The sequence below is a fragment of the Sphingobacterium allocomposti genome (genome assembly GCF_008124885.1).
In the GTDB taxonomy this organism is placed as follows: Bacteria; Bacteroidota; Bacteroidia; order Sphingobacteriales; family Sphingobacteriaceae; genus Sphingobacterium; species Sphingobacterium allocomposti.
Map to the genome: position 1 here is coordinate 1 of NZ_VNHX01000026.1, position 57,671 is coordinate 57,671.

Below are 57,671 nucleotides of genomic sequence, written 5' to 3' on the forward strand. Positions count from 1 at the left end.
CTTCGGCAACTCCTTTTAGGGTTCGCACTAGAGGCTGAAAGCCTCTAGTGCGAACCCTAAAAGGAGTGATGTGACACAGTTCAGTTTACACTACCAAAAGATAATTTAATCTTTAGCCACCCTGAAGTCCATAAAAAAGAAGCAACTATCATGAGCAGTAGGAATGCGACGAAGTCCGATTTCGATCACGTTATTTCCTGTATTAAACGAGGAGATATCTGTCCATCGAAATATATCACCCATCAAATTCCTTTTCGACAGCTAAAAGATACGTTCCCTTCGTTATTAAACAGTGAAACCGGAGTAATAAAAGCCGTTGTTAATTTTGATTAGGTTACAAGCAACTACAGAGTAAGTTAAACGTATAAGCTCGAAATAATAATAACTTGGCGGGTACTACATCTCTAATCGCTTTCTATATTTTGTTGGCTTCTCACCCGTGAGCTTTTTAAAAAGCCTATTGAAATAGGAAACGTTTTCAAAACCTAATTGGAAAGCCAATTCTTGGACACTATAATTCTGAAGTAGCATCATCAATTGTGCTTTTTCGATTTTTTTTTGATTTATGTATTTTCCCGGAGTACAGTTCAGCTGTTTTTTAAATAAGCGTATGAAATGATCTTTTGTAAGGAAAGACATGTCTGCCAACTGATCAATGCCGATCGGAGTATGGATGTTACTATGTATGTATTCGAGAACTCTTGCCATTCGCTCGTCGACATTTGGCGTTTTTTGAGTCGCGAAAGCAAAAAAGCGAGATATTAACTGCTGGATAATACCGTGGCTTTCCAATTCAAGTGCAAGCGGTGTATGTCCCTGCATGGCGATGTTTTTTATAAGTTCTGTCGAGTTGTCATAGGCATCGGGATCATAAAATGACAATTCCCTGCCTGGATTAATGGAATAAAGACGTTCGACTAAATCCAGCAGTAGCGAGTCTCCCTCGATTTCAATAGGGAAATTCAACTGGTCAAATACACTCGATTTCTTTTCCAAAGTTTCATAAATATGGATATAGTAAAGACAAAACTCATCGTCACATTCATAGCTATGAGGTGTGTATGAAGGTGTCAGATAAAGATGTCCTTCTTTTAATTGGTATTTGTTCCCATCCCGTTTTAGCCAAGCAGTTCCTTTCTTTACTACGTGAATACGGGTAAATGGACTGTTTATGTTTTTCCAATTCCAATCGGACTGGTGTTCTGCATATCCAATATTCAGTAAAATGAAATCCAACTGATACTTCTCTTTTCGCAAGACTCCTCCTTTTTTATCCTTGGTATATTCTGCTATAATCCGACACCTACCTCCCCCTTATTTGTAACGGATTACAATATAAATATAGCTCTTTTTTTTTCTTCTTGTCCACACGTCACCTATAAAAAAGTCGATATCGTTTAACTTTAAGTCGATTCTTGCAAAGAAAATTCCTCCATGAGGGTTTAGTTTTGGTTTGTTGTAAACCTGATATCAATTTAATCAGTGAGGTATATAATATAGTGGATTATATCATAGATAAACTAAACAAATCCTAATAAATATCTACTTAAGCCCTAAATAAAAAAGAATTTAACACAATATGGAAGTCATAAAAACTAAAGTAGGCTACACGCAAAAAAAACACAATCAACCAATAAAGAGATATTGTCAAACCCTAGATTTAATAGACGATTCACAAATGGTACAAGCGTATGTTGACGCCCATACGGAAACGAATCACTGGAAAGAAATTCGAAACGGGCTCAGAGATGTCGGAATATTAGAAATGGAGATATATATGCTGGGAAACAAGCTGTTTATGGTTATCGAAACGGGTTTAGACTTCGATTGGGACGCAGCCTTTTCAAAACTAGACACATTACCCAGACAAGCCGAATGGGAGAATAAGATGTCTTTTTTTCAACGTTCAAATGGAAAAACATCAAGTGAAAAGTGGCAGTTAATGGAAAGAATATTCTGTCTTTATGATTCCGACGGTGAGTAATGCCCAATGATTCCAATCGAAATAGCGATAAATCGATAAAGTGTAATGTTTTGTCGATAACGTGATTGGAACAGCGATGGCAATTAATTTAACTTTGTTTATTAAATGATAAGCAACCTTTTGTAAGCCGGGTGATCACATTTATTTTTAGCTGATGGTCGTTCGACAACGCAATGTTTAAACGTATAGTTATTATGAATAGAAGAACCGTAATTAAGATGTTAGGCGCCACCATACCTGCGCTGTATTTAAGTAAGAATAGTCTTGGACTGAGTAACTGGGGAAAGGTGCCGTTTAAACCCGATTGGTCATCTTTGGAAAACTATCGTGTACCAGACTGGTTTCGAGATGCAAAGTTCGGCATCTGGGCGCACTGGGGGCCTCAGTGTCAACCCGAAAGAGGAGATTGGTATGCTCGGGGCATGTATGAGGAAGGTTCTGATCAATACAAATACCATGTTGAAAAATATGGACATCCATCGGTTTTTGGATTTAAGGATGTCATCAATGAGTGGAAAGCCGAAAAATGGGATCCAGAAGCGCTCATGGATTTATACAAAAGAACAGGGGCTCAATACTTTATGACTTTAGCCAATCACCATGATAACCTTGACCTGTACGAAAGTAGTCATCATAAGTGGAATAGTATCAACGTTGGACCAAAAAAAGATATCGTGCTTGGATGGGAGAAGGCCGCGAAAAAACGAAGACTCCGATTTGGCGTAAGTGTTCATGCGGCGCACGCCTGGACATGGTACGAAACAGCTCAACGCTCAGATAAGCAAGGACCGCTCAAAGGCGTTCCCTACGACGGAAAGCTGACCAAAGCTGACGGCAAAGGAAAGTGGTGGGAAGGATACGATCCACAAGAGTTATATGTTCAAAATCACCCATTGAGCAAAGGAAGTGAAGAGGGGCATACTATACACAGGCAATGGCATTGGGATATCGACACAGGTGTCAGTATTCCATCAGCGTCGTACTGTGAAAATTTCAAAGATCGAACGTTGGAACTTATCGATAAATACAATCCCGATGTTGTTTATTTTGACGATACAGCTCTGCCGCTATGGCCTATTAGCAATGTTGGACTAGAAATAGCCGCATACTATTATAATAAAAGTATGAAGCAAAATAAGGGAAAGGTCGATGTAGTGATCAATGGTAAGATATTGAATGAACAACAGCGTAAATGTATGGTGTGGGATATCGAAAGAGGGCAAAGCAATAAAATTGAACCGGAACCTTGGCAAACATGTACCTGTATCGGAGCATGGCATTACGATCGACGTGTTTATGACAATAACCACTATAAGTCTGCAAAGACCGTGGTTCATATGCTGGTCGACGTCGTTAGCAAAAATGGAAATCTTTTATTAAGTGTTCCATTAAGAGGAGATGGATCCTTGGATGATAAGGCTAGAAAGGTGGTTGAAGGAATAGCTTCTTGGATGAACATAAATTCGGAATCTATTATAGGAACTAGGCCGTGGCATACTTTCGGAGAAGGTCCTGCGCAATTAGAAGCGCCAGAGCTCCATGCACAAGGGTTTAACGAGGGACGAGGGAAACCGTTCACAAGTGAAGACATCAGGTTTACAAAAAAAGGAAATGTTTTGTATGCCATCATTATGGGAAAACTCGACAAGGAAAGTGTGAAAATAGTTTCTTTGGCTAAAGGAGCAACTGACACGAAAACTGTAAAAAAAGTAAATATGTTAGGATACAAAGGGAATCTTTCCTTTGTGCAAGATCATAATGGTTTGGTAGTTAGAATACCAGAAGCAGCTCCGCAAGACGATATCGGTGTTGTTTTGAAAATTTCTTGATATAAACCGAGAGACTGACATGATTATTAGTATGCTGATTGTCAGTTTTAAATTCTTTCCATCGTTGATAATTTTTCTAGCTCTGGATTTATCCATATGGATCTGTAATACCAGCTGCTTTTCTTAACACAAAAAAGATTAAAAGATGATTGCCAATTTTAAACGATATAGCCATATCAAATGGCACCGTATTGTCGCTATTCTACTCCTAATATTCGTGCAAAACCTTTATGGCCAGCAATACAATTCAATTTCTGGTTTAGTGAAAAATGAAAAGGGAGAACCTATGATTGCTGCGACAGTATTGATAAAGGGGACAAATAAGTCTATATCAACTGACCAAAGAGGAGAGTTCACGCTTCAATACGAGCTTTCAGGTTCGTCGGATATCCTTTCTGTTACTTTCGCGGGCTACAAACCAGTTGACTTGAGAATAGGAGACCAAACCTTTTTTAATATAGAAATGTTACCCGTAACGGAAGGTTTGGAAGAAGTGGTTGTTATCGGCTACGGGACGGAAAAGAAAGTGAATCTTACGGGAGCGGTTTCATCAGTTTCTGAAAAAGATATAGAAAACAGGCCCATTACACAGGCATCTCAAGCACTTGCAGGTCTCGCAACAGGTGTGACTGTCTCACAGGGAGCCGGAAGACCAGGTAATGATGGAGCGTCCATAAGAATCAGGGGAATGGGAACGTTTTCCGGAGCCGGAAATGATCCGTTAGTACTCATAGATGGTTTGGCTGCTTCAATAAATGATATTGATCCCAATAATATAAAGAGTATATCGGTGTTAAAAGACGCCGCTTCGGCATCGATTTATGGAACTCGTGCTGCGAATGGTGTTATTTTAATTGAAACAAAGAAGGGGTCTAGCGGGAGATTGAAGGTGAACTATAATAATACATTAGGGGTGCAGAAAGTGACAGAGCTACCCGATTTCATGAGCTCTGTGAATTATGCGGAGCTGTTTAATGAGGCAAATGTCAATATGGGCCGCGCATTGACCTATACAGATGAGGAAATTGAGAAATTTCGATCGGGCGTCGATAGGGATAATTATCCAGATGTACCCCACCTTAAAAACCTGTTGACTTCGGGTTCTGGCTTTCAAACAAATCATAATCTGGGTTTTTCCGGAGGTTCCGATAAATCTACATATCTTTTCTCCCTTGGCTATTTAAATCAAGATGGGATTGTTGCCAAAAACAATTATCAGCGCTATAACTTTTTGTTAAATTTTACCGGCGAGATACTTGATAACCTAAAGCTGAATGTGAACATAAACGGAAATACAGCAAAAACTGAGGAACCGAAACATTTTGATGGCGATATGATGCATATGATTGGTTTTGCAGTTCGGCAAGGGCCAATTTATGCTGGCAGGAAAAGTGATGGAACATATGGGTATCAGGATAATTACAGCCCCGAGGCGTGGATGTCGAGTGAATCTTTTATTAATCGAGCAAACAAATTTTTCCTTGGTGGAGCGGAACTGGCTTGGGAAATCGTCCCCGGACTTACCTGGAGTGGCAAAGCAGGATATAACTATTCAAGTTATACGGACAACAGCTTCACCTCAGATTTCGTTTTCGACGAAAACAAAAAAGTTGGACCCAATAATCTGAATGTTTCCTCCGGAGATAATTCACTAATTACCCTACAGTCTTTATTAGCATTTGACAAACAGTTTGGCACCCATACACTAAATCTCTTAGGTGGGTATTCAGAGGAAAGGAATCGTTCAGATTGGATGTCCGCTTTTAGGGATAATTTCCCTAGTAATCTCCTTCATGAACTGAATGCGGGCGCTGCATCGAACATGCAATCCTCAGGATCGGCTGGAGAGTGGGCTTTACGATCTTTCTTTGGACGGGCAAAATATAACATTGACGATCGTTATCTCTTTGAAGCTAATGCCAGATATGATGGTACTTCCAGATTTCCGGCAGCGGGTAGATGGGGAATATTCCCTTCTGTGTCCGGAGCTTGGCGTATTTCCGAAGAACAATTTTTCAAAGAAAATGTTCGGGGCATTGACAATCTGAAGATACGGGCATCATGGGGGAAGTTGGGAAATCAGAATATAGGTAATTATCCTTATCAGAATGTTCTAAGCTTGGGATACGGTTATCCTATTGGGGGTGTCCTCGCGCCGGGTGCACGCCTCGTCAATCTGGCTAACGAAGAAATCACTTGGGAAACTACCACCGTCACTGACGTAGGACTTGATATGTCGATATTAAATGGCAAGCTTGATTTCTTAATAGATTACTTTGACAAATATACAGATAATATCCTTTATAACTTGACTGTTTCCAGTGTGCTGGGCTTAACTCCATCAGAGGTCAACGCTGCAGCCGTCCGGAATCGAGGCTTTGAGATCATGGCTCGATATAACACACAGATAGGTAAGGTTGGTCTATCGATTAGTCCCAATTTTTCTTACACTAATAATCGTATAGAAAAACTGGCGGGTGGTTTACAACAGGATATTGAAAAAGGATTGTTTGTTGGAAGTTCTATAGGTGCTATATACGGATATCGCGCAGATGGCCTATTTATAAATGACGACGATATAGCAAATTATCCAGGACAGCCATATTCAGCTGAACCCGGATTCGTACGCTATGCCGATATCAGCGGTCCTGACGGTGTTCCAGACGGAATTGTAGATCCTACGTATGACCGGGAAATAATAGGTAATACCGCTCCTAAATATAGTTACGGAGGAACTGTTAGTCTTGATTACAAAAGGTTCGATTTTTCCATATTGCTACACGGCTTAGCTGGATTTTATCGTCAAATGGGAGCGTATCAGGCATTTGCATTCTACAACGGTGGACAAATTCAAAAATGGCAAGCAGACAACAGGTGGTCACCGGAAAATCCTGATCCTAATGCAGAGTATATAAAACTGACCAGTCTGAATATGGGCTCGGGAACAATCATGACTTCAACTTTCTGGAATAGAAATGCGTCGTTCATCAGACTGAAGAATCTTCAATTTGGCTACTCATTTCCAGAAGAGTTGACCAGAAAAATGAACGTATCAAAACTTAGAGTATTCTTCAGCGGACAAAATCTGTTTTCATTCAACAGCTTTTATAAGGGATGGGATCCTGAAATGAATCAAGGGACAGGCGATAATACTCCGTTTTATCCGATCACTGCAGTGTATACTTTTGGGTTAAATATCAATTTTTAAGGACATTTATCTAACGATCATGAAGCTAAAAAACATTTACATCATTGCCAAATCATCGATATTGTTGCTGGTAGCAGTGGTTACCAGCTGTAGTAAGGGATTCTTTGAAAAATATCCACTGGATGCAGTTTCTGATAACACATTTTGGAATACAGAAAATGATGCGCTGCTCGCGTTAATGGGATGTTATAATACAGGAGCCTTTTGGAAAGGTGAAGATTTCTGGACGCCAAGGAGTTTGTTATATCTCGACTTAATGGCTGGAAACGGCTCGGAAAAAGAATTAATTCCCGACCGCGTGACTGACGGTACGCTGAATTCTGCATACGGGTTGATTGCATCATACTGGGCCAATTCGTATCAAAAAATTGCAGCATGTAACAATTTTCTGGACCATATTGATCAGGTTTCTATGGATGAAACAGAAAAAGAGATTATGGTCGCTGAAGTCCGTACTCTTCGGGCATACGAGTATTTTAACCTTGCCCTATATTACGGAGGGGTACCTTTGATAACAAATGTCCTAACCATAGAACAGGCAAATAATGTCGAGAGAGCAACAAAGGAAGAAGTTTGGTCTTTTGCAGAAAAAGAACTTTCCGAAAGTTATCCTATATTACCCGTTACAAGACCTGCCGATCAAGAGGGACGGATTACTTCTGGAGCTTCTTTGGCGATATTGGGACGACTTCTTATGGCTGAGGAAAAATGGGATGCTGCAGCTAACACTTATAAAACAATTATCGATGCGGACGTCTATACGATAGATCCTGAATTTCTACCTCTTTTCCAACTAGGTAACGGTGGTGGCAAAGAAGTTATTTTGAGTTCTCAATACAAGGAAGATGTTTATGGACATGTTTTACCACAATATCTTTATCCGGAAACTTGGGGAGGTTGGCATCAGTTTTCTCCATATAATGAACTAGTAAAAACTTTTGAATGTATAGATGGCAAAACGATCGAACAGTCTCCGTTATACGAAGTACATAATCCCTATGAAAACAGGGATCCTAGACTGGATTATACTGTATTAATTTCTGATAGATCAGTTTTTAAAGGACAGACATATATTTCCCGTCCGGGAACAACCTCTCCAGACCGTTTTAACCGGTATAACTGGAGCGGGTATGCTATCCGAAAATTTATGGATGATTCATTTGACGGAAATCTTATGAACTATGGAGCAAACTGGCCTCTTATTAGATATGCTGAAGTTCTACTTGGTTACCTTGAATCTAAACTTGAAGCAGGCGACGTAATTGACCGATCCCTGTTGGATCAAACCATAAATAAGTTGCGGAGTAGATCAGATGTTAATATGCCCGCTGTCACTACAACCGAACCAGCCGAGCTGCGGAGCGCTATCAGAAGAGAGCGGAGAGTAGAGTTTGCATTCGAAGGTCTCCGGTATTTTGATATCCTACGCTGGGGTATAGCCGGCGAAGAACTGAACCGGCAATTTACAGGGATGAAATTGACCAACGAGCCTGCCAATTATACGGATTTTGCTGTTGACGAAGAGGGGTATCTTATCTATCAAAAACGGGCATTTAAAATCGGCGTAAATGAACTGTGGCCTATTCCTTTATCGGAATTACAGATCAATAGCCGTCTGAGGCAGAACCCCGGATATTAATCCGGGTGTTTTCCTGGTATGTTAGTTTTAATCGTCAGAGCTTTTTACCCCCCCCCAGCAATCAGCTCCAATGACAGATAGAACTATCAATCAATTTTAAAGTAACTAATTAATATAAACCATATGATACGTAAAAAATACTTTAACAACGTAAAGTTCGTGAGGATGATCTCACTCGTGTTGTTGATATTTGGCTTAAGCAATGCTGCCAAGTCGCAACGTATTACTGTCTCCGGGACTGTAAAGGATAGTACTCAAGTTCTGGGAGGTGTAACCGTTAGTGTACAGGGAACGGCCAGCGTTTCCTCCAATTGATCCATATCGCGTCCTATCCGTGTATCCAACAGTTTAGCGTAATGTTGGGTGGTCTTGATATCCGTGTGGCCGAGCATCTTGGATACCGTCTCTATCGGGACATCATTGGATAGGGTAACCGTTGTGGCAAAAGTATGCCTTGCCATGTGGAAGGTCAGCTTCTTGGTGATACCACAGAGGTCAGCAATCTCTTTAAGGTAACTGTTCATCTTTTGGTTACTGAGAACAGGAAGAAGCTTACCTTTGGAAACACAGGGAGGATAATCCCGGTAACGTGAAAGAATTTCCAATGCCTTTGGCAATAAGGGAATATTCGACGCGGTCTCTGTTTTCTCCCGATTGGTAAATATCCAAAGCTTGCCTCCGAAACCTTTTCCGATATCGCTGACGGTAAGTTTTTTAACATCGGCGTATGACAGCCCTGTGTAGCAGCAGAACACAAAGATATCACGTACATGTGCAAGTCTTGGAACGCTAAACAATTTACGCTCTATGCGCTCCAGTTCGTGTTCGTTAAGGAATTCTTTTTCTTTCGCTTTGGCCGAATTCTTATAAGAAGCAAAGGGATCATCAATAATCCATTTGTGTGCGATGCACAACTTTACGATCTTCCGCAGATGCTTGATGTACTTGGCAGCCGAAACCTCTGAGCAACCCTGCGCAGAACGTAGGTAAAATTCGTACCCCGTTACAAACCCGTGATCGATCTTTCTGACATCAATGTCGGAACATTCGTGCTCTGTCTTTAGATATTGTTCGATGTGGGACAGCGAGGTCTTATACCCTTTGAGTGTATTGGGTTTAAATCCATTGCCCAGCAATGCTTCCATCTGCCCATTATGTTCAAGGAAAACTGCCAACAGTGTTTTTCTCTTGATATCCTTTCCAAGATATTTCAGTTTGATAGATTCTGAGGTAATATCCTCTCCTCCTTTGGTCATCTGGAGGTGGATGTCAGCGACTTTGTGCTCAAGGGTATCCAGATATGCGTTCAGTGTTTTAATGTCCTCTTTGGTTCCCTTGGCACGGTTTGCCTTGGAGATCCATTTAGTAGGTTCACAATCTTGACCGGTGGAAATTTCTTTGGGAATGCCATCCACGGTGATGCGCATGTAGATCGGCTTCGGGCCGCTCACGTAGTTTTTTGGTCTCTTCAGGTAGAAGAGCAAAGAATAATTTGTACTCATGATTTTATCATTTAAGTGAAACAAACTTAGCTTTGCAGCCTAACGAAATCAAGATGTTCAGTTATTGAACAGGTTGTCGTTCAACAACTTAATGTACTTTCAGTGAGTAGCGGTAGGTTAGGGATTGACTCACTGAATCACTCACTGTTTTTATGCGAATAATTGAATGAATCAGGATGCTGTAAAAAACAAAAAGCCCGCAAACGTTTAATTTGCAGGCTTTTGTATGTTTTGATTTCAAGATGTGTAGCCCGTAGGGGAATCGAACCCCTGTTTCAAGAATGAAAATCTTGCGTCCTAACCCCTAGACGAACGGGCCTTGTTGTGTTTCGGTGTGCAAATATAGAAAGGATTATTTATTGTGCAAAATAAATTTTAAAAAAATAGAGAAGTCGGAAAAAAGGTTCTTTAGCGCATGGTAGATTATGGATAAAAATCATTAGTATTGTCCTGTTGAGCGCTCTAGGGCTTCTTAGTTCTCCGGATACCTTCAAGGATGACGGTTCTGTCGGAGCGGGGATGCCAGCCCGGGACTATCCTGCACAATGAATGAGTGTGGTTATTTCTTATTGGAATTTTTGAATATGAGACGAGTCTGTGTAATTTCCTCGGTGTTGATAGGAATTTTGTTGGTTGGTAACTGCTTGTCGCTATTAGCCCAACCTGTTGTTTCAAAGGTTGAGCTGATCTGGCGGCCTGCCTCATCTTATGATGGAAAGGACAACCTGGAGCTGGATCTGGTGCTGAAAAACCGGTCTGCCGGGATTATTGCTTTAGACGGGGCGGATCTTTGGTTTAACGCGATTCTCCCTATAGCGGAGAAGAAAACGGATGTGTACGAGCTGTCTGAGGAAAACGGAAACTTATTCCGTATCCGTTTTGAAAAAGGCGTGCGGCTGGCTGCGTCCGACTCGTTGATTGTCACATACACCTCCCGTTATCCGATATTTAATGTATCCAGTGCCCCTAACGGTTTTTATTTTCAGGATCGGCGGAATCCTGCCAAGGTGGAATCTGTCAATCTCATCCTCGAAGATATGCCGTTGTCTGATGAAGCGCGCCATGCCTATTGGGCCACGCTGTATGACAAGAATCATGTTAGGCAGGCATCGTCAGCCAAGAACTTGATTTTACCCAGTCCAAAGTCGCTGAAAACAAGCCGGGGCCAGCTGTTGCTAAAGGGGGAAGTGGGGTATAACATCGATCCCGCTTTTGAATCTGAACAGCCCAATTTCGATGATTTTGCGAAACTATTTGGACATATCACGTTCGTTCCGCGGGCTGACGGAGCACTAGTGACGATCCGTAAAGCGGCGGGGTATGGTCGCGAAGCGTACTCCCTGCAGGTTGGCAAGAAAGGAATTGTTATCGAGGCGACGGAGCCAGCAGGCGTGTTCTATGCACTACAAACGTTGCGGTCGGCTCTCGGCGCTTCGGCGCTCCAGAACCATACGGTTCATGTCCCTTATATGGAAGTAGACGACGAGCCCCGTTATGCCTACAGGGGATATATGATGGATATCGCCCGAAACTTTAAGGATAAAAAAGTTATTTTAAAGTATATAGACCTTATGTCGCATTATAAGCTCAATACGTTTCACCTTCATTTTATAGATGACGAGGGATGGCGTATCGAGATAGCGGCGTTGCCTGAGTTGACAGAGATCGGTGCTAACCGTACGCCTCTTTTCGCGCAGCGCACGGGAATTCAGCCGTCGTACGGTTCGGGAGCTGTTTCTACAGCAAAAGATTACCTGAGCCGGCAGGATTTCATAGACATCTTGAGGTATGCCAAGCAACGCCATATAACCGTGGTTCCTGAGATCGAGACACCTGGGCATGCGCGGGCCTCGATCAAAGCAATGGAAGTACGTTACCAGCGATATATGGCGAAGGGAAACAAAGCGGAAGCCGAAAGATATCTCCTGCACGACTTTGATGACAAGTCTGTTTATAGCTCGGCGCAGTACTGGAACGACAACGTGATGAACGTTGCATTGCCTTCCGTGTACGATTTTCTTTCGGTAGTTTTAGACGAAATCAAGGGCATGTATGTTGAAGCGGGTGTTGAACTAAAGAAGGTATCTCTAGGGGGAGACGAGGTGCCGGTCGGTGCATGGGAAAAGTCGCCCAAAATTAGGTCCTTGATGGACAGCTTAGGTATGTCATCGGTGCATGAGGTATGGCCTTATTATATCACCAAAATAAACGAGCTCTGTCGGCAGAAAGGACTTCAGCTTGCCGGTTGGGAGGAAATGGGCATGGTTAATGACGGAACAGGCATGAAGGTAAACGGCGCGCTGGCATCGGCTAACATCCAGCTCGATGTGTGGAACAACCTTATTGGCGGAGGGCAGGAGGATCTGGCCTATAGGCTTGCGAATGCGGGATATCCCACTGTTTTTATCAGTGCAAACAACAACTATTTTGATATGGCGTGGGACACCCATTTCGAGGAGCCGGGGCTAAAATGGGCAACCTATGCGGATCTGTATCAATCGTTTACATTCTTGCCGGAGCATTTTTTTGCGAACATCCACCACAGTGTGAACGGAGCGAAATACGAGAAAGGATTTTTTGCGGATAAAGTGAGGCTAAGCGAAAAGGGGAAGGCCAACCTTTTAGGGATAAAAGGAGGGCTTTGGTCGGAGACCGTTGTTTCTGAAGAACGTCTGGATTACATGATGTTCCCGCGTTTTTTTTCGTTAGCTGAACGGGCATGGGCGCCACAACGGCCTTACGAAAACGACTTTTCGTTCGATATTCGTGCCTTTAATAAAGACTATAGCGCCTTTCTCAATAAAGTTAGTCTGGATGAGCTGCCCAAGATCGCTTCGACGGCACGTTACCGGTTACCTGCCGTCGGTGTGAAAGAAGAAGGGGGACGGTTACTCGCAAATGCTGAATATCCAGGCTTCAAAATTTATTACACGACTGATGGCAGTATGCCCACTTCTCAAAGTGCCGTTTACACACGTCCTTTGACAGTCGAGAGGGGAACCACCTACCGGTTTGCCGTGATCGATCAGGATGGCCGCCGTGGGACGGTTTCACTGATCAGGAAATAAACGGAAGTACGTTCCTGAGATCAATGTCCTGATGTGAGGCATGATATAGGCAGGTGTCTCCCTGTAATACCAAAAGCTGGGGAGACTCGTGTCTTACCTGCCAGCGCTCGGCAATATAGTCAGAGATATCACGTAAGGCAATCAGATCGAGGTAATAGATTGCCGTGTCGTTGGGCAGCATAGCAAAGTCATACGCCAAGTTCCGTTTGGCCATGCTGCTTACGGAGCAACGCGTGCTATGTTTAAACACAACTACCGGCTCGCCCGTAGCGATAGCTTCCTGAAGCTGTTCTTTCGAAGATAATGTTTTCCAGGCCATGATGGTGCTTCTTGCTATAAGTTAGAAAATTTTGATTCTTCCATATCTGTAAAAGCTGCTGCAGTTGGGAAGGTGGCGCTTTTCTCGGAACCGTCCATGCTTTTGAAGACTGTCGGCAAAACCAAACCTCCTCCGATGTCTTTGTAGCCATTCACAAAATATTCATTCCCCTCTTTGTCGATAATCTGTTTGATATATCCTGTTTCTCCATTAAAAAGGAGTTCTCCGGATAGGCTATTGTCTTTCAGCTGAAAGGACACGGACAGCAGCTTTTCGGCATTCACAATTTTTGACGAAACCTTTCCTGTTCTGGTGTCGGGAGCGTCTATCAAAGCAGGCAGAAAAATAAAGGCGGCATCTTTTTTAAACTGCTCGTTGATCCTTGTAAAAACGGTATTTACTTCTGTGGACACGGGCCTTTCTTCTCCGTTACTGAAAAGCTTCGACAACTTTTCGGTTTTGAAGTTGAAGAGTGCGACAATATTGTTTCCACTCTCGGTCTTGCCTTCGAAGCGGACCTGTCCAGAACGTTTGTTTATGAGAAATTTACGCCCGTTTTGCAGAAATTCGGAATCGTTTCCTGTTACGGAAAACAAAATATAGTTGGTACTATCCCATTTGGTCTTTCCGCCTATGCCCCGCCATAAAGATGAGCTCAGCTCAAGAGGGGCCTGTGCCTGGGCGATCTCTTGTGAAAAGACAAGAAAATTGATGATGACTGCTGTTAGGAATGTTTTCATAGTTGACTCCTATTAATGGATAAGGAACCATTTTCTTTGACAAAAGTTTAAAAGATGAATGGCTCCTTAATAAATACGGTTACGGTGTGTATAAATGTATGCTTTTCCCAACGTGCCGCAAGAGTTTAAGAGAGGGTGTTAAAGGGCAGCTGAAAGGAACAGGTCGGGGTGTTATCTGTAGCGGTTTCATACACTCAGGTTAACAAAGCACGACTATTTAGTGCTGTTTTGCAATGATTCCCATCTGAATAGCTGTGACGGCAGCTTCTTCGCCTTTGTTTCCATGCTTGCCGCCTGCCCGATCCATGGCCTGTTCTAAATTGTCGGTGGTAAGTACACCAAAGATGACCGGTTTATTGTATTTAATCGAGACGTTCGCGATCCCGTTGGCTACTGCGTCGCAGATGAAATCAAAATGTCTTGTTTCTCCCTGGATAACGCAACCGAGACATATAACAGCATCGATCTCCCTATTGCGTAGAATAATGTCAGCTCCGGAAATAAGCTCGTAACTGCCGGGAACCTGAACGACTTCGATGTCGGTTTCTTTAGCTCCATGTTGCTGTAAGCTTCTTAGTGCGCCGTCCAAGAGTGATCCGGTAACCTGGGCGTTCCATTGGGAAACCACAATCGCGAATTTCAGCCCTTCGGCCCGTCCGACCTCCATATGTGAGAAATCGGACAAGTTTTTTAAACTACTTGACATGGGGGCAAAGATAAATAAAACCTTGAGTAATCCCTAATCCTATAGCTGCGCCGGGCTGCGTTGCCTTCGCTTGACTTATTCCGATAGGCCTGTTCGAAGGCGCCTTACTTGGCATTGCATTGAATTTCGGAGCTCCTAAAGAATAGCCGTACACAGGTTATAAAGAACGTGGGCAACTTTCGGTGGCCACAGAAGATAACGGTTGCAATAAAAAAGGCTGCTTTTCTCAAGCAGCCTATAGATTTTTTCATCGATTTTATATTCACCTTCAGGTGGAGGCAGATGCTGTTACTGCTTTGCCTGAACCCGTGCAAGCGGTCCGTCGATCATGTTTGCTTCTGGACTTTCCGGGTAATCCGTTTTGATGATCTGATACACCTGCTCTGCGCTCTTAAAGTCTTCGAGCGCTTCATATACCAAGCCGAGTTTCTTTAAGAATAGGGGCGTCGTGTACGAGTTTTTGCGTTTATCAGCCGCTTTTTTATAATAGTCGGCCGCCTTTTTGTAATCTTTTGATTCCGAATAAGCATCCCCGATTAAGCCTGTAACCAATGGATCTAAGATGTCGCTACCTGTATCCGAGTACTTTTGAAGGTATTTGATTGCTTCCTGATAGTTTCCCTGACGAAGGTAAAGGCCGCCAAGGTAAGCGTTAGCTATGTTAGCCGACTTTGTGTTGGAATATTCTTCTGCAATTTCCTTGAAGCCAAGGAAGGATCCATCGCCGTTAATGGCTTTTGCCTGAAGCGAATCAATCATGGCATATTCCTCTGCTTTGTAGATCTGATTTGCGGCTTTCTCTGCACGCGGCGCTAGATATAGTTTTTGATAACCCCAATACAGCAATATTAAGACAAGGATACCGCCAATGATGAAGGTTATGCTTTTTTGGTTGTCCTGGAAAAAAGAACCTGATGTTTTTTTAGGCTCAGTTGGATTTACATTCGTGTTTGACATCTGTTATTATCGTATAATAAATATGGAACGCAAAATTACACTTTTAAAATTTTATTACAAGTTTAAGTAAAAAATATCGGCTTTATATCAATCAGTTGCCGTTTGGATCTCTTTGTCAAGCTGTTCGTAGATGGAATTCTGGCTTTTAAATTCGGGGACGATTGCCTTCATCTGCCGGACCACGTCCATGCTGCTGTTTGATTTCGTCTGGTCAAACAAACGGACAATCTGTTCGCTCACGAGCTCGTAATTGTTTTCGCGTACCTGGGCGATCAGAATCTTTTGATGGTGGGTCGGGAGCGTATTTTCCAGGTCGTTTAAAAGTTCTTCGTAGAGTTTTTCCCCCGGACGTAAGCCCGTAAACTTGATGTCGATGTCCTTGTAAGGCACGAGACCGGATAGTTTGATCATCTTTTCGGCGAGGTCAACAATTTTTACTGATTTTCCCATGTCGAAAACGAATATCTCGCCACCCTTTCCCATGCACCCTGCCTCGATCACGAGTTGACAGGCTTCGGGAATGGTCATAAAATAGCGGGTGATATCGGGATGGGTAACGGTTAATGGGCCTCCTTTTTCTATCTGTTCGCGGAAGCGTGGAATAACCGACCCGTTAGATCCCAGCACGTTGCCGAAGCGGGTTGTTATAAAACGCGTAGCGGCCTCGTTGCGTGCGATAAGATGATTGTTGAGGGACTGCACGTACATTTCTGCAATCCGTTTGGTGGCGCCCATTACGTTCGTCGGGTTGACGGCCTTATCCGTCGATACGAAGACGAATTTCAGCACGTCAAACTCAACCGCGAGGTTGGCGAGTGTATATGTGCCCAGCACGTTTGTACGTACGCCTTCAATGGGATGATTTTCCATCATCGGGACGTGCTTGTAAGCCGCGGCATGATATACATATTGTGGTTTGAAGGTCTCGAACAAGGTCCGCATCCTTTCTTCATTCTTTACGTCTGCGATGAAGGACTGGTAAGCTTGGTTCTTGAACCGCTCCTGAAGGTCGAGGTGCAGGTTGTGCAACGGAGACTCCGCCTGATCGCAGAGAATAATGAGCTGGGGATTAAAATGCCCTAGCTGTTTAGCTATTTCGCTGCCGATCGATCCCGCCGCTCCGGTAACGAGGATGCGTTTCCCCGCCAGCTGATCCGATATGTTATCATGCGATAGTTTTATGGGCGCCCGTTCCAATAGATCTTCGATTTTTACCTTCTTGATCTGACTTGGTGAGACCGTTCCATTGATAATTTCGCTGACTGGGGGCAACGTCAGGACGTTAACCTTTCTTTCCAGACAGATGTCGATCACCGTATCTTTCTTCTCTATACTGACGTTATGCGACGCAAAGATAAGTTCGTCAATAGCCAGCTTATCTATTAAGCGTTCGAGGTCTTTCGAATCGTATATTTTAACGCCGTCGATATATTTGCCGATTTTTGTGTCGTTGTCGTCCAGGTAAGCTACAATAAATTTATTCGATTTGAGGTCGTGATCGAAAGTACGTTTAACAGCGATACCGAGGTCGCCGGCACCGTAAACGGCGATGTTCTTCTTTTCCGTGGTTTTTGTCTTGCTGTATTGAAAGAAAATTTTGATCAAGGTGCGGTACGTGGTTAGTCCGGTGAACGCGAATAAGCTGTAGATGATAATCACGTTAGTGGGGATCAGCGTCGGTATTCGCAGCGCTATCAGGATAAGCTTTATTGCGAAAAGGATGATAACGTTGAATAGCAATGTCGAAAGTATGCGGATGGAGTCTACGGCACTCGTGTAGCGCACGATACCTGAATAGAGCTTAAAAACCAGAAAAGAAAAAGAAGTGACCCCAAGACAATAGATAATCTCCAGCGCAAACTGCGGCCGCGCGAAGGCGTTTAAGTTAAAGGAATAAAATACCGCGTAAGCACAAATAAAGGCTATGGCTGCGATGGCTAGGTCAAAGATAAAAATAGTCCATCTGGGAACTATACCCATTTGGTTAAAAAACGGAAATTTCTGCATCAACACTATTTTACACTACAAGTCTGTTTAAAAGTTATTCAATTATTTTTTATGTCTCTTTTGGCTTGGACCCTGCTAAATTGGTCTCCAGACTGCTTCCGGACTTCGTAAGAAACGGCCTTGTCCCGCTCAAAACATTCTATAAAAGTTCTTCCAATACAATCTAAACAGACTCTAAATTTATGTAAAAAAAATGGATTTGTTCATCATAGTCCAGAAATATCAATAATAATCTTTAAATTCACTAGTTTAAAAAATGAATGTGATCGATGCAGCATGAATGACATATCAAAAATTGCACAGACGGCTGTCTACCAGCCTCAGGAATCCTTGGCCAGCGTAGGAAAGGGCCGGCATGCGCTGAGGATAGGCGTTCCTAAAGAGATCTCTTTTCAGGAGAAAAGGATCCCTTTGACTCCTCTTTCTGTCGCGCTATTGGTGGAGTATGGGCACGATGTGGTTATAGAATCCGGAGCTGGCGAAGCGTCGAACTTTTTGGATAGGCATTACAGTGAACAAGGAGCGCGGATCAGCAGTGATAAGCAGGAGATCTTTCAGTGTGATATTGTCATAAAGATAGCAAGCCCGACCTTAGAGGAGGTGGGAATGATGAGACAAAAGCAGGTGCTTCTATCTTCACACCAACCTTCTCTCATGAATTTGAAGGTGTTGCAGGCGCTTATGCGAAAGCAGATTACAGCGCTGTCGTATGAATACCTGAAAGACGAAGGGGGGCATTTAACGGTCGTCCGTGCAATGAGTGAAATTGTGGGCGCCACGTCGGTGCTAATCGCGGCAGAATACTTAAGTAATGTTTTCGATGGAAAAGGACTGATGTTGGGGGGAGTGACGGGCGTTCCACCGACCGAGATGGTAATTATCGGCGCGGGAACGGTTGGCGAATATGCTGCCCGTACGGCGATCGCATTAGGCGCTCAGGTGAAGGTATTCGATAGCTCGGTTTATCGTTTGCGACGGCTACAGAATAATGTGGGAAGCCGGGTGTTCACTTCCGTGATGCAGCCGATCGTTTTAAACAAGGCTGTTCGATCTTCAGATGTCGTCATCGGTGCCGTCAGGGCGACAAACGGACGCTCGCCGTGTATAATTTCGGAAGAAACAGTCTCCAGAATGAAGCCCAACTCCGTGCTGATCGATGTGAGTATTGACCAAGGGGGGTGCTTCGAAACGTCGGAAGTCACCACGCACGATAAGCCCGTATTTCGTAAATACGACGTCATTCATTATTGTGTGCCTAACATTGCATCGCGTGTGGCGCGTACGGCCACCTACGCACTGACTAACATATTAACGCCGTTATTGGTACAGATAGGCGAGTGCGGAGGTATGAACAACATGATTTGGGCCGACAAGTGTATCAGAAGCGCAATCTACCTGTACCAAGGTATGTTGACCAATAAAGATATCGCGGAGAAGTTTAATTTGCCGTCGAAAGACCTTGACCTTATAATTGTCGCAAATCAGTAGTCATGAAAATTGTTTACCTTATATTATCGTCTGTTTTGTTTTTAAACTACTACACGCTGGCTCAGGAGAAAGTGGCGTTATACGCGGAAATTCCCAACCTGAATAAGCCTATGGATGCATTGGGAGAGGAGGATATCCCTGTGTTGTATAAATATGAGATCCCGGGCGCGGAGCGGGCTGTATTGGTCATTCCCGGCGGGGGATATGCACATGTCGCCATCGGGCATGAGGGCCACGAGGTAGCGAAGGAGTTTAATAGACAAGGCTATAGTGCTTTTGTTTTGTATTACCGTCTGCCTAAAGACGAAACGATGAAGCAGCGGAAGTTTGGGCCTTTGCAGGATGCCCAACGGGGTATGCAATATATACGGGAGCAGTACACCTTTCAGAAGGTCGGCGTTATCGGGTTCTCCGCCGGAGGGCACTTGGCTGCTTCGCTGTCCAACCATTACGATGATGTGAAAATTGATAATCCGAAAAAAACGGACTTAAGGCCGGACTTTTCTGTGTTGATATATCCCGTCATATCGATGGACGATGAAATAACGCATCGTGGGTCGAAGACCAACCTCATTGGCGCACAAGCATCTGACGAAGACCTGAACTATTTTTCTCTGGAACAGCAGGTGTCAGCGAAGACCCCTGCAACGTTTATTGTACACGCGGAAGACGACAAAGTGGTGCCCATTGCAAATGCTCAGCGGTATAAGGAAGCGTTAGACAGGCAGTCCCTTAAGAGTGAATTGTTTTTCTATGAGGGGGGCGGGCACGGTTTTGGGCTGGTGAATAAGAAGGATCCCAGAAAGTGGTCCACACGTATGTTTGAATGGTTAACAGAAATACAATGAAGAGCATTATAAGTGTATTAGCGTTGGTACTCAGCATGGGCCTTGCCGCTGCCCAGGAGTGGAAGCAGCCGCTTCATGCGACGGTCCCGGACTTCGTGGTCGAGAATAAACAGGGGCAGAAGATCAATGCACAATCGCTACGGGGTAAGCTTGTATTGATCAATTTTTTTGCAACATGGTGTCCTCCTTGCCGGCAGGAGTTGCCCCGTTTACAGGAGGAAATTTGGCAAAAGTGGGGTGGAAGAGCGGACTTCACGGTGATGGTACTGGCGCGGGAGGAAGGATGGGACAAGCTTGACCCTTTTATCCGGGACAAGGGATACACGTTTCCGATCTATCCGGATCTGAACCGTGGCGTCTTTAGCTTGTTTGCGGACTCCCAGATCCCGCGGAACGTTCTTGTAGATAAAGATGGAAAAATTATATATCAGTCCATCGGCTATGAGCCAGAGGAATTTTCGTCGTTGGTTTCTCTTATCGCCTCCAAACTGGAAAAAGAATAGTAACCTGCGTTGGATACGTATAGGTTAAGACCTCCACGAGATCTTTTTTAATCGTACACATATTCATACGTTCGGTCGGTTAATCAAACACGATATGGCGTCGAATACTTATGTTGACTTTGTCGCCTATGCGGAGGTTTTTTGATGGATGTTGGATGGCGTGTAAAGAAAGCTGACCGTCCGCTAGGACAAGCTCTTTGTAGAACCCACGGAAGCGAATGTCCGTAACGGAGAATGTTCCTTGGGGATGCTCCTCAAAGGCAATATCTTCTTGATGGATGGCGATGGGAGAGGAGACGTTGATGCCTAATGACGATGCCTGGTCTACGGAAAGGATATTGCTTTTTGCAAGCAATTGCGCCGTATAACTGTGGGCAGGTTCATAATATAATTGCTGCGGAGGCCCCTGTTCGATAATCTTCGCCCCCTTCATGACAATGAGTTCGTCTGCCAGGGCAAGTACTTCGGTCGGGTCATGCGACACGAGAAGAATAGTAAGCCCTGTTTCGTCTACGATATGTCTTATATCTTGCTGTAATGCGTCCCTGAAGGCGGCGTCGACCTGATTGAAAGGTTCGTCCATCAGCAACACCTCAGGCTCGTTTATTAATGCGCGGGCGATTGCCACGCGTTGCTTTTCGCCTCCGCTCAGATCGGCGACACGTTGTTGGGCCAGGTGGTCAATTTTTAGCTTTTGTAACGTTTCCTGTGTTCGGGATGCTTTGCGTTCCAAGTTGGTGTTAGGCAATTGTGAAGCAATGTTGTCCCAGACTTTTGCGTAGAGGTTAAGGTCGTCAAAGCCCTGCGAAACGAGCTTCATGGCGTCGTGCCCTGGGATAAGCTTGTCCTTCCGGGTAGGAACTAGCCACCCGCGGTAACGTATCTCGCCGGATGACGGCTCGAGAAGCCCGTAGATGAGCTTCAGCAGTGTGCTCTTTCCACTTCCGGATTCGCCAATAATAGCAGTTATGTTTCTTTCTGCAATGCCGAACGCTACATGATCTACAGCGGTAACCTGTTCTTTTGCTTCAAAGACGTGCGATACATTTTCTCCATAAATGAGCGGGATTCCGAGTTTCTGTTGATCCGTCGGCAGATATTGACATGAAGAAGTTTGTTTTGCCATAAAATAAAAGTGCCGTACACTATGCACGGCACAAAAGTACGCATTTATATTTTAACCGATGCTACTATCGGACATGTCCACAGTGATAGCGAGGGCGCCATGCGTTATCAAGAGTAGGTGCCGTGTAGAAGGCCCTGTCTGTCCGGTATCCCTGGAAATCCAGGTTATTCCTGCCCTGTGTTTTCCTCCTCAACGGCTTTGTTCCAAACGGACATTTACAATGTGTACCGGCGATTACCTAGAATCCCAAGGTGAGGCCGAATGTGAAATTATTTACGTTCGCTGCCGTGGGTGTGTTCTCAAACATGTCGTTCAGGTAGTATTTTGTAAAAACGCCCATCGCGCCGAAGCCCACTCTTGCGAAGAGCCCATATTGGAAGCTTGCGAGATGATAGTTGTCTCTATATTTTTGCTTGCCCAGCTCCTCGCTTTTTAAGCGTTGTGTTCCCTTTAGAAGGATTCCGGTCATGGCGCCGAAGGCTATTTTAGCGCGCTCCCCATGTTTATTTTTTCTGGTTCTGAATTCGAAGCTAAGAGGAACACGCAGATAGGTGGAAGTCAGGATATTCTTTTTATAGTTGATATCCGATTCGCTGTAGCTCAAGGTAGGCCCATCCTGGTCAAAGATAATATCGTTTTTCAGCCGCAGATAGTTCCACTCGAATCCGGTAGACAGATACATTTTGAACTGGTCGTTAAAACGTAGTCCAATCTGTGCGATATCGAAACCGAAGTTGGACGCCTTTTTGTAATCTAGATATTGGTTATCGGGAGAGAGATTAAAGCTGCCGTCGTCGATAAGTCTTGAAAAACCCCAGTCAATGCGGGTAAACGTTAGTCCGCCGAAGACACGGGGATACCTGATTTCCTCCCCTCGGTCATCGTAGTCTTTCTTTCCGAGTGTCGGTGAGAAATCCATTTTGCTGTCTTCTGTTGTGTCTGCTGGGGTGTGTTGAGCGTGGGCTGTATTCGCTGAAATTAAACACAGTGCTACTATCGGCCAAAGGTAGCCGCCAATTCTTTTTTTCATCATGGTTATCTTCTTTTTCTTTTGTTTTTTACTAATGAGTGATATATGTCGACCCGGAAGGATCCTTCTTCGTCTTTACTAAAATGTATTGTTTTACTGTCGTCCGGGTTCACTATCTCCGTCACCTTGTTCAGTAGCGTCGTTACCAGTCCCCGTTCGGGTGGGCGGCTTCCTGCCAGCATCGCATCCTCCTCTTCTGGATTTTCGACAAGTGGCTGAATTGGACCAATTTCTACTACCCGATGAGTCGGCAGGCGGGCTGGCACGCTGTCTGCCTTGTCGCTGAGCGATAGGCTGGCTAAGGCCAACTCAGATAGGCGAAGAGGTTCACTGCCGGGCGATTTTCCGACCGGTGCGTTCCTCTTTTTTGGAGGTGGCGGAAGGGAGGGACGCTGCAGAACGGTGGTGGCCTGGGGCTGAGGCAGCTGCTCAGTCTGACTGTTTTCTGCCGGAGCGGTTATCGGCTGTGTGTCGTTGTGGGGGCGTTCGATATGTCCGACTCTGGCCGTCTGTATTTCGTGTTCCGGTTGCAATACACGGTAGCACAGTAGGCCTGTCAGCATGCAGAGCGCAATGGCGGCAGCGCCGCGCCAGGAATACATCCGCTTTAGCGGTGTGTTACGCCTCTTGCCGAGCTGGGCGTCGATGTTTTTCCAGATGCCGTCCGGCGGTGTCGCTTCCGCGTGCTCCAGCGAGTCCCGGAATAATTTGTCGAGTTGCTTATCGTTCATCGTTTTGCCTCCTCCATGTTTAATAATTTTTCTTTCAACCACTGCCTGGCCCGCGACAGCTGCGATTTGGAGTTGCCCTCCGAAATGCACAGCATATCTGCAATCTCGCGGTGGCTATACCCTTCGATGGCGTACAGGTTAAAGATTGTCCGGTATCCCACGGGCAGGTTCTTGACCACTGCCAACAGATCTTGGTATTGCAGGTCGTCCTGAATTGTATATTGAGCCGCTATATCCTCATGTTTCGGTTCGATAGGGGCAATAAAATTCACGCTGTTTCTCCGGTGTGTTTCGATCGCGGTGTTTACTATAATCCGGCGTATCCAGCCTTCGAGCGATCCTTGCCCGCGGTACAGCTCTCCTTTGCTAAAGACTTTTATAAACCCTGTCTGCAATATATCCTGCGCCTCCAGCTGATGCTGTGCGTAGCGCAGACATACGGCGAACATCTTCTTGGAAAACAGCTGATAAAGCTGAAACTGCGCCTTTCGGTCGCCGGTTAGGCACTTTTCCCATAGGATATCCAAGCTATTCTTTTCCAAGGTTAATTAGTCTTTTATAAGGAAGACGAGAAGGCGAGAACAAAGGTTGCACGCGGTGGAAATTATTTTACCACGATGTGTCTACTTTCGGGAGACAGGACGTCGATGGTAATAGTCCGGGCGTCTGGGGGGAGGAGGTTGGGAATTCTCTCTGGCCATTCCACGAAGCAGTATGCATTGGCATAAAAATACTCTTCATAGCCGAGGTCGTAAGCTTCGGCCTCGTCTTTTAACCGGTAAAAATCAAAATGGTATACGGGTCCGTGCGGCGATAAATATTCATTGACAATAGCGAAGGTGGGGCTGGAAGTGGGCTCCGTTACCCCCAGGTGTTGGCAAAGTGCATTGACGAGGGTGGTTTTTCCAGCGCCCATGGTTCCGTATAGTAAAAAGATGCGGTCCCGCGGACAGCCTGTCAGAATCTTTTCTGCAGCACTGTTTATCTCCTGTAGGCTGTTGATCGTGATTTCCATATCCAAACTTATGCAATTTGTCTTTTTTTTGCAACGAGTTGCGGCTCCGGACAGCGGTTCCACCTACTTGGGCGTGTACACGGCATAGGGGATTACCATTTCCTCCAGTGATATTCCGCCGTGTTGGAACGTTCCATTATAATAGTTGACAAAGTGGTTGTAGTTGTTTGGATAAACAAAATAGTAGTCGTCTTTCGAAAAAACGAACGTTGAACTGACGTGTAGTTTTGGTAGTTGTGCTTCGTGCGGGTTCTTGATGATAAAGACCTCTTTTCCGTTGTAATTAAGGTTTTTTCCCTGTTTGTAGCGCAGATTGGTGTTGGTATTTCTGTCTCCGACAATTTTACTCGGCTTTTTCACACGTATTGTGCCGTGATCTGTTGTGATAATAACGCGTACATGACGCTGCGCCAGCCATTTTAGCGTGTCGAGAAGGGGGGAGTGCTCAAACCAGGAGAGCGTGAGGGAGCGGTAGGCACTCTCGTTGTTGGCCAGCTCACGTATCATAGCCATGTCGGTGCGGGCGTGTGACAGCATATCAACAAAGTTGTATACCAGAACGTTGAGGTCGTTTTGCATTAAGTTGTTTAACGAGTCCAAAATGTCTTTGCCTTGATCCAGCGTAAGGATTTTGTGGTACGAGTGTTTGATGTCTCTGCGGTATATCCGGCTGATCTGGTCGGCCAGGAATTTATCTTCATATAAATTTTTACCTCCTTCTTCATCGTCATTCTGCCACATATTAGGGAATCTCTTTTCCATTTCCAGTGGGGTGAGGCCACTGAAGATGGCGTTTCTCGCGTATTGTGTTGCGGTCGGTAAGATGCTGTAGTAGGCATCTTCTTCTTCCAGTCTATAGTAGTCTGTAATGATCTCGTTTATCACCTTCCATTGATCGTAACGTAAGTTGTCGATAAGAAAGAAGAATGTCGGCTGTTCAGCCTGCAGCGAGGGAAACACTTTTTTCTTGAACAGCTGATGAGACTGAATTGGCCCTTCCGTTTTGTTTTGTATCCAGGAGAGGTAATTTTTCTCGACGAATTTAGAGAAGAGCGTGTTGGCATCTGCTTTTTGCATGGTCAGTATTTCGTGCATGCCTGCGTCTTCCAGCTTCTGGAGAGAAAGTTCCCAGTAGATAAGCTTTTTATAGGCGTCTACCCACTGCCGGTGATCCAGATCGTCATTAATGGTCATGCCCAGGTTCCTAAACTCCTGTTGGTAGGCCATGGAGGTTTTCTCGCTGACAAGGCGTTTGTTTTCGGTAAACTTTTTTATGGTCAACAGTATCTGTTTAGGGTTTACGGGCTTGATCAGGTAGTCGTCTATCTTGGAGCCTATGGCATCCTCCATGAGATGTTCTTCCTCATTTTTTGTTACCAATACGGTGGGGATGGTTGGGTTGATGGTCTTTAAGATGGCTAGCGTTTCCAACCCCGTTTTGCCCGGCATATTCTCATCAAGGAAAACAAGGTCGAAAGGTTCACTTTGAAAGGCCTCGACCGCGTCGTTTCCATTGTTGACGGTTTTTACTTTATATCCCCTTTCTTCCAGTAACAGAATATGTGGACGCAAAAACTCAATTTCATCGTCCGCCCAAAGTATATGTATTTTGTGTGTCATGTAATTCTAGTTTAGTAGTGTTATAAGGCATTGTGTTGTAAAAACAACAGACGGAGCATTTTCGGTTTGAATCTCGCAACAAAATAGTCAAAGCGGTAGATTGTCGCCTGATTTTTAACATTAATTAACTTCATTCTCCTTATCTTTGCGTTTAATTTAGACAAGTCAAAAACGTTAACGGGTTGAACAGGCGACATTGGCGTCAATTGCTGAAATATTAGGCCAGCGGACCCGTTTAAACAGTGTGGAATATCTGCAGGTCGTTTAACGGCCAATGCTGCATGGTTCTGAACATTTAGTTCTTGTCTCAAACTTAGATAAATTTGCGTTTATATGCAATTGTAATGCCCATTACTATTGGCGTTTAAAGCAGATTATCGAAATATCATCTACTTCCGAAAAATTCGGGCAGTGGAATTTTAACGATGATAATTAAAAAAAAGCAGCTGCAAGTTGAACAAGAAGAAGATAATAAATGACCCTGTGTACGGATTTGTAAGCATCCCGTCGGCTTTCATTTTTGATCTGATCCAACATCCCTTTATCCAGCGGTTGCGCTTTATTAAGCAGGTTAGCATGACGCATCTGGTGTACCCGGGAGCGCTGCACACGCGGTTTCAGCATGTTATCGGTGCAATGCATCTGACGTGTCTGGCCGTCGATACGCTTCGAAGTAAGGACGTTGAAATCTCTCAGGAAGAGGAGGAAGCTGTTTTGGCGGCCATTCTTCTACACGATATCGGTCACGGGCCTTTTTCCCATTCGTTAGAGCATACGCTTATTGAGGGGGTCTCGCACGAGATGATATCGTCCTTATTGATGGACCGTTTAAACGAAGAGTTCGGTGGACGGCTATCGTTGGCCATCACCATTTTCAACGACCGGTATCCGCGAAAATTTTTCCACCAGCTGGTTTCCAGTCAGCTGGATACCGACCGTATGGATTACCTGAACCGTGATAGCTTTTTCACCGGTGTGTCGGAAGGGGTTATTTCTTTTGACCGTATTATCAAGATGCTTAATGTGGAGCAGGGCGAACTGGTGGTGGAAGCAAAAGGCATCTATTCTGTTGAGAAGTTCCTGATTGCCCGTCGACTCATGTATTGGCAGGTGTATCTGCATAAGACCGTTATCGGAGCGGAGCAGATGCTGATAAAGATTCTATATCGGGCCAAAGAGCTGAGCGGGCAGGGGCATCCGTTGTTTGCTACGTCAGCACTGCGCCATTTTCTGGTGAACAAGATTGATATTCATAATTTTTTAGAAGATCGGGCTCATTTAATGTGGTTTACGCGCCTAGATGATACCGATATTATGTCGGCCCTGAAGGAGTGGGTATATGCAGAGGATAAGATATTGAGAACGTTGTGCCGGAAGTTGATGAATAGAGACCTCTTGCGCACAGAGTTGAGGAATAGGCCGTTTACGGAAGCAGAAGTAGCTACTGTGCGCGGCAAAGTCAAGGAACACTTCCGCCTAAATGATAGCGAGGTAGACTATTTCGTTTACACGCAGGTTATTCAGAACAGTGCGTACGATGCGAAAAAGAACAACATCAAGATCGTTAATAAACTGGGTGAGATACAAGATATTACCGAAGCATCCGACCTGTCCAATTTGGAAGCACTGGCTAAGCGCGTAGAAAAATTTGCGATTTCGTATCCCAAGGAGGTGGGGTTTCCGTTATATGAAGGTTAATAATTTGGTAAGAAATAATTAAGAAAAAGTATACATTTGTAAGATGCAATTTACTGCAAACCAAATAGCAACATTATTGAACGGGTATGTCGAAGGAGATTCGGATGTCGTTGTAAATCAGTTGGCAAAGATAGAAGAGGGGGGTAAGGGCGCATTAGCATTCTTGTCAAATCCAAAATACGAACATTTTCTTTATCAAACTAAGGCATCTGTTGTCATTGTCAATGAAGATCTGCAGCTTTTAAAGCCTGTAGAGGCTAGCTTAATACGTGTTAAGGATGCTTATTCTGCTTTTTCTGAATTACTTCATGTCTATCATCAGTTGAGAAACGACCGGAGCGGGATCGAGGAGCCTTCCTTTGTCCATGAATCTGTCGTTGTCGGTGAAAATTTCTCCATAGGTGCTTTTTCCTATGTTGGAAGAGATGTCACAATAGGCAATAATGTAACTATATACCCGCAGGTTTATATCGGCGACGGTGTTACTATTGGCGACGACTGCACGTTGCATCCGGGGGTTAAGATATATTATGACTGTAAACTAGGAAAGCGGGTGGTCGTGCACAGTGGCACGGTAATCGGAAGCGACGGTTTTGGCTTCGCTCCACAAAGGGATGGAACGTACAGCAAAGTTCCGCAGATCGGAAATGTGGTGATCGAAGATGATGTCGAGATCGGTGCCAATACGGCAATCGACCGGGCGACATTGGGATCGACTGTCATCCGTCAAGGCGTGAAGCTGGATAACCTTATCCAGATTGCGCATAATGTAGAAATCGGCAAGCATACGGTAGCGGCGGCACAGACCGGAATTTCGGGAAGCACGAAGATCGGCGAGCATGTGGTTTTAGGTGGGCAGGTAGGTATTGTCGGGCATATCCAGGTGGCTGCCGGGTCGCAGGTACAGGCGCAGTCAGGGATTAATCGATCTATTGATCAGGAAAATAAAAAGTGGGGTGGAACTCCGGCGATGCCTTACAGCAGCAACCTGCGCTCGCACGTAATTTATGCGAAGCTTCCGTCGTTAGAAAAGCGTATCGCGGAGCTGGAGGCCCAATTGAAAGAAATAAAAGACGAAACTCGATAAATTTGCTAAATAGATGTTGGGTATGAATGTAAAACAGAGGACTATACAGTCTGAAATCTCTATTTCGGGTATTGGTTTGCACACAGGAAAAGCTGTGAATATGACGATCAAGCCTGCACCGGAATTTCATTGGTATAAATTCAAGCGGGTCGATCTCGATGGCGCTCCAGTGGTTGCCGTCGATGCGGACAACGTATCCGATACTTCGCGGGGAACGACAATTTCTCAGAATGGGGCTTCTATCAGTACGATCGAACATTTAATGGCAGCTTTGGTCGGGCTGCAGGTCGATAATGTTCTTATAGAGATTGACGGACCGGAGGTCCCCATTTTAGATGGGAGCTCCAAAATCTATGTAGAGAAGCTTCGCGAAGCGGGGTTCGTCGACCAGGACGCAGATAGAGATTATTACGAGATTAAAGATAATATATCGTATGTGGAAAAAGAGCGTAAGGTCGAGATTATAGCAATGCCCCTAGATGGGTATCGTTTAACGTGCATGATCGACTTCAACTCTCCGGTGCTGGGAAGTCAGCACGCCTCCATCAGCAACATTTCGGAGTTCACCAACGAGATCGCCGGGTCCCGCACATTCTGTTTTCTTCATGAATTGGAGAGTTTGCTCAATCACAATCTGATTAAGGGCGGAGATTTATCCAATGCCATTGTCATTGTTGACAAGGAGGTTAGCAAAGCAGAGCTGGATAAGCTGTCCGGACTGTTCAACAAGTCGGTGGATGTGGCTAGCGAGGGTATATTAAACAATATTCAGCTACGCTACCAAAATGAGCCGGCCCGACATAAATTGCTGGACATGATCGGTGATCTGGCGCTTGTCGGACGCCCTTTAAAAGGCCATATTATGGCGGCGCGTCCGGGACACGCCGCAAATGCTGCCTTTGCGAAAAAAATTAAAGCGCAGATCAAGCGAGACAAAAACCGAAAGAACATGAAGGTGTACGATCCAAATATGCCGCCGGTATACGATACGGTGCAGATCATGAAGATATTGCCGCACCGTCAGCCGATGCTCATGGTTGACAAGATTCTTGAACTTTCGGAAACACATGTGGTAGGGCTAAAGAACGTAACCATGAATGAAGATCTGTTTATGGGACATTTTCCGGGCGCTCCGGTGTTTCCGGGCGTTTTACAAATTGAAGCAATGGCGCAGACAGGTGGTATTTTAGTGTTAAATACGGTGCCTGATCCAGAAAATTGGCTTACGCTGTTCCTAAAAATAGAAAACGCTCGTTTTAAGAACCAAGTGACGCCGGGAGATACCATCATCTTCAACTGTGAGTTGCTTGAACCTATTCGCCGTGGTATCGCCCGAATGAAGGGTATCGGGATGGTAGGAGACAAAGTAGTGAGTGAAGCCGAATTGATGGCTCAAATTGTTAAAGTAAAAGGTAATTAATATGATACAACCGTTATCATACATACATCCTGAAGCGAAAATCGCACAGAATGTGGTCGTTGAGCCCTTTTCTACGATTTATAAGGATGTTGAAATTGGGGAGGGAACGTGGATAGGCTCCAACGTGACTATCATGAATGGAGCACGTATTGGGAAAAATTGTAAAATATTTCCCGGTGCCGTAATCTCGGGAGAGCCCCAGGATCTGAAATTCGAAGGAGAGGTTACGACGGCCGAGATCGGCGATAACACGACAATCCGCGAATGTGTAACTATCAACAGGGGTACGAAAGACCGCTATAAAACCGTGATAGGGAAGAATTGTCTTATTCAGGCATATAGTCATATAGCGCACGACTGTATCGTCGGTGATAACTGCATTTTCTCGAACTCCAGCACGCTGGCAGGACATATTACCGTTGGCGACTATGTGGTATTGGCGGGTATGGTCGCTGTCCACCAGTTCTGCCAGATAGGTTCACATGCGTTTGTGACAGGGGGTACGTTGGTACGTAAAGATGTTCCTCCTTTTATCAAGGCTGCCCGCGAGCCTATATCATACGCCGGTATAAATTCAGTCGGGCTGCGCCGAAGAGGGTTTACTGCTGAGCAAATTACAGAGATTCAGGATATATATAGGGTATTGTTTGTCCAAAACCGTAATCTGACAAAAGCGTTGGATCTAATCGAAGCGGAATTTGCGCCGACAGAATTGCGGGATGAGATTCTATCCTTTGTGCGAAACTCCAATCGGGGCGTCATCAAAGGATTTAATCAGGGTCGGATTTCTACACTTTAATATAGGGATTATTGAGTATAACTTTACTAGACTTAGGTAGGCGGTACAATAGAGAGTGGATTTTCCGGCATATGAACTATAGCTTTGTCTATGGCCGGAAGTATGCGATTTTGGGCCCGAATGGTTCAGGGAAGTCCACGTTTTTGAAGGTACTTTCCTCGGCTCTTACGCCGAGTGAAGGACAGCTTGTCTATAAAACGCCGGGCGGCGACACTGTTTCCATAGATGCTATTTACTCTTTTCTGGCAGTGGCGGCTCCTTATATGGAGCTGGTCGAAGAGTTTACGTTGCGCGAAATGGTAAACTTTCATTTCAAATTCAAATCTTATCTGGCAGGTTTTGATTTTCAGGCGTTGCTTACGTTAACCGGATTGGAGCGTTCTGCTGACAAGGAGATCCGCTTTTTTTCCTCGGGCATGAAACAGCGCTTAAAGCTGGCCCTGGCCTGTTGTTCCGACTGCCCGATCGTGCTTCTAGATGAACCGACGACCAATCTGGACGTGGAAGGTGAGGCTTGGTATCAGGCGTTGATCGAAGAAACCATCGGACCGGATAGACTCTTGATTATAGGCTCCAACCAGAAAAGGGAGTATAGCTTTTGCGATGAGCATATCGACATCCTGTCGTATAAAGGCGGATTAGGAGCGAGGTAACAGGTGCTCAAGATGAGCCTGCCGCGTATTTTAAAAAAAGCAGTATATTTTGTAGTTTTGTCAATAAATTCAAAAAGATTGTTATGTCAAAAGCATCTGAAGTAAAAGCAGGAAATATACTTCGTTTTAATGGGGAGCTTGTTTCTGTAGAGGAATACATACATCGTACACCGGGTAACCTGCGGGCATTTTACCAGGCACGTATGCGTAACGTGCGTACGGGGAAATTGGTTGAATATCGTTTTCGCACGGACGAGGAAGTTGAGATTGCCCGTGTGGAAACCAATGATTACCAATACTTGTACGACGATGGCGAGTTTTTTGTAGTGATGGACAACAATACTTACGAGCAGTTTAATATTCCGAAAGTGTTGTTTGGCGATACCGCTCGCTTTTTAAAGGAGGGTATGAATGTCATTATCGCATTCGAAAGTGAAGAGCCTATCATGGCGCAGGCACCGACGACGGTGGAACTTGAAATAACATATACCGAACCAGCGGTAAAAGGAGACACATCTACAAATGCATTGAAAAATGCAACGGTTGAGACCGGTGTCGAGATCAGGGTTCCGCTCTTTATCAATCAGGGCGATAAGGTTAAGGTTGATACACGGACGGGCGATTACATCGAACGTGTTAAATAACAATATTAGGTTTAGGTTGATTATTCGGTCTTGTTAGCTGCTCAGCGCAAGGCCGTTTTTTTTACCCGCAGTTGCGTTAGGAAGTAAACTGAAAGGGAGTGATCCAACACAGGCATGAATCGGCTCTGTCCAAAAGGCTAACGACGGCGTCAGCCTTTTGGACAGCCGCGTTGATATGGATGGAAGAGGCATTTCCTTGCAGTTCATGAGCTAATGTCAACCCTAGCTTCGGAGATGCAATGACAAAAGGCGAATTAAGAGCTTACTACAGGGATGTCCGTATGTCGATGACGGCGGCCGACATTTCATTGTTCAATGTGCGTATTCTCTCCCACCTTTTAAGGATGGATTGGAGAGGGGTTGAATACGTACACTGCTTTCTGCCGATAGTCCGGCACAAGGAGCCGGATATGTGGGCTTTTATGGAGACGCTGCAGGAACAATATCCGGATATCAAGATTGTTGTGAGCCGCTCGAGCTCTGCCGACTTCTCTATGGCTAATTTTCTTTTCTCTAAAGACCTGCTGCTGTGTGAAAACAAATGGGGCATACTTGAACCCATAGATGGCGAGCGCGTTGATGAATCATTGCTGGACGTCGTTTTAGTACCCTTGCTGGTCGCAGACCAGAGAGGAAATAGGGTAGGGTATGGCAAGGGATTCTATGACCGCTTTCTGGTACGCTGCCGGCCCGACTGCATAAAGGTTGGTGTCACCTATTTTGATCCTGTTGATAAGATCGACGATGTTGACGCGTGGGATATTCCGTTAAATCAGCTGATAACGCCCTCATCGGTCTATCGGTTTTAACTTACGATAAAATAGGAGTCTGAGACTCCCGTTTATGGGCTGATCCGTAGAGACCGCTTCGCTAACTGTACGGACAGTGTGGGCTTCGACGGGCCTGTACTGAGCCTGCCGAAGTGCTCAGCCTGACATTGTCCCATTTCAGGTCGATCGATCTATCGGTTTTAAGTGCGTAAAGAGATGGGTATATCTCCCATCTCAGGTCGGATATCACTTGTCTATTTATATAAAATCCTGAACTTAATCGTATTGTCGATCTGCTTTAATTGTTTAAGAACGTTCTTATCGTAGGCCGTGTGGATATCGGTTACGGCGTATCCGATATCTCCTTTTGTCATCAAAAACTGAGAGATAATATTGATCTCGTTTTCGGCGTAAACGTTGTTGATCTGTGCCATGACGCCCGGTACGTTCCGGTGGATGTGAAGAAGGCGATGAGCTTTCGTGAGGCGTGGAAGTATGAGGTTCGGGAAGTTTCTACTCATGTAGGTGTCGCCGTTGTTGATGAAATCTGCCATTCTCCGTGGAATAAATTCCGCATTTCGTTTTTTGTTCTTTTTGTCGTCGAAGACAACAATACCCTTTTCCGTGCAGATTTTTTTACTGATATGTGCCTTGGCATCGCCCAGGTAGCCAATAGTTTTGAGCTTGTCTGCCTGCGCTAATTGTTCTTCGTCTATGGATATTCCATCGGCGAGTAGAAGGAGTCCTACATCTTTAGTATACTTTTCTTCAAAAGCAGCCTTAACACGGACAGAGAATCCATCGCGCTTTAAAATGTGGACAGCAATTTCGGGCACATCTCCAACAATTAAACAGAGGATTCTGTTTTTGGGGTAAGATATTGCGCGGGGAAGATCGTTAACATACAAGAACTCGTCGAAGCTAGGGGTAATATGATCCGCCTTTTCGGTGACACTTTTTCTGGATATGTTTTCGGTGAAGGCAAAGAACTTTTCGATGAGTCCTGATTCTTTCAGCTGAAAGTCGGAATAGCCGTCGCCAATGCCATAGATACGGCCGTCGAGTTTAAGTTCTTTTAATAGCTTTACTTTGCCGCCTTCGTCCGACAGCGGGTTGTTTTCATCGTAACCTATGATATTGCCTTCTTCGTCAAATTTGAACGTGTTGGCGTATATATTTTCCTTTTTGATGTGATAAGGTGTGACGACCGGTGTGATAAACTCCTTAAATCCCCCTGATACAATCCATGCCGTATCTTCATTCTTCTTGAAGAACTCCTTGTTACGTTCAAAAGAGCGGGACACTTTCTTTTTAAGGTGAGCTACCAGTTTATTGAGATGGGTTTTATTGGCGTTGAGTAACTTGACCCGCCCCGACAGGCTCTCGCGGAACGAGATTTTGCCTTCCATTGCGAGATTTGTAAAATCTTCAATTTGTTTATAGATTTTGTCTTTGTCCGGGTGGTTTTCCAAAGAAATGCGGGCGAGTTCATCCAGCGCTTCGACTTGTGTAAATGTGCTATCGAAATCAATGATGTAATAGTTCTTCACGATGGTTTAGTTTGATGTTATGATTACGGTTTAAATTGTAGACTCATTTCTTTCAAAGTTACATCAACGGGTTTAAAGATGTATCCTGTGGTGTCGGTGATCTTTTTGTTGGAATAAGCCAGCTTCGAGGCTGCAGCTTGAGCTGTTTCCCTGGTCAGTGTGGGGCGGGTACCTTTAATGAAGGCTACAAGCTTCGCTATCCTCCATGCTGCGCCCAACATAAAAGGTTTAGCCTCTATACGTGGAGCGGGTTTTTCCAGCAGTATGGCGACGCGTTCCAACAGGCTTTTGTTGCTTAAGTTTTCGCTATTTAGCACGAAACGTTCTCCGGTTATCTCCGTATTGTTCATCAGCATGATCATCACGCGGGCCACATCTTCGACATCCACGACACCGATGGTTCCGGGGGGATATATTTTTAATCCCTTCTGCACCAGTTCAAAGATGACACCCGAGCCCTTCCTGCCTGTGCCAACTCCCATAATAACCGAAGGATTTACGATGACGGCATCCAGACCTTCTACAATTCCGCGCCACACTTCCATTTCGCTTTCGTATTTGGAGAGGGCGTATTTTGAGTTGTCGGCGCCGTCGTCCCATTGATTCTTTTCAGAGATTAGCTCGTTGGCTTTTCTTTCACCCAGCGCCGCAATGGAGCTGACGTGCACCAGCCGGGCCCCGTGCTCCAGGCAGAGGTTCACAATATGCTTTGTGCCTTCGACGTTGGTGTGTAACATCGACGCCCAATCTTCTTTCTGATAGGAGATCTTTGCCGCACAGTGGTATACCTTAGTGACGCCTTCAAACAAATCGGCGAGCGAAAAATAGTCTGTTATATCGGCATCCACCCATTGGACCAGCGAGGACGAACGAAGAATCTCCGGAATTGCCGACTGTTCTCTTTTTGTGGCTATTACGGCTGCTCCGCCGTCAACCAAAAACTTGATCAATGTAGACCCTAAGAACCCTGTTCCGCCTGTTACTAATATCACTTGCTAACTATTTGTTGAAAACTTACTCTTTCCAAAAATAGCTTAATAAATGCATATTTGCGAAATACTCAGTACATTGTTTCTGTTTTTTGTATTCATAATCTCTAGTTCTATGTCTTTAGCTGATTTTTTTACTCCTCTATCTACGCGTACGTTCTGTTCAGGATCTGATTTCTACAATACCCAGTTTGGTAAGGTTATCGATGCGTATGAAACGTCTTTTCCAGATATGGAGGATCCGACCCGGAAGCCGCAGATCGCACTGATTGGCGTTGAAGAAGAACGCGGGGCCGTGAATAATGCGGGGACAAGGAAAGCGCCGGATGCTATCCGAAGGTATCTGTACAACTTATACCACGGGGATTATCAGGTGCGGATAGCGGATCTGGGGAACATTCAGGCCGGCGCGAGCGTAAGAGATACCTATGTTGCATTGCGTACCGTGATAGAAGAACTGGTCAAGCAGGACATCCTGCCTATTGTCATCGGTGGTGGGCAAGATTTAACTTACGCGCAATACACAGCATACGAGGGGCTGGAGCAGCGTGTGGAAGTTGCTGTAATCGATGCTAGGTTTGATCTGGATCAGGACAATGCTGAGGACACCGAATTGAACTCTCAGACTTATCTGAATCACATCATTTTGCATCAACCAGACTACTTATTTAACTTGAGTAATCTGGCGTATCAGACTTATCTCGTGAGCAAGGAATCTATCAATATGTATGACAAGTTGTTTTTCAGTGCCATGCGTATAGGTATGATGGCTGGTAAGCTGGATCAGGCGGAGCCACTGATTCGGGCAGCAGATATGGTTAGTTTTGACATTGGTGCTATACGAGCTTCGGAAGCTCCGGGAAACGCGAATGCCAATCCCAACGGGCTTTATGGTGATGAAGCCTGTCAGTTGGCGCGCTATGCGGGGATGTCAGACAAATGTACGTCAATAGGGTTCTACGAGTACAATCCGACCTTCGATCCAATGGGACATACGGCGAGCTTAGCTGCGCAGATGATCTGGTGCTTCGTAGATGGATACTATAATCGAAAGAACGACGCTCCCCTTGTGCCGAAGTCGGCCTATATTATATATAGAACAACTTTGGAGAATGACGACTACGAGTTGGTATTTGTGAAAAGTAAAAAGTCTGACCGCTGGTGGATGCAGGTGCCTTATTTTGGATCGAAATCTGTAAACGAACGGTATTACTGGGTTCCGTGCAGATATGAAGATTATCAGCAAGCTGTCAGCGGTGATATGCCCGACCTGTGGTGGAAGACCCATCAGAAGCTACAATAATTATAACTGAACCGTTCGGAATGCGCGGGCCGACGTTTTTTTGTTCTCCGTTGCCGCAGAGCTATAAAACAACAAGCTGCTAAATATAAAATCAGATGCCGGTTAAAACGACCGGCAAAGATTCACAGCAGGCACAAAATGGGGAATGAGTCATACGGGGCATGACTGCGCTATGGCTGGAGTGTGAAAGGAGCACTCTCCTTCCCAGTTTATGAGCTAACGCAGATTCTGGATTAAGCCGGCCTTTAAGCCGCAGTGCCGGGGAGGGCGTTCTCCCGGGCGTATGAAGTTTGTAACATATGGAAATATTGTTTATTATCGTTATCGCGGTATTGCTGGTGGTTATCATTGTGCTGGTGCGCAACAACGCGCGGGGCGTAAGCCGCGCCGTGCTTGATGAGGTAACGGCGGAAAGAAATGCTGCTCAGCTGGACCTCGCCCGTTCGCTTGAGCGCGAGCGCCTGCTTGCCGAAGCAAAAGATGACTTGAGTAGGTCCTTGGAAAAAGAGAGGAGCGAACGTGGCGCCCTAGAGCGGACGTTAGAAAGTACCAATGCTTTTCTGCAGGCGCAACAGGAAAAATTTCAGGTGCAACAGGAAGAGATCGTGCAGATGAGAGAACAGTTTCATCTGGAATTTCAGCACATAGCCAACCGGATCCTCGATGAGAAGACCGAGAAGTTTACGGCTGTTAACCAACGTCAAATGGACCAAATCCTGACACCACTCCAGGAAAAAATTAAGACTTTCGAGGAAAAGGTTGAACGCACGTACCAGCAGGAGGCTGCCGAGAGAAATGTGCTCAAAGGGGTTGTGGAGCAGCTTATGCAACAAAGTGCTCTAATAAAAAATGAGGCCAACAACCTGACAAGAGCTTTAAAGGGGGACACTAAGAAGCAAGGCAACTGGGGCGAGATTATTCTGGAGCGCGTGTTAGAGCGCTCAGGGCTGGTTAAAGATCAGGAATACCGCTTACAGTCGGTTTTCCGGGAAGACGACTTGCGAAAGATCCCTGACGCTATTATTTTGCTGCCGGAAAATAAACACCTTGTCGTCGATGCCAAGGTCTCTCTAACCGCGTATGAGCGGTGGGTAAACGAAGAAGATAGGGAGCAGCAGTTGCCGCTACTCCGGCAGCATGTGCAATCCATAGAAGGTCACGTCCGCGAACTGTCGTCAAAGAACTACCAAGACCTTTATGGTATTCACTCTCCGGATTTCGTCCTACTGTTTATTCCGATTGAATCGGCGCTAAGTGTGGCTGTGAAGGAGAAACCGGACTTATTTGCCGACGCGTGGGACAGGCGTGTCGTTATCGTTAGCCCATCCACCTTGTTGGCCACCTTGCGTACCATTGCCAGCATATGGGTTCAGGAGCGACAGAACAGAAATGTCCTGGAGATCGCTAAGGAAGCAGGAGCCCTCTATGACAAGTTTGTGGGCTTTCTAACAGATATGCAACAGATCGACATCTACCTGAAGCGTGCGGCAGAAAAACACGAGGATGCTATGAAGAAGCTATCGACCGGCGCGGGGAACGTCACGCGGAAGATAGAAAATCTAAAAGCACTCGGGGCCAAGGCAAATAAACAGATTGACAGCCGCTTTCTGGAAGAATAAGCCTGTTTAGCAGTACTAGCCGGCGTTACGGGGCTGAAAATCGGCTGCTACCGCTTATTAGTAGCCTGCGGCGAAGTCGTCTCCGCGTGGATCCGCACCTGTTTGGAGCTTCCCGTTAGGAAGTACGACGATATTCTCCATGCGTCCTATTGCGCCTCGCAGGTGAAGTTTGTACCCGTCATCCTCAAGGCTGCTTCGGATGGGAAGAGCAATGGCTGCTTTCTCGATATCGATCCGATCAGGCTGCCACTGGTGATGAAACCGCGGCGCGCTTACGGATTGTTGGGCGTCCATCCCAAACTCTATGACATTGAGGATGCCCTGGAACACGGATGTAATAATTGTGGAACCTCCCGGTGTACCGATTACCATTTTTAGCTTGCCGTCTTCTTCGACAATAGTCGGCGTCATGGCGCTTAGCATACGTTTGCCGGGTTCTATGGCGTTCGCTTTACCGCCTATTAGTCCGTATAGGTTCGGCGATCCGGGCTTGGCCGAGAAGTCATCCATTTCGTTGTTGAGCAGAAATCCGGCGCCGCCGACCCACACGCAGGAGCCATAGGATCCGTTAATTGTCGTGGTCAACGATACGGCATTTCCTTCTTTATCGACAATACTGAAGTGTGTCGTCTCTTCCGACTCGTATCCAGGGAAGGATGCTGCTTTTACGTCGGCGCTTGGAGTTGCGCGGGAAAAACTCACCTTCGACATGCGCTCCTGGTTATGTCTTTTATCCGTTAGATGTTCGACCGGAACGCGGTAAAAGTCGGGGTCGCCCAGATGGGTGGCCCGATCTGCATATACCCGTCGCTCAGCCTCTACCATCGCTCTTATGGTGCTGTCGGCCTGGAACCCCCACTGTGACAGCGGATAGGGTTCTACGGATTGTAATAGCGCAAGTAAGGCAACACCGCCGCTTGACGGAGGGGCCATGGAAATGATCTTAAACTGTTTGTACTGTCCGACAATAGGATCTCGCCAGACGGCTTCATAATCAGCGAGGTCGGCGTGTGATATAATTCCGTTACCCCGTTCCATCTCGGCGACGATCAAGTCGGCCGTTTCGCCTTTATAAAAGCCGTCCCGTCCATTGGAGGCGATCCGCTTCAGTGTTTTTGCCAGTTCGGGCTGGACGAAAACATCTCCGTTCTTCCAGGGAATGTCGCGTATGATGGCTGCGCCATCCTTATTTAGCTCCCGAAAGCGGCTTTGGTACGTATTAAATTCTTTCGCCTGTCGCTCCGTAATAGGGAATCCATTCCCGGCAAGGCTGATGGCTGGCGCGAGAAGGTCCTCCCAGGGCAAAGAGCCATATTTTTTATGGGCTTCCTCCATTCCCGCTACCGTGCCCGGTACGCCGGCGGCTAGCTGCCCATACAGGCTTAGGTCTGTGATAGGGTTGCCCTGATCATCGAGGTACATATCGCGGAACGCCTTGCGCGGCGCCTTTTCCCTGAAATCTAAAGAGGCTATCTGGCCGTCATGGCTACGGTATACCATAAATCCTCCCCCGCCGATATTTCCGGCGTTGGGATAGACCACAGCAAGTGCAAATTGTACCGCTATGGCCGCGTCGACAGCATTCCCTCCTTTTTTTAGGATAGCAACACCTACTTCGGAAGCGATGGGATGGGCCGTAATTACCGCTGCATTTTCAAACTCCTTACTCGTGGAGGCCGTCTGCTTACCAATAGGTTGAATGGCGCAGGACGTTGCTATCAATAGGATGCAAAAAAATTGGGATAGTAGCTTCATACAGTAAACATAGGTATTTTGCGTTTTTATGCCAAACTTAAATGAAAAATTCGTTTTTACGCGCAAAGTTATAGCGCGAGGATGGAAACATAGTATAGGTTCTGTCATTTAAAAGAGTCGTTTTTAATGATGAGAAAAAATCGGTTTTTCGTACGCTTCGGCCGGATGTAGGTTCTTCTTTTTGTCTATAACTTCCTGCTACACTTGGTGTTTTATGTTTTGGTGTTTTAAAATTCGCAGGTTTGCCAAAATATAACTTTCTATTGTGTAGAAGAGTTTGTATCTTGGAGGCCATATTATTTTCGGCTTTTTTGCAATATGAAACCTGCACAAATTGCCATATAGAAAATAATGAACAACCGAATGCAGTGAGCTCATGAATACCATTGAACCGCCGAAGATAGTATAGATACCTTCGGGATAGGCACGAAACGAATAAACACGACTGAATATTTATGCAAGCTTTATTGCCATTAAAAAAACAATTTATTCTGATGAGAAATCTGTTCGTCACCTTGTTGTTGCTTGTTTGTGCGGCTAGTTTGTCCGCTCAGCACCTGCGCATCCTGTCCTATAACATCCACCATGGAAATCCTCCCGCTACCCCCGGTAAAATAGATCTGGAAGCCATAGCAGCTGTTATTAAGTCTTCAAAGGCCGACTTGGTTGGTCTGCAGGAGGTGGATATCCGTGTATCGCGTTCTAATATGGTCGACCAGGCAAAGGAGCTCGCGGAGATGACAGGGATGTCTTACTTCTTTTCAAAGGGAATCGATCTAGAGAGAGGGGAATACGGGACGCTTATTCTTACCAAACATAAAATAGTAGGGAATAGGCGCTACGACCTGCCGATGGTTGTGCCGAGTGAGAACAGATCGTTGGCTATTATAGATGTCGAACTTCCGGGAGGAAAGATTGTTTCGTTTGCAAATACGCATTTAGATTTAAAGCAGGAGAATCGCCTGGCGCAGGCAAACTATATTACCGAGTTGGGCGACTGGTACGACCGGCCTCTTATTTTGGTGGGTGACCTGAATGCTCGGCCCGATAGCGAGTCGATCCGAGTACTGGAAGGGTATTTTCAGCGGAATACGACCTCAAACGGTCCGACCAGCCCCAATACAGAAGCAAAAAATGAAATAGATTACATTATGGTCGGAAAGCATACAAAGTTTTCATGGAAAACATATAAAACGCTTCCGGAGCTCTCCGCTTCCGACCATCTGCCTGTATTTGCCGAGATCGTTATTCACTAGCAGCTCACCGGCAGTTGGTGCCGGGTATTCTATTGCAGCTTTTTATTGTTTTTATGGCGCTCGGCGTCCCGGATAGATTTTTTCTCTAGATTTTTCTCCAGCGCTTCGGTCAGATCTACTCCAGTTTGGTTCGCGAGGCATATAAGTACAAAAAGTACGTCTGCCATCTCGTCTCCCAGGTTTACGTCTTCATCAGACTTTTTGAAAGATTGTTCTCCGTATTTCCTAGCCATAATCCTGGCTACCTCTCCGACCTCCTCCATGAGAATGGCGGTGTTTGTTAGTTCGTTGAAATAGCGGATGCCGGTTGTTTTTATCCATTCATCCACGAGTTGTTGTGCTTCTTTGATGTTCATATTTTTTTGTTAGTGTATCCCTATTTCTCGCTGCGTTAGTGGTTGTCTTTGTCTTTTGTATTCATTACGATGGTGACGGGTCCGTCGTTTTGTAAATCAATTTTCATGTCGGCACCAAATATTCCTAGCTGTACCTGCTTTTCGAGAAGGATGGATAGGTATTCAGCCATTTTATGGTATAAAGGTCTCGCGTGATCCGGTTTCGCCGCCCGTGTAAAAGACGGTCTGTTTCCTTTTTTTGTCTGGGCAAATAAGGTAAACTGTGAAATCAGCAGAATGTTACCGCCAATATCCTGTATAGACTTATTCATCAAGCCAGCTTCATCAGAGAAGATACGTAGGCTCACCAGCTTTTGGCCGAGCCATCGTAAGTCCGTATCGTCGTCGTCATGTTCTACACCCAGAAAGACAAGCAGGCCCTGATTAATTTCTCCCGTGCACACCCCGTCTACGGTACAGGCCGCACGGTTCACCCTTTGTATAACAGCTCTCATGCCGCAAAATAAAAGTTAAAAGTCGAAAAGTAAAATTAGGAGTTAGATATTAGAATTAAGATTTGAGATATGAGAAGCTTCACGACTTTACGGTTTTTAGCGTATAGTTGTTGGCTTATAGTTTATAGCCATCTGCTTCACGACTTTACAAATCAACGGCTTTTAGCCATCCGCCATTAGCTATCTGCCATCTGCCATCTGCCATTAGCTATCTGCCATCTGCCACCTGCTATCCGCCATCTGCCATCCGCCAATAGCTATTAGCTTCACATCACGACTTTACAAATCAACGACTTTACGGCTTTTTAGCTTATAGCTGTTGGCTTATAGCTTATAGCCATCTGCCATTAGCTATCCGCCATTTGCCATTTGCCAATAGCTATTAGCTTCACAGCACGACTTTACAAATCAACGACTTTACGGCTTTTTAGCTTATAGCCATCTGCCACCTGCTATCCGCCATTTGCCATTTGCCAATAGCTATTAGCTTCACATCACGACTTTACAAATCAACGACTTTACGGCTTTTTAGCTTATAGCCATCTGCCACCTGCTATCCGCCATTTGCCATTTGCCAATAGCTATTAGCTTCACAGCACGACTTTACAAATCAACGACTTTACGGCTTTTTAGCCATCCGCCATCTGCCATCTGCCATATGCCATCAGCTATCCGCCACCTGCTATCCGCCATCTGCCATCCGCCAATAGCTATTAGCTTCACATCACGACTTTACAAATCAACGACTTCACGGTTTTTAGCCATCCGCCATTTGCCAATAGCTATTAGCTTCACAGCACGACTTTACAAATCCCCGACTTTACGGCTTTTTAGCTTATAGCTGTTGGCTTATAGCTTATAGCCATCCGCCATCCGCCATCCGCCATCTGCCATCCGCCATTTGCCATATGCCATCTGCTTTTAGAACCGGATATTCAGCCCCAGGAGAAAATTAGTTTCTGCCTGGGGGTAGTAAGCATTTCCATAAAGGCGCGTACCATCGGTCGAAAGTCCTCCGTACGTATAGCCGTTGGCTTCGTATTTTTCATTAAAGATGTTGTTAATGGCTAAATTCGCGTCGATATGCTCTAGTCCCCAGGCAGCAAAATTATACCGTATACGGAGGTTGTTTACGAAAAACGGGTCTATACTGCGTTCTTTAGCCTGTGTATTATCCAGGTATTGTCTAGATACATATTTGCTTGCCAGGCTTATTTCTAACGGAGAAATAGGGGCATAAGAAAACTCGTTCGACAGTATAACTGACGGCGAGAAAGAAATGGTGGTCGACTTGTATGTCCTTTCCACCTGAGGAGCCCCTGTATCTCCCCAGTTGTCGTCCAGAACACTGAGATATTCGGTGTAATTTCGGATTCTATTTTCGCTGAGACCTGCTGTCGCTTTCCATTGCAATTGCTTCATCACCTGCCATCCCGCATCTAGTTCGAGTCCGATGCGGTAGCTATTCGGTACATTCTCGCGAATATTGGCGCCGACGTCGTTGATCTCTCCTGTCAGGACGAGCTGGTCTTTATAGAACATTCCGTAGGCGTTTGCTCCTACATTAAGATTTCTCCCCCGTAGGCGGTAGCCGATCTCCATGTTGTGCATCTTTTCTGGTTTTGGTCTCGCATCGGCAAGAGAAGATACGTAGTCGTCGCGCACCGGCTCTTTGTGGGCAAAAGCATACGACGCGTATACGTTGGCCGTAGGCGATAGTGTATACGTTGTACCGATCTTAGGATTGAAGAAATGATGTTTTATGTTTACATCGGCAAGTTGCTGGTTGTGATCATAGCCTTCGAACGTGTAATCGACAAACCGGTACTGTAGGTCGGCATAGAAGTGTGTTGATCCGAACCTGCCGTCCCATTTCCCATAAATATTGGCGTCGTTTTTCTCAGCATCATTAAAATAGTATTTATCACCGAGGCGGCTGGTTGAAGCGTACTGCGCCCATATCACTTCGCCATAGTGGTCGCCCCGATATTGATTGGCAGCTCCGCCGATGGTCAGGTTTTGGCTGGCACTAAATTTATGGTTGAAAGAGAAGACCGTTCCATAGAAGTGGTTGTCCAGCCATCGGCGTCGTACGAGGTCGGTGCTATTTATTACTGTTTCGCCAATCTGGATCGGCTCGAAATTATACGTACTGAAGGGATCGTCGGATCTATATTCTTCATAGTAGCCCTTTCCCCGGGTGTAGTGTAAAGCCAGATTCCATGTGGTTCTTTCCGATGCAAAATAGTTATAATGCAGGTGGTGGTGCGTTTGTACATAATTGTCTGTCTGGTTTTCGTAGGTAAAGCGGTTATATCTACGATTTGTTCCCAGCATTTCTTCCGGAACGCCGTCCCAGGCCTGATAGGTCTTTTCTTTCCCCGAGAAGATAGTGGCCTTGAGTTGATGCTTTTCGCCGTAGTACCCACCGTCGAAATAGAATGATTTTAGATCAGACGAAGCACGTTCAATGTAGCCATCGGAGCTGATCCGTGATAATCGGGCATTAAATGCATATTTATCTTTTAGCAGTCCCGAACCGACTTTAACCGTGTTCTTCCATGTATTGTACGATCCGAATGTGTTGTTCAGCTCGGCATAAGGAGTGGTCTCAAGGGCGTCGGTTTGTATATTAAGCGAAGCTCCAAAGGCCCCCGCGCCGTTTGTAGAGGTTCCTATTCCACGCTGAATCTGTATGCTCTGCACACTGGATGCGAAATCAGGAAGGTTGACAAAGAAAGATCCCATACTTTCGGCATCATTCAAAGGGATACCGTTTAAGGTTACGTTAATACGCTGGTTGTTTGATCCCCGTATGGTCATATTTGTATAGCCAATGCCCGCTCCTGCGTCGGAGCCGACCACGACGGAAGGCGTCTGATCCAGGAGAAAGGGTATGTCTTGCCCGAGGTTGAGGCGACTTAAATCCTCTTTCGAGAGGTTTTTAAATGTTGTGGCGGAGTTTTCAGCGGCCCGTGTTGCCATGACCATTACTTCGCCCGTCATCCTGTTGTCGGGCTGGAGCGTTGCTGTAATATCGGACCGTTGCTGTAGATCTACCTGCGCCACATACGGAGCAAAGCCCAAGTACCGTACGGTAAGCTCTGCCGTTTTCGCTTGCTGACCTGAAAAAATGGCAGTTCCGTGTTCATCCGTAGATTTGGTGGTTCCCTGTAGCTGGACGGTCGCCCCCTGCAGTGGTTTGCTTCTGTGGTCGAGTACATATACAGTTACGTCTTTTTGAGCAAAGGCGATCAAGCTGGAAAGCCATATTGTGGCGGTAATCAATGCTTGCTTTAACATAAAAAATAAAAATTAATACAGTTAAACCTACTATTGCAAGGGGTTACCAATAGTTATTTATTTAACCAACCTTTCCCTACGCCAGCATTATCTGGATCAGGTGTGTCCCTATCGGAATTGGGACCGGGTATAATCTCAGCCTTTGTTTGTGTCCGAAAACAAGGCACCCCTATGATGCCGCAAAAATAGAGATTAATTCCGTAAACACAAATTGTCTGTTTTATTTAAAATATTTAGAACGAATTTTTTAGTTGATGAAAGTTGTTTTTCATTGGATAAAAATTATAAATTAGCGGGCTTGTTTTTAAAGAGATTTTTTTACAGATGGGATCATGGCTCCATTTTTGATTTCTTCTAAGAACACGAAATTAGTTTAGTAGGGAAATGAAGTACGTTTCAGCGAGTATAGTTGTGCCGGTAAAGGGCAACTTCATAAAAAATGGTGTGGTCGCTATCGACGGATCCGGTACAGTGACGGGCGTTTTCGCGGAAGACGACCCGCTCGTGCGCGAGGTTGCAGTGGAATTTCACGATGGCGTATTAGTTCCCGGGTTCGTAAATGCCCATTGTCATATCGAGCTTTCACACATGTTGGGCAAGACCGATCGGGAAGTAGGACTGCCTAAATTTTTGTCGACTGTCATGAAGATGCGGGCGGCGGAGCCAGATGAAATCATTGCCGACATCAAGAGGGCCGACCGGTCGATGTACGAGAAAGGGATTCAGGCGGTAGGGGATCATGTAAACACCGAGCTATCTGCCGCCGTAAAGAAAGAAAGTCCTATCATCTATCATACGTTTGTCGAGCTGATGGCTATGGCGAAAGAAGATATACAGCCGAGAATAGACCGGGCCAGAGATATAGAGTTTTATTTTGAGCCGGATCGTGCGTCTATTACGCCGCATGCTCCATACTCCTGTTCGAAGGATTTCTTCAAAGTGTTTCGGAAGATGATTAGGGAAGATAATCTGTTAAGTATTCATAACCAAGAAAGTGAGGAGGAAAACAGGTTATTCCGTTATAAGGAAGGTGCGTTTCTGGACTTCTATGCCGAAATGGGTTTAGACGCCAGCGCTTTTAAAGCCCAGGCGAGGAACTCTGTGCAATCTTACTTGCCGCATCTTCCCCGGAACAATAAGCTTATTTTGGTGCACAACACGTTTACCTCCCTAAAGGATGTTGATTTTATTAACAGACAGGGGCGCGATGTCTTCTTTTGTGTCTGTCCTAAGGCAAACTTATACATAGAGGGTAAACTCCCTAAAATACTGAATTTCGTTCCCGACCAGGAAAGGATGGTCATCGGGACCGATAGCCTGGCATCCAACGATACGTTGGACATATTGGAGGAGATGAAGGTCTTGGCAGATCATTTTGATCACCTTGATTTTCTTCAGATTTTACAGTGGGCGACGATAAACGGGGCGGCAGCCCTCGGCCTGTCGGATATGTTGGGATCTATAGAAGTAGGTAAGCGCCCGGGCCTTGTCCTATTGGAGGGTATGCATAACCTCCGTCTGACGGACAATGTGACCTCACGCCGACTCGTTTAGCGATCAGCAAAAATACGGAATGGGCGAGAACCAGCAGCCCGCCAAGCCGAAAAGAAGAATTGGGGGGCATCAAGGGCGACTGCCCCGGTGGATGGCTTAGGAAAAAGATTTCGGGTGCTGGTGAATGCGGCGCATTTTAGCTAAGTTTGTTTTATGAAGCGTTTTAATATACATGTCACGGGTAAGGTGCAGGGCGTGTACTTCCGGGCCACCTGCAAGGCCGTCGCAGACCAGCTTGGTGTAAAAGGATTTGTTGTCAATGAGCCGGATGGCTCTGTATATATAGAGGCGGAGGGAGGCGCCTTTGCTTTAGAATCCTTACTTGAGTTTTGTCATGAAGGGCCGGACCGTGCCGAGGTGGAACATGTGACGTATGAGGAAGCGCCGCTCAGGGGTTTCCGTAATTTCGAGGTGTTAAAGAAAAGAAAGTAATCGCTGTGTCGGTCGTAAAGAAGTTCATAGGTGATACAGCAATTTACGGGCTATCCACTATTGTCTCTCGTCTCCTTAATTTTGTCCTAACCCCCGTGTTCGTCCGTAAATTTCCTGCGTCGGTGTACGGGATTTTTACGAACGTATATTCTTGGGCAGCTCTTGTCAATACATTCCTGGCGTTCGGCATGGAAACCACTTATTTCCGTTTCCTCCAGAAATTTGAGAAAGGAGAACGGAATCGGGTGTTTAACAGCACGTTTATTGTCACGCTTTGTACCTCTACCGTCTTTCTTACTCTGTTATTCACGTTTGCCGGACCTATCGCAGGCTGGTTTGGACAAAAGGGTATACAGTCTATATCCGACTATCAGACGTATGTGACCCTAATGGGCGTCACGCTAGCTGTCGATGCTTTGGCTGTTGTGCCATTTGCTAAGCTGCGTTCGGAAAACCGTCCTATCCGGTACGGCGCGCTTAAGCTCGTTAACATTATCGTCTTTGTGTGTGTCAGCCTTTTTTTTATTCTTTTTCTACCGTGGCTGCTGAAGCTTTACCCGCAGTATCAGTCTTATTTTCTCTGGTATAGGGAGAATTGGCTGGGATATGTCTTTCTGGCAAACCTGATCGCGAGTTCCGTTACGTTGATCATGTTGTTGCCGGAGTTTAAGGCCTTTCGGCTCAAGGTCGATTATGAGCTGCTGCGCTCGATGTTCAACTATAGCTTCCCAATCTTTGTGGCCAACCTATCCTTTATTATAAATGAGCACTTAGATAAGGTGCTGATGCCCAGTTTGCTGCCCGACGGTGTAGGAGAGCGTGATCTGGGGATTTATGGGGCGATAACAAAGATAGCCGTATTTCTTAGTATCTTCGTTCAGGCTTTCCGTCTGGGCGCTGAGCCTTTTTTCTTCTCCTATGCCAAAAATCAGCATGCAAAGAAGACCTATGCGCTTATCATGGAATATTTTGCCATTTTCATGATGTTGGTCATGATGGGACTGTCCATGAACATTGAGTGGCTTAAGTACTTTATAGAAGGTGGGAATGCCGCCGAAACAGCTAAGTACTGGTCGGGCCTCGATTATATACCGCTCATACTATTTAACTATGTCCTGCTGGGGATTTATATGAATCTCTCCATCTGGTATAAGCTGTCGGATCAAACCCGATATGGACTATATATATCGGGAATAGGGGCGATCATTACCTGTGTCTGCTGTTATATATTTATTCCGAGGTGGAGCTATATAGGAGCTATCATAGTGACGTCCATCACGTACTTGACCATGGTAAGTCTGTCCTACTACTGGGGGCAGAAAAACTATGCTATTCCTTATAGGCTGAGGAAGATTGCCGGACATATCCTATTAGGGTCGGCCCTTGTCGCTTCGAACTATATCTTATTTGACCGGAATGTCTGGACGGGGAACCTCATGTTACTCCTTTATATCGGCTACGTTGCCTTTTCCGAGAGAAAGTTTCTGCTGAACATCATCCGTTCCTGACGGTTCTCCCCAGAGATCCGGAGGAGCCGTTTAAACGGCCTCCTCTGCAAATCTGTGCTTTATTTCTTCGAGTACTTCGAGAATTTCCCGATAGTCCTGTAAGTTGACGAGCGATGTACGGTATTCTTTAAAATTCGGAATCCCTTTGAAGTAGTTGGCATAATGCCGGCGCATCTCAAATACTCCGGTTTTTTCGCCTTTCCACTCGATGGATTTGTTGAGATGCGTTTTACATACTTCTACCCGTTCGCCAATTGTTGGTCCTTCGAGGCGTTGGCCCGTCTCGAAAAAATGTTTGATCTCTCGAAAAATCCATGGATATCCGATCGACGCCCGTCCAATCATGATTCCGTCGACTTCAAACTCCTGGCGCCAGGCTGCCGCCTTCTCCACAGAGTCCACGTCTCCATTGCCAAAAATCGGAATATGTATGCGGGGGTTCCGCTTTACATCCCGGATCATGGTCCAGTCGGCTTGCCCTTTATACATCTGCGAACGGGTGCGACCGTGGATGGAGAGGGCTTTTATGCCGACGTCCTGTAGCCGTTCGGCCACTTCATAAACGTTTTTTGTGGTGTCGTCCCAGCCAAGACGGGTTTTTACGGTTACGGGCAGGTGTGTCGCTTCGACTACCGCCTTGGTCATAGCAACCATCTTATCAACGTCCTGCAGGAGACTGGCACCCGCACCTCTACAAGCGACATTCTTTACAGGACAGCCGTAGTTGATGTCTATCAGGTCCGGCTGTGCTAAGGTACAGATCTCGGCAGATCGGCGCATGCTTTCTATGTCCGAGCCAAAGATCTGGATCCCGATAGGCCTTTCATATTCGAAAATGTCCAACTTCTGCTTAGACTTCGCCGCATCGCGGATCAAGCCTTCTGAAGAGATAAACTCCGTGTACATCATGTCCACTCCGTTTTGCTTGCAGACGTAGCGGAACGGGGGATCACTAACATCTTCCATCGGAGCAAGAAGCAACGGAAATTCTCCTAAATCAATATGTTCACCAATCTTTACAGTCATCTCCAAAATTTTTACAAAGGTACGAAAAATCAAAATATTAGCTATTGGCATATGGCATATGGCAGATAGCATATGGCAGATGGCTAAAAGCCGTGAAGTCGTTGATTTGTAAAGTCGTGAAGCAGATAGCTAATGGCAGATGGCTAAAAGCCGTGAAGTCGCTGATTTGTAAAGTCGTGATGTGAAGCTAATGGCGGATGGCTAAAAACCGTGAAGTCGTTGATTTGTAAAGTCGTGATGTGAAGCTAATAGCTATTTGCAGATGGCAGATAGTTAAAAGCCGTAAAGCCGTTGGTTTGTAAAGTTCGAAGAAGTAAAAATTAAAAAGTAAAAATTAAAAAAAGCTGTAAAGGCGTGGAGTTGCTGATTCGTAAAGCTAATATCTAGTTTCTAACATCTCACTACTCATATCTCACTACTAAATTATTTGAATTGGCAGTCGTCGAGGTGGTCGTTTACCATTCCGACAGCCTGCATAAACGCGTAACAGATTGTAGTACCAAAAAATTTGACTCCTCTTTTCTTCAGATCTTTGGCGATCCGATCTGACGCGTCGCTACGTGTCGCGGCATGGCGCAGATCTTTCAAGGAGTTAACGACGGGTTTACCATCGGGCATGAAGGTGTAGAGATAGCTGTAGAAAGACCCGAACTCCCGTTGTATCTGCATGAATACCTGCGCATTCGTGATAGTGGCCTCTATCTTGCCGCGGTGCCGGATGATGTCCGGATTGGTTACCAGCTCTTCGACGTGCTGCGGCGTAAATGCAGCTACTTTTTTATAATCAAAGTTGGCAAAAGCACGGCGGTAGCCTTCGCGCCGTCTCAGGATGGTTATCCAACTCAGTCCGGCTTGTGCAGATTCGAGGACGAGAAATTCAAATAGTACCTGATCGTCCGTTACAGGTTTGCCCCACTCTTCATCATGGTATTTCACATACAGTTCGTCGGTTCCGCACCAGGGGCAGCGCGTAATTTGTTGGTTGTCCATGTTTCGTTTCTTAGCTTGCTGATTTGTTCATATTTAAATAGTCTGTGCTTTTTTTGCCATATGGCATGTCCGGGTTTCCCGCGGCGAGGTTGCTGGGTTCGGTCATTTTCACTTGTGTTTGTGCTTTGACAATCATGAACATTTCTTACTTTTACGCCAAAGTAAGGATTTTTTTAGATGTATCTGTTAAAACGGTTCCTTTTGAGTAGTCTGCTCTGTCTGCAAGTCGGCTTTGGAAATGCGCAGACCGATTCTGTGGACCATCCGGTGGATACATTGCAGACTGTGGCGGAAGCGGTAGATACGTTCAACTATGTCTTTCCGCCCGAGGAGCGGCCGAATCAACTCTTAGAACAGTTTTTGGCTGATATTCAGCTGCGGAGTATAGATCCCGTACAGATGCTCCTGTCAATGCGCGATGCCGCCCCCGAGCCGGACGGTCGGCAGGGATTAATCAAAAGTGAACGCCCCTCTTGGGTGTTGCTGGCTGTGTTTACCTTGTTTTTGGCGATAGCCGTAGTCCGCTTACTTTTTCCGGGGGATTTCACACGTATCGTGCAGGCCTACTTTGACGAGCGGACGCTGCAGCAGGTAAGTAAGGAGGATAACATGCTGACGTCATGGCCTTACATTTTCCTGTATCTCATTTTTAGCCTCGCGTTGGGATTGTTTATAGTACTGATAGAATCGTCGTTTACCCGTTCGGACATTTTGAATTGGAATAATTATGGAAGAACAGCACTCGTGGTAGCCGTTCTGTTTATTGTTAAGATACTTATCATTCGGTTTATTTCGTTTGTTTTTGAGATAGACCGGTTGGTCCGGGAGTATGTGACTGTGCTATATTTAGTTTATTTTAACAGTATGCTGCTGTTGATGCCCTTTCTTTTGGTTGTAACGTTTTTGCCGACGTATTACTTTAAATTTGTGTTAATTTTGTTTGCTGTAGTCGTTTGTAGCCTGTTCATTTATAGGTTTTTGCGAACCGCTTTCCGGCTTTTTGGAAATCTAAAGTTTTCAGTTTTTTATTTAATTCTGTATCTTTGCGCACTTGAAGTAGCGCCGATTTTGATATTGGTTAGAACATTGAGCAATTAAAAAAATTGAATATGCAAGTAGATGTAGCAAGAGCCAAGAAGGTAAAAAGCATTTTAGTTACCTTACCAAAACCTGAAAATGATAAGTCTCCTTATTTTACGTTGGCAGAGAAATATAACCTGAAGTTAGATTTTAGAGGTTTTATTCATGTGGAGGGTGTGTCTGCTAAGGAGGTGCGCAAGGAAAAAATTAACTTTTCGGATTTTTCAGCGGTTATTTTCACCAGCAAAAATGCGGTCGATCATTTTTTTCGTGTGTGTGAGGAAATGCGCTACGAAGTGTCTTCGGAAATGAAGTACTTCTGTATTTCCGAAACTATTGCTCTTTATCTACAAAAGTATATTCAGTATCGCAAGCGTAAGATTTTCTTCGGCAAGCAAACAGCGAAAGACCTCGAAGAGGTATTAAAGAAACATAGCAAGGAGAAGTTTTTGTTTCCGTGCTCCGATGTAGCAAATGAGGAGACGCAAAAGTGGTTGCAGGACAACGGATATGATTTTACACCGGCCGTTCTCTTTCGTACGGTAATCAGTGACATTAAAGACCTGGAGAACGTTTTTTACGATGTTATTGTGTTTTTTAGTCCGTCGAGCGTACAGTCGCTCTATGAAAACTTCCCCGATTTCAAGCAAAATAATACACGCATTGCGGCGTTTGGAACGAGTACACAGCAGGAATTGCTGAAGCATGGCCTGATTTTGGATATTCCGGCTCCTACACCTGAAGCACCAAGTATGACGATGGCCGTAGAACAGTATATCAAGCAGGTGAATAAATAGAAATTGATAGACAGCCATAAAAAAGCAGAGCAACCTCATTGCTCTGCTTTTTTTATGGCTGTTGGGGTCGGAAGCGCGGTTTTGCATCCGCTCACGTCTGATGCAGACTACACGTTAGGAATGAAAGCGAAAGGTCATGACCTACAACTGGCATGAAATAGGAGATGGGCACGCCGGGGTTCGTGAATGAGCTATCGATCGGATGTCAAGGAGCCTTGTAGTTTATGCGCTAATGAGGTTCTGGGTTTAACCCCTAATAATCGGGACGGGCCGCTAATTGTGACAAAATTCTTATTTAGAGTGTGTAAAAATTAAGATAGTGAACGGTGTATTTAATAGAGATATTTTTTTAAGTTTGTAAGTAGTTGTTAAGCGTTAAGACTTGTGAAACTAAAACCAGTAAATAGCATATCAGGAGTGTCTTCGAAAGAATTTGTTAGGGAATATCTTAACAAAGGGCAACCGGTTATTATAAAGGATTTTATCCGTCAGGACAGTCCTTGTTGGCAAAAATGGAGTTACGACTATTTTAAGGAAATAGCCGGGAATGAACAGATCGATGTGTATGGACGTGAAGAAGAGTCACAAAACCACGCTGCGAGCCCGCCGGTCGGTCGGATGAGCTTTGGCGAATATTTAGATAAGATCAGCTCAGAGCCTACCGAACTGCGCCTGTTTTTGTTTAACCTGTTGAAGATCCGGCCGGAGCTTAAGAAAGATGTTATCTACAACGACGTTACCGGAGGAAAGGTTTTGCAGTGGTTGCCATATATGTTCTTTGGCGGAGAGGGATCGGCGACCCGGAACCACTTTGATATCGACATGTCCCATGTATTTATCTCGCAATTTCAGGGGACAAAACGAATCTGGTTGTTTCCGAACAGCCAGTCTGATTTAATGTACAAGCTGCCCTATAACTTCCATAGCATCGCCAACCTGAAGATGAGTAATCCGGAGGAGTATCCGGGACTGAAATATCTTGATGGGTACGAGGCCGTTATCAACCCCGGTGACACCCTATATATGCCTGCAGGCTGGTGGCATTATATACAGTATGAGACCGAGGGATATTCCATCTCTGTCCGCGCATTGGCCAATTCAGTCAGTGAAAAGCTAAAGGGCGCCCGAAATCTGTTTATCACGAGACACTTCGACGACACCATGCGCAAGATCTTTAAGCATAAATGGCTGGATTACAAGATAGAGGTGGCTAAGAAGCGGGCTAATAGAGCCATACGTAAAAGAAGTTAGAAGTTAGATATAAGAAGTGAGATATAAGAAGTGAGATTTGAGTAGTGAGTATTTGAGACGCAAGATCTTGCGTCTCCACAGCTATATGCCATTAGCTATCAGCCATCTGCCATTTGGCAATAGCTATTAGCTTCACTTCACGACTTTACAAATCAACGACTTTACAGCTTACGGCTATCTGCCATTTGCCAATAGCTATTAACTTCACTTTACTACTTTACAAATCAACGACTTTACGGCTTATAGCTATTTCAGCTGGGCCGAAAATTCCTTAATCGCAGCCGCGGGATCCTCGGTTTTCATAAAGTTCTCTCCAATGAGGAAGCCATTGAAGCCGGCCTTTTTCAGTTGGTTGATCGTTTCTGGATCAGCTATCCCGCTTTCGGAGACCTTAATATAATGTTCAGGAATTTTTCCTACAAGATCATAAGAATGGTTGAGATCAACATTAAAATTCTTTAGGTTGCGGTTGTTTACGCCAATGGCATCAACGCTGCTGGACAAGTTTGACGCCAGCTCATTTTCGTTGTGTACTTCCAATAAAACGTTTAAACCAATATCTTTGGCATAGCAAGCGAGCTCCTCGACTTCGCCCGGAGATAGACATGCTGCGATTAGCAAGATGATGTCAGCTCCGTAGGCTTTTGCCTCCGCGATTTGATAAGTGTCAATAACAAACTCCTTGCGTAATAGCGGAAGTCTAAGAGCTTCTCTTGCGGCAGTCAGATCCGCCAGCGATCCTTTAAAGAACTCGGGATCCGTAAGTACCGAAACTGCTGAAGCGCCCGCTTCCTGATAGCCTTTCACGACGTCCTGGACAGCCGCACTGCCATTGATTAAACCTTTTGAAGGAGAAGCACGTTTGAATTCGGCGATGATACCGGTCCTCCCGGGGTGGAATATAGACTCTCTTAAAGAGTAGCACGTCCGGTTGAAAAGTGGATATTGTTTCAATTCTTCGGCCGAAACCCGCTTTTTAGCTTCTGCGACTTCTGCTTTTTTTTGTGCTATTATCTTATCTAATATAGTCATTGTTTGTTTTCTTACTTGTTTGAAGGTTAAATAGGGCTGATAGATTAATAAGGTTCAGAAGCCATATCGGCTCCCCAACTTTATTTACTTTTCCAAATCAGCTCTCCAACCAATTCGCTATCAGTCTTTTTCCGTTTGTTGTTAGCACCGACTCTGGGTGAAACTGCATGCCGCGGACGTCATACTCAGTATGGGAGAGGGCCATGATCACGCCATTCGCGTCTACAGCCGTAATTTTGAGACAAGCGGGCAGTGTGGCCTGGTCTACGGCCCAGGAGTGGTAACGGCCTATTTTTGCGTCGTGAGGATAGTTCCTAAACAGCCGCTCTTCCGGGTCGGTGACAATAAGGTCTGTGGCAACGCCATGCAAAGGTTTCGGCATATTGTATAAAGTTCCGCCAAATACCTCCGCTATGGCCTGCTGGCCAAGGCAGATGCCTAGGATACTTTTGTGAGCCGCATACGTGCGGATAACATCCAATAACAAGCCGGCTTCCTCGGGTATGCCGGGACCGGGAGACAATAGAATCTTGTCATAAGCTTCGATCTCTTCCATCGCAAACTTATCATTTCTGAGGACGATGTAGTCCTGTTCCAGTTCCTGAAGAAGGTGAACCAGGTTGTAAGTGAATGAGTCGTAGTTGTCAATCACCAATATTTTTTTATTGTTCATGGCTGTCGTGCTGTTGATCTTTTAATTGTTTTTCTAAAATATCGCGAAACTGGCGCTCCGCCTGCGCATAATTTAGCGGCGTACTAGGCCCGTAAAGCGTCGCGCTGGTCGGGGGGATGTTTGCGCCCAGCTCTGTGCGGGAGCTTTCTGCCAGTTCTTTCCTTTTTCTGATAAATGTTTCGCGAAGCGCTATCAGCTCGAGGATCCGATGATCTATGGTATCGATAGAAGCGTTTACGTGCGATACCGTTTCGCAATATTCCAGGGGACGTATCATAGTGTTTCGGCTATTTCCAATGCGCGGCGTAAGGCGGCGATCTTGTTGTTTACTTCCTGCAATTCTTTTTCCGCGTCCGAATCGAGAACAATACCGGCGCCGGCCTGGTAATGGAGCACGTTCTGCTTGCTGAGGAACGATCGGATCATAATAGCATGATTGAAATCGCCGTTGAAGCCCATATAGCCGATGGCTCCGGAATAAAACGAGCGTTGCAGTCCTTCATAACGGTCTATAAGTGTCAGGGCCATATGTTTAGGCGCGCCCGAAAGCGTTCCTGCCGGAAACGTGTCGCCGACTACCTCAAAAGGATCGGAATAGCCATTTAACCTGCCCGAGACCTGAGAGACAAGGTGTATAATATGGGAGTAGTATTGGGCTTCTTTATATGATTTGACCTGGACATTTGTACAGTGCCGGCTTAGGTCGTTGCGTGCTAAATCCACGAGCATTACGTGCTCTGCCGACTCTTTGGGGTCGTTTTTCAGCGCTTCGGCAATCTTTTCGTCTTGTTCCATGTCGCCCGTCCGTTTGAACGTGCCTGCTATCGGATAGATGGTGGCCTGCCCCTTTTTTATCGTAAGCTGGGCTTCCGGTGAGGAACCGAACAGCTTAAAGCCGCCGTAGTCGAAATAGAATAAATAGGGGGATGGATTAACTGATCGGAGAGCCCGGTACACGTTAAACTCGTCTCCTTGAAAGCGTGTCGAAAAAGCGCGGGACGGAACGATTTGAAAGACGTCGCCGCGCTGTATATGCTGTTTCATTTTATTAACCAGCAATATAAAGGCGTCGTCGGTCATGTTAGATTCTTCGTTCCCTTTTCTTTTAAAGTCGTATTCTGGGAAATTTTTGTTTTGTATCAGGTACTCTAGACGGTCAAGTTCCGAATGTTCGTGGTCGAGTAAATTTTCAAAGATGTATAGTTGGTTCCGGAAGTGATCTATGGCGATAACATACTTATAGATATGGTATTGTAGATGCGGGATTTCGCGTGCTTGGTCGGGAGGTGTGGTCAGTGTTATGTCTTCAAAG

General features: G+C 45.4%; 49 protein-coding genes and 1 tRNA gene (1 of these 50 running past the window's edge). 24 read left to right on the forward strand and 26 right to left on the reverse strand.

Translation table 11 applies throughout. From position 1 onward, the window contains the following. Positions 1 to 396 precede the first annotated feature (396 nt). On the reverse strand, positions 397 to 1,257 hold the full coding sequence (locus BC792_RS15615) for a helix-turn-helix domain-containing protein (protein WP_148909951.1): 861 nt from the start codon (positions 1,255 to 1,257) through the stop codon (positions 397 to 399). A 322-nt stretch (positions 1,258 to 1,579) separates the two neighbouring features. On the opposite strand from BC792_RS15615, the gene BC792_RS15620 reads away from it, so the two are divergent. From BC792_RS15620 to BC792_RS15635, 4 genes are all read left to right on the forward strand, one after another. Continuing rightward, positions 1,580 to 1,984 (forward strand): L-rhamnose mutarotase, encoded by a 405-nt coding sequence (locus BC792_RS15620; RefSeq protein WP_148909952.1) that lies wholly within the window; start codon positions 1,580 to 1,582, stop codon positions 1,982 to 1,984. 194 nt (positions 1,985 to 2,178) lie between these two features. Then, entirely contained in the window at positions 2,179 to 3,813 is a 1,635-nt protein-coding gene (locus BC792_RS15625; RefSeq protein WP_148909953.1) for an alpha-L-fucosidase, read from the forward strand. 145 nt (positions 3,814 to 3,958) lie between these two features. Beyond that, entirely contained in the window at positions 3,959 to 7,021 is a 3,063-nt protein-coding gene (locus tag BC792_RS15630) for a SusC/RagA family TonB-linked outer membrane protein (protein WP_148909954.1), read from the forward strand. 19 nt (positions 7,022 to 7,040) lie between these two features. After that, positions 7,041 to 8,660 carry a RagB/SusD family nutrient uptake outer membrane protein gene (locus tag BC792_RS15635; RefSeq protein ID WP_148909955.1) on the forward strand — a complete coding sequence of 540 codons (1,620 nt, stop codon included), beginning with the start codon at positions 7,041 to 7,043 and terminating at the stop codon, positions 8,658 to 8,660. 254 nt (positions 8,661 to 8,914) lie between these two features. Here the strand turns inward: BC792_RS15635 and BC792_RS15640 are convergent, their stop codons facing one another. Both BC792_RS15640 and BC792_RS15645 read right to left on the reverse strand, forming a co-directional pair. Continuing rightward, positions 8,915 to 10,162 carry a site-specific integrase gene (locus BC792_RS15640; protein WP_148909956.1) on the reverse strand — a complete coding sequence of 416 codons (1,248 nt, stop codon included), beginning with the start codon at positions 10,160 to 10,162 and terminating at the stop codon, positions 8,915 to 8,917. 247 nt (positions 10,163 to 10,409) lie between these two features. Continuing rightward, positions 10,410 to 10,481 (reverse strand) — tRNA-Glu (locus tag BC792_RS15645). Between the two features lie 265 nt (positions 10,482 to 10,746). On the opposite strand from BC792_RS15645, the gene BC792_RS15650 reads away from it, so the two are divergent. Further along, positions 10,747 to 13,230, forward strand: coding sequence for a family 20 glycosylhydrolase (locus BC792_RS15650; RefSeq protein WP_170250054.1), 2,484 nt, complete (start codon positions 10,747 to 10,749; stop codon positions 13,228 to 13,230). Here BC792_RS15650 and ytxJ read toward each other — a convergent pair. The 5 genes from ytxJ to BC792_RS15675 form a co-directional block, all read right to left on the reverse strand. Beyond that, complete coding sequence (gene ytxJ / locus BC792_RS15655; protein ID WP_148909958.1) at positions 13,220 to 13,549, reverse strand: bacillithiol system redox-active protein YtxJ; 330 nt, start codon at positions 13,547 to 13,549, stop codon at positions 13,220 to 13,222. The two genes, BC792_RS15650 and ytxJ, sit on opposite strands and share 11 nt — an antisense overlap. Positions 13,550 to 13,563: 14 nt before the next feature. Further along, positions 13,564 to 14,289 carry a hypothetical protein gene (locus tag BC792_RS15660; RefSeq protein ID WP_148909959.1) on the reverse strand — a complete coding sequence of 242 codons (726 nt, stop codon included), beginning with the start codon at positions 14,287 to 14,289 and terminating at the stop codon, positions 13,564 to 13,566. 217 nt (positions 14,290 to 14,506) lie between these two features. Then, positions 14,507 to 14,995, reverse strand: a complete 489-nt coding sequence (gene ribH, locus BC792_RS15665) for a 6,7-dimethyl-8-ribityllumazine synthase (protein ID WP_148909960.1) — start codon at positions 14,993 to 14,995, stop codon at positions 14,507 to 14,509. Between the two features lie 288 nt (positions 14,996 to 15,283). Beyond that, positions 15,284 to 15,952 carry a tetratricopeptide repeat protein gene (locus tag BC792_RS15670; RefSeq protein WP_148909961.1) on the reverse strand — a complete coding sequence of 223 codons (669 nt, stop codon included), beginning with the start codon at positions 15,950 to 15,952 and terminating at the stop codon, positions 15,284 to 15,286. A gap of 87 nt (positions 15,953 to 16,039) precedes the next feature. Next, positions 16,040 to 17,959: a polysaccharide biosynthesis protein gene (locus tag BC792_RS15675; protein WP_148909962.1), complete on the reverse strand. Its 1,920-nt coding sequence runs from the start codon at positions 17,957 to 17,959 to the stop codon at positions 16,040 to 16,042. A 276-nt stretch (positions 17,960 to 18,235) separates the two neighbouring features. Here BC792_RS15675 and BC792_RS15680 point away from each other — a divergent pair, with 276 nt between their 5' ends. From BC792_RS15680 to BC792_RS15690, 3 genes are read left to right on the forward strand one after another with little or no spacing between them, the layout of a single operon-like run. Next, positions 18,236 to 19,447, forward strand: coding sequence for an alanine dehydrogenase (locus BC792_RS15680; RefSeq protein WP_148909963.1), 1,212 nt, complete (start codon positions 18,236 to 18,238; stop codon positions 19,445 to 19,447). Between the two features lie 2 nt (positions 19,448 to 19,449). Next, positions 19,450 to 20,295, forward strand: a complete 846-nt coding sequence (locus BC792_RS15685) for an alpha/beta hydrolase (protein WP_148909964.1) — start codon at positions 19,450 to 19,452, stop codon at positions 20,293 to 20,295. Beyond that, on the forward strand, positions 20,292 to 20,798 hold the full coding sequence (locus tag BC792_RS15690; RefSeq protein ID WP_148909965.1) for a TlpA family protein disulfide reductase: 507 nt from the start codon (positions 20,292 to 20,294) through the stop codon (positions 20,796 to 20,798). The genes BC792_RS15685 and BC792_RS15690 overlap by 4 nt, the downstream gene beginning before the upstream one ends. A 79-nt stretch (positions 20,799 to 20,877) precedes the next feature. Here BC792_RS15690 and BC792_RS15695 read toward each other — a convergent pair whose 3' ends face one another. From BC792_RS15695 to porX, 6 genes are all read right to left on the reverse strand, one after another. Then, positions 20,878 to 21,924 carry an ABC transporter ATP-binding protein gene (locus tag BC792_RS15695; protein WP_148909966.1) on the reverse strand — a complete coding sequence of 349 codons (1,047 nt, stop codon included), beginning with the start codon at positions 21,922 to 21,924 and terminating at the stop codon, positions 20,878 to 20,880. 238 nt (positions 21,925 to 22,162) lie between these two features. Then, complete coding sequence (locus BC792_RS15700) at positions 22,163 to 22,957, reverse strand: outer membrane beta-barrel protein (RefSeq protein WP_246155143.1); 795 nt, start codon at positions 22,955 to 22,957, stop codon at positions 22,163 to 22,165. Between the two features lie 2 nt (positions 22,958 to 22,959). After that, positions 22,960 to 23,685: a hypothetical protein gene (locus tag BC792_RS15705; RefSeq protein WP_148909967.1), complete on the reverse strand. Its 726-nt coding sequence runs from the start codon at positions 23,683 to 23,685 to the stop codon at positions 22,960 to 22,962. After that, a complete protein-coding gene (locus BC792_RS15710; protein ID WP_148909968.1) occupies positions 23,682 to 24,227 on the reverse strand; it encodes an RNA polymerase sigma factor in 546 nt (181 codons plus the stop codon). Before BC792_RS15710 ends, BC792_RS15705 begins: the two co-directional genes overlap by 4 nt. Positions 24,228 to 24,289: 62 nt before the next feature. After that, the gene (tsaE, locus tag BC792_RS15715; protein ID WP_148909969.1) at positions 24,290 to 24,700 is read right to left on the reverse strand and encodes a tRNA (adenosine(37)-N6)-threonylcarbamoyltransferase complex ATPase subunit type 1 TsaE; all 411 of its coding nucleotides are present in this window, start codon (positions 24,698 to 24,700) and stop codon (positions 24,290 to 24,292) included. A 63-nt stretch (positions 24,701 to 24,763) separates the two neighbouring features. Beyond that, entirely contained in the window at positions 24,764 to 26,320 is a 1,557-nt protein-coding gene (porX, locus tag BC792_RS15720) for a T9SS response regulator signal transducer PorX (RefSeq protein WP_148909970.1), read from the reverse strand. Positions 26,321 to 26,773: 453 nt separating this feature from the next. On the opposite strand from porX, the gene BC792_RS15725 reads away from it, so the two are divergent. The 7 genes from BC792_RS15725 (at position 26,774) to BC792_RS15755 (ending at position 33,430) form a co-directional block, all read left to right on the forward strand. After that, a complete protein-coding gene (locus BC792_RS15725; protein ID WP_148909971.1) occupies positions 26,774 to 28,018 on the forward strand; it encodes an HD domain-containing protein in 1,245 nt (414 codons plus the stop codon). A gap of 43 nt (positions 28,019 to 28,061) precedes the next feature. Further along, positions 28,062 to 29,105 (forward strand): UDP-3-O-(3-hydroxymyristoyl)glucosamine N-acyltransferase, encoded by a 1,044-nt coding sequence (gene lpxD / locus BC792_RS15730; RefSeq protein WP_148909972.1) that lies wholly within the window; start codon positions 28,062 to 28,064, stop codon positions 29,103 to 29,105. A gap of 22 nt (positions 29,106 to 29,127) precedes the next feature. Next, positions 29,128 to 30,525, forward strand: coding sequence for a bifunctional UDP-3-O-[3-hydroxymyristoyl] N-acetylglucosamine deacetylase/3-hydroxyacyl-ACP dehydratase (locus BC792_RS15735; RefSeq protein ID WP_211357560.1), 1,398 nt, complete (start codon positions 29,128 to 29,130; stop codon positions 30,523 to 30,525). Between the two features lies 1 nt (position 30,526). Next, positions 30,527 to 31,324 (forward strand): acyl-ACP--UDP-N-acetylglucosamine O-acyltransferase, encoded by a 798-nt coding sequence (gene lpxA, locus BC792_RS15740; RefSeq protein WP_148909974.1) that lies wholly within the window; start codon positions 30,527 to 30,529, stop codon positions 31,322 to 31,324. 11 nt (positions 31,325 to 31,335) lie between these two features. Further along, positions 31,336 to 31,977, forward strand: a complete 642-nt coding sequence (locus tag BC792_RS15745; protein ID WP_148909975.1) for an ABC transporter ATP-binding protein — start codon at positions 31,336 to 31,338, stop codon at positions 31,975 to 31,977. A gap of 83 nt (positions 31,978 to 32,060) precedes the next feature. Further along, positions 32,061 to 32,621 (forward strand): elongation factor P, encoded by a 561-nt coding sequence (efp, locus tag BC792_RS15750; RefSeq protein ID WP_148909976.1) that lies wholly within the window; start codon positions 32,061 to 32,063, stop codon positions 32,619 to 32,621. Between the two features lie 239 nt (positions 32,622 to 32,860). Next, complete coding sequence (locus tag BC792_RS15755; protein WP_148909977.1) at positions 32,861 to 33,430, forward strand: 5-formyltetrahydrofolate cyclo-ligase; 570 nt, start codon at positions 32,861 to 32,863, stop codon at positions 33,428 to 33,430. 215 nt (positions 33,431 to 33,645) lie between these two features. Here the strand turns inward: BC792_RS15755 and BC792_RS15760 are convergent, their stop codons facing one another. Beyond that, complete coding sequence (locus BC792_RS15760) at positions 33,646 to 34,941, reverse strand: HAD-IB family phosphatase (protein ID WP_148909978.1); 1,296 nt, start codon at positions 34,939 to 34,941, stop codon at positions 33,646 to 33,648. Positions 34,942 to 34,964: 23 nt separating this feature from the next. Next, positions 34,965 to 35,933, reverse strand: a complete 969-nt coding sequence (locus BC792_RS15765; RefSeq protein ID WP_148909979.1) for an SDR family NAD(P)-dependent oxidoreductase — start codon at positions 35,931 to 35,933, stop codon at positions 34,965 to 34,967. A 112-nt stretch (positions 35,934 to 36,045) separates the two neighbouring features. Between BC792_RS15765 and BC792_RS15770 the strand changes: the two genes are divergently transcribed. Both BC792_RS15770 and BC792_RS15775 read left to right on the forward strand, forming a co-directional pair. Next, positions 36,046 to 37,233 carry a formimidoylglutamase gene (locus BC792_RS15770; RefSeq protein ID WP_148909980.1) on the forward strand — a complete coding sequence of 396 codons (1,188 nt, stop codon included), beginning with the start codon at positions 36,046 to 36,048 and terminating at the stop codon, positions 37,231 to 37,233. Between the two features lie 299 nt (positions 37,234 to 37,532). Next, entirely contained in the window at positions 37,533 to 38,852 is a 1,320-nt protein-coding gene (locus tag BC792_RS15775) for a DNA recombination protein RmuC (protein WP_148909981.1), read from the forward strand. Positions 38,853 to 38,909: 57 nt separating this feature from the next. On the opposite strand, the gene ggt is transcribed toward BC792_RS15775, so the two are convergent. After that, complete coding sequence (ggt, locus tag BC792_RS15780; RefSeq protein WP_148909982.1) at positions 38,910 to 40,607, reverse strand: gamma-glutamyltransferase; 1,698 nt, start codon at positions 40,605 to 40,607, stop codon at positions 38,910 to 38,912. Between the two features lie 494 nt (positions 40,608 to 41,101). Here ggt and BC792_RS15785 point away from each other — a divergent pair, with 494 nt between their 5' ends. Continuing rightward, on the forward strand, positions 41,102 to 41,863 hold the full coding sequence (locus BC792_RS15785) for an endonuclease/exonuclease/phosphatase family protein (RefSeq protein ID WP_148909983.1): 762 nt from the start codon (positions 41,102 to 41,104) through the stop codon (positions 41,861 to 41,863). A gap of 29 nt (positions 41,864 to 41,892) precedes the next feature. Here the strand turns inward: BC792_RS15785 and BC792_RS15790 are convergent, their stop codons facing one another. From BC792_RS15790 to BC792_RS15805, 3 genes are all read right to left on the reverse strand, one after another. After that, positions 41,893 to 42,219, reverse strand: coding sequence for a nucleotide pyrophosphohydrolase (locus BC792_RS15790; RefSeq protein ID WP_148909984.1), 327 nt, complete (start codon positions 42,217 to 42,219; stop codon positions 41,893 to 41,895). 35 nt (positions 42,220 to 42,254) lie between these two features. Further along, on the reverse strand, positions 42,255 to 42,713 hold the full coding sequence (gene dtd / locus BC792_RS15795; protein WP_148909985.1) for a D-aminoacyl-tRNA deacylase: 459 nt from the start codon (positions 42,711 to 42,713) through the stop codon (positions 42,255 to 42,257). Positions 42,714 to 43,634: 921 nt separating this feature from the next. Then, positions 43,635 to 46,016, reverse strand: a complete 2,382-nt coding sequence (locus tag BC792_RS15805) for a TonB-dependent receptor (RefSeq protein ID WP_148909986.1) — start codon at positions 46,014 to 46,016, stop codon at positions 43,635 to 43,637. A 384-nt stretch (positions 46,017 to 46,400) separates the two neighbouring features. On the opposite strand from BC792_RS15805, the gene BC792_RS15810 reads away from it, so the two are divergent. From BC792_RS15810 to BC792_RS15820, 3 genes are all read left to right on the forward strand, one after another. Continuing rightward, complete coding sequence (locus BC792_RS15810; protein WP_148909987.1) at positions 46,401 to 47,570, forward strand: amidohydrolase family protein; 1,170 nt, start codon at positions 46,401 to 46,403, stop codon at positions 47,568 to 47,570. Between the two features lie 153 nt (positions 47,571 to 47,723). Beyond that, a complete protein-coding gene (locus tag BC792_RS15815; RefSeq protein ID WP_148909988.1) occupies positions 47,724 to 48,002 on the forward strand; it encodes an acylphosphatase in 279 nt (92 codons plus the stop codon). 5 nt (positions 48,003 to 48,007) lie between these two features. Next, positions 48,008 to 49,510: a lipopolysaccharide biosynthesis protein gene (locus BC792_RS15820; protein WP_148909989.1), complete on the forward strand. Its 1,503-nt coding sequence runs from the start codon at positions 48,008 to 48,010 to the stop codon at positions 49,508 to 49,510. Between the two features lie 30 nt (positions 49,511 to 49,540). On the opposite strand, the gene dusB is transcribed toward BC792_RS15820, so the two are convergent. Then, entirely contained in the window at positions 49,541 to 50,536 is a 996-nt protein-coding gene (gene dusB / locus BC792_RS15825; RefSeq protein WP_148909990.1) for a tRNA dihydrouridine synthase DusB, read from the reverse strand. Between the two features lie 423 nt (positions 50,537 to 50,959). Next, positions 50,960 to 51,526, reverse strand: coding sequence for a DNA-3-methyladenine glycosylase I (locus BC792_RS15830; protein ID WP_148909991.1), 567 nt, complete (start codon positions 51,524 to 51,526; stop codon positions 50,960 to 50,962). A 201-nt stretch (positions 51,527 to 51,727) separates the two neighbouring features. Between BC792_RS15830 and BC792_RS15835 the strand changes: the two genes are divergently transcribed. From BC792_RS15835 to BC792_RS15845, 3 genes are all read left to right on the forward strand, one after another. Then, positions 51,728 to 52,624 carry a DUF4271 domain-containing protein gene (locus BC792_RS15835; protein WP_246155145.1) on the forward strand — a complete coding sequence of 299 codons (897 nt, stop codon included), beginning with the start codon at positions 51,728 to 51,730 and terminating at the stop codon, positions 52,622 to 52,624. Between the two features lie 11 nt (positions 52,625 to 52,635). Beyond that, positions 52,636 to 53,403 (forward strand): uroporphyrinogen-III synthase, encoded by a 768-nt coding sequence (locus BC792_RS15840; protein ID WP_148909993.1) that lies wholly within the window; start codon positions 52,636 to 52,638, stop codon positions 53,401 to 53,403. Positions 53,404 to 53,787: 384 nt separating this feature from the next. After that, positions 53,788 to 54,654, forward strand: a complete 867-nt coding sequence (locus tag BC792_RS15845; RefSeq protein WP_148909994.1) for a cupin-like domain-containing protein — start codon at positions 53,788 to 53,790, stop codon at positions 54,652 to 54,654. Positions 54,655 to 54,900: 246 nt separating this feature from the next. On the opposite strand, the gene trpC is transcribed toward BC792_RS15845, so the two are convergent. The 4 genes from trpC to BC792_RS15865 form a co-directional block, all read right to left on the reverse strand. Then, positions 54,901 to 55,686, reverse strand: coding sequence for an indole-3-glycerol phosphate synthase TrpC (gene trpC, locus BC792_RS15850; protein WP_148909995.1), 786 nt, complete (start codon positions 55,684 to 55,686; stop codon positions 54,901 to 54,903). Between the two features lie 97 nt (positions 55,687 to 55,783). Next, positions 55,784 to 56,359, reverse strand: coding sequence for an anthranilate synthase component II (locus BC792_RS15855; RefSeq protein WP_148909996.1), 576 nt, complete (start codon positions 56,357 to 56,359; stop codon positions 55,784 to 55,786). Continuing rightward, positions 56,349 to 56,636 (reverse strand): hypothetical protein, encoded by a 288-nt coding sequence (locus BC792_RS18645; protein WP_246155147.1) that lies wholly within the window; start codon positions 56,634 to 56,636, stop codon positions 56,349 to 56,351. The genes BC792_RS15855 and BC792_RS18645 overlap by 11 nt, the downstream gene beginning before the upstream one ends. Then, a protein-coding gene (locus BC792_RS15865; protein ID WP_148909997.1) for an anthranilate synthase component I family protein crosses the window boundary here: on the reverse strand, positions 56,633 to 57,671 show its 3' portion. Its footprint extends 365 nt past the window's final position; the window shows 1,039 of its 1,404 coding nt (coding positions 366-1,404); its start codon lies off the right edge, out of view; it ends in the stop codon at positions 56,633 to 56,635. The genes BC792_RS18645 and BC792_RS15865 overlap by 4 nt, the downstream gene beginning before the upstream one ends.

Bases quoted from the DNA above. Each gene is read 5' to 3' on its own strand.
- BC792_RS15620 (WP_148909952.1), top strand. From the start codon at position 1,580: ATGGAAGTCATAAAAACTAAAGTAGGCTACACGCAAAAAAAACACAAT.
- BC792_RS15625 (WP_148909953.1), top strand. From the start codon at position 2,179: ATGAATAGAAGAACCGTAATTAAGATGTTAGGCGCCACCATACCTGCG.
- BC792_RS15630 (WP_148909954.1), top strand. From the start codon at position 3,959: ATGATTGCCAATTTTAAACGATATAGCCATATCAAATGGCACCGTATT.
- BC792_RS15635 (WP_148909955.1), top strand. From the start codon at position 7,041: ATGAAGCTAAAAAACATTTACATCATTGCCAAATCATCGATATTGTTG.
- BC792_RS15640 (WP_148909956.1), bottom strand. From the start codon at position 10,162: ATGAGTACAAATTATTCTTTGCTCTTCTACCTGAAGAGACCAAAAAAC.
- BC792_RS15650 (WP_170250054.1), top strand. From the start codon at position 10,747: ATGAGACGAGTCTGTGTAATTTCCTCGGTGTTGATAGGAATTTTGTTG.
- ytxJ (WP_148909958.1), bottom strand. From the start codon at position 13,549: ATGGCCTGGAAAACATTATCTTCGAAAGAACAGCTTCAGGAAGCTATC.
- BC792_RS15660 (WP_148909959.1), bottom strand. From the start codon at position 14,289: ATGAAAACATTCCTAACAGCAGTCATCATCAATTTTCTTGTCTTTTCA.
- ribH (WP_148909960.1), bottom strand. From the start codon at position 14,995: ATGTCAAGTAGTTTAAAAAACTTGTCCGATTTCTCACATATGGAGGTC.
- BC792_RS15670 (WP_148909961.1), bottom strand. From the start codon at position 15,952: ATGTCAAACACGAATGTAAATCCAACTGAGCCTAAAAAAACATCAGGT.
- BC792_RS15675 (WP_148909962.1), bottom strand. From the start codon at position 17,959: ATGCAGAAATTTCCGTTTTTTAACCAAATGGGTATAGTTCCCAGATGG.
- BC792_RS15680 (WP_148909963.1), top strand. From the start codon at position 18,236: ATGAATGACATATCAAAAATTGCACAGACGGCTGTCTACCAGCCTCAG.
- BC792_RS15685 (WP_148909964.1), top strand. From the start codon at position 19,450: ATGAAAATTGTTTACCTTATATTATCGTCTGTTTTGTTTTTAAACTAC.
- BC792_RS15690 (WP_148909965.1), top strand. From the start codon at position 20,292: ATGAAGAGCATTATAAGTGTATTAGCGTTGGTACTCAGCATGGGCCTT.
- BC792_RS15695 (WP_148909966.1), bottom strand. From the start codon at position 21,924: ATGGCAAAACAAACTTCTTCATGTCAATATCTGCCGACGGATCAACAG.
- BC792_RS15700 (WP_246155143.1), bottom strand. From the start codon at position 22,957: ATGATGAAAAAAAGAATTGGCGGCTACCTTTGGCCGATAGTAGCACTG.
- BC792_RS15705 (WP_148909967.1), bottom strand. From the start codon at position 23,685: ATGAACGATAAGCAACTCGACAAATTATTCCGGGACTCGCTGGAGCAC.
- tsaE (WP_148909969.1), bottom strand. From the start codon at position 24,700: ATGGAAATCACGATCAACAGCCTACAGGAGATAAACAGTGCTGCAGAA.
- porX (WP_148909970.1), bottom strand. From the start codon at position 26,320: ATGACACACAAAATACATATACTTTGGGCGGACGATGAAATTGAGTTT.
- lpxD (WP_148909972.1), top strand. From the start codon at position 28,062: ATGCAATTTACTGCAAACCAAATAGCAACATTATTGAACGGGTATGTC.
- BC792_RS15735 (WP_211357560.1), top strand. From the start codon at position 29,128: ATGAATGTAAAACAGAGGACTATACAGTCTGAAATCTCTATTTCGGGT.
- lpxA (WP_148909974.1), top strand. From the start codon at position 30,527: ATGATACAACCGTTATCATACATACATCCTGAAGCGAAAATCGCACAG.
- efp (WP_148909976.1), top strand. From the start codon at position 32,061: ATGTCAAAAGCATCTGAAGTAAAAGCAGGAAATATACTTCGTTTTAAT.
- BC792_RS15755 (WP_148909977.1), top strand. From the start codon at position 32,861: ATGACAAAAGGCGAATTAAGAGCTTACTACAGGGATGTCCGTATGTCG.
- BC792_RS15770 (WP_148909980.1), top strand. From the start codon at position 36,046: ATGTCTTTAGCTGATTTTTTTACTCCTCTATCTACGCGTACGTTCTGT.
- BC792_RS15775 (WP_148909981.1), top strand. From the start codon at position 37,533: ATGGAAATATTGTTTATTATCGTTATCGCGGTATTGCTGGTGGTTATC.
- ggt (WP_148909982.1), bottom strand. From the start codon at position 40,607: ATGAAGCTACTATCCCAATTTTTTTGCATCCTATTGATAGCAACGTCC.
- BC792_RS15785 (WP_148909983.1), top strand. From the start codon at position 41,102: ATGAGAAATCTGTTCGTCACCTTGTTGTTGCTTGTTTGTGCGGCTAGT.
- BC792_RS15790 (WP_148909984.1), bottom strand. From the start codon at position 42,219: ATGAACATCAAAGAAGCACAACAACTCGTGGATGAATGGATAAAAACA.
- dtd (WP_148909985.1), bottom strand. From the start codon at position 42,713: ATGAGAGCTGTTATACAAAGGGTGAACCGTGCGGCCTGTACCGTAGAC.
- BC792_RS15805 (WP_148909986.1), bottom strand. From the start codon at position 46,016: ATGTTAAAGCAAGCATTGATTACCGCCACAATATGGCTTTCCAGCTTG.
- BC792_RS15810 (WP_148909987.1), top strand. From the start codon at position 46,401: ATGAAGTACGTTTCAGCGAGTATAGTTGTGCCGGTAAAGGGCAACTTC.
- BC792_RS15815 (WP_148909988.1), top strand. From the start codon at position 47,724: ATGAAGCGTTTTAATATACATGTCACGGGTAAGGTGCAGGGCGTGTAC.
- dusB (WP_148909990.1), bottom strand. From the start codon at position 50,536: ATGACTGTAAAGATTGGTGAACATATTGATTTAGGAGAATTTCCGTTG.
- BC792_RS15830 (WP_148909991.1), bottom strand. From the start codon at position 51,526: ATGGACAACCAACAAATTACGCGCTGCCCCTGGTGCGGAACCGACGAA.
- BC792_RS15840 (WP_148909993.1), top strand. From the start codon at position 52,636: ATGCAAGTAGATGTAGCAAGAGCCAAGAAGGTAAAAAGCATTTTAGTT.
- trpC (WP_148909995.1), bottom strand. From the start codon at position 55,686: ATGACTATATTAGATAAGATAATAGCACAAAAAAAAGCAGAAGTCGCA.
- BC792_RS15855 (WP_148909996.1), bottom strand. From the start codon at position 56,359: ATGAACAATAAAAAAATATTGGTGATTGACAACTACGACTCATTCACT.
- BC792_RS18645 (WP_246155147.1), bottom strand. From the start codon at position 56,636: ATGATACGTCCCCTGGAATATTGCGAAACGGTATCGCACGTAAACGCT.